The 57671-nt window shown below is 61.6% G+C and carries 48 protein-coding genes (1 of these 48 only partly in view); 24 read left to right on the forward strand and 24 right to left on the reverse strand.

Annotation, left to right across the window (positions count from 1 at the left end; all coding sequences use genetic code 11):
• From GL286_RS09175 to GL286_RS09210, 8 genes are all read right to left on the reverse strand, one after another.
• Positions 1-1683: the 5' portion of an ABC transporter ATP-binding protein gene (locus GL286_RS09175; protein ID WP_211596242.1), read on the reverse strand. Its footprint begins 999 nt before the window's first position; only the first 1683 of its 2682 coding nucleotides appear in the window; it begins with the start codon at positions 1681-1683; the stop codon falls past the left edge of the window.
• A gap of 77 nt (positions 1684-1760) precedes the next feature.
• A complete protein-coding gene (locus tag GL286_RS09180; RefSeq protein WP_155095263.1) occupies positions 1761-2921 on the reverse strand; it encodes a glycosyltransferase family protein in 1161 nt (386 codons plus the stop codon).
• A complete protein-coding gene (locus GL286_RS09185) occupies positions 2918-4159 on the reverse strand; it encodes a glycosyltransferase family 4 protein (RefSeq protein ID WP_155095264.1) in 1242 nt (413 codons plus the stop codon). Before GL286_RS09185 ends, GL286_RS09180 begins: the two co-directional genes overlap by 4 nt.
• Positions 4160-4161: 2 nt before the next feature.
• Positions 4162-5382, reverse strand: coding sequence for a glycosyltransferase family protein (locus tag GL286_RS09190; RefSeq protein ID WP_155095265.1), 1221 nt, complete (start codon positions 5380-5382; stop codon positions 4162-4164).
• 46 nt (positions 5383-5428) lie between these two features.
• The gene (locus tag GL286_RS09195; protein WP_155095266.1) at positions 5429-6604 is read right to left on the reverse strand and encodes an ABC transporter permease; all 1176 of its coding nucleotides are present in this window, start codon (positions 6602-6604) and stop codon (positions 5429-5431) included.
• Positions 6601-7596 carry an ABC transporter permease gene (locus GL286_RS09200; protein WP_155095267.1) on the reverse strand — a complete coding sequence of 332 codons (996 nt, stop codon included), beginning with the start codon at positions 7594-7596 and terminating at the stop codon, positions 6601-6603. The genes GL286_RS09195 and GL286_RS09200 overlap by 4 nt, the downstream gene beginning before the upstream one ends.
• A 1-nt stretch (position 7597) precedes the next feature.
• Positions 7598-9508 carry an ABC transporter substrate-binding protein gene (locus tag GL286_RS09205; RefSeq protein WP_155095268.1) on the reverse strand — a complete coding sequence of 637 codons (1911 nt, stop codon included), beginning with the start codon at positions 9506-9508 and terminating at the stop codon, positions 7598-7600.
• Positions 9505-11430: a dipeptide ABC transporter ATP-binding protein gene (locus tag GL286_RS09210; RefSeq protein WP_155095269.1), complete on the reverse strand. Its 1926-nt coding sequence runs from the start codon at positions 11428-11430 to the stop codon at positions 9505-9507. Before GL286_RS09210 ends, GL286_RS09205 begins: the two co-directional genes overlap by 4 nt.
• Positions 11431-11565: 135 nt before the next feature.
• Here GL286_RS09210 and GL286_RS09215 point away from each other — a divergent pair, with 135 nt between their 5' ends.
• A complete protein-coding gene (locus tag GL286_RS09215; RefSeq protein ID WP_170295124.1) occupies positions 11566-12522 on the forward strand; it encodes a glycosyltransferase family 32 protein in 957 nt (318 codons plus the stop codon).
• A gap of 2 nt (positions 12523-12524) precedes the next feature.
• Here GL286_RS09215 and GL286_RS09220 read toward each other — a convergent pair whose 3' ends face one another.
• The 3 genes from GL286_RS09220 to GL286_RS09230 are packed head-to-tail and all read right to left on the reverse strand — an operon-like array spanning position 12525 to position 15194.
• A complete protein-coding gene (locus tag GL286_RS09220; RefSeq protein WP_155095271.1) occupies positions 12525-13094 on the reverse strand; it encodes a histidine phosphatase family protein in 570 nt (189 codons plus the stop codon).
• A 37-nt stretch (positions 13095-13131) separates the two neighbouring features.
• The gene (locus GL286_RS22860; protein WP_170295125.1) at positions 13132-13836 is read right to left on the reverse strand and encodes a histidine utilization transcriptional repressor HutC; all 705 of its coding nucleotides are present in this window, start codon (positions 13834-13836) and stop codon (positions 13132-13134) included.
• A complete protein-coding gene (locus tag GL286_RS09230) occupies positions 13833-15194 on the reverse strand; it encodes a formimidoylglutamate deiminase (RefSeq protein WP_155095272.1) in 1362 nt (453 codons plus the stop codon). Before GL286_RS09230 ends, GL286_RS22860 begins: the two co-directional genes overlap by 4 nt.
• Before the next feature lie 96 nt (positions 15195-15290).
• Here GL286_RS09230 and hutI point away from each other — a divergent pair, with 96 nt between their 5' ends.
• From hutI to GL286_RS09270, 8 genes are all read left to right on the forward strand, one after another.
• Positions 15291-16493, forward strand: coding sequence for an imidazolonepropionase (gene hutI / locus GL286_RS09235; protein ID WP_155095273.1), 1203 nt, complete (start codon positions 15291-15293; stop codon positions 16491-16493).
• Positions 16462-18027, forward strand: a complete 1566-nt coding sequence (hutH, locus tag GL286_RS09240) for a histidine ammonia-lyase (RefSeq protein ID WP_211596244.1) — start codon at positions 16462-16464, stop codon at positions 18025-18027. The genes hutI and hutH overlap by 32 nt, the downstream gene beginning before the upstream one ends.
• Positions 18024-18815: an N-formylglutamate deformylase gene (gene hutG, locus GL286_RS09245; protein WP_170295126.1), complete on the forward strand. Its 792-nt coding sequence runs from the start codon at positions 18024-18026 to the stop codon at positions 18813-18815. The genes hutH and hutG overlap by 4 nt, the downstream gene beginning before the upstream one ends.
• 5 nt (positions 18816-18820) lie before the next feature.
• Positions 18821-20485, forward strand: a complete 1665-nt coding sequence (gene hutU, locus GL286_RS09250) for a urocanate hydratase (protein WP_155095275.1) — start codon at positions 18821-18823, stop codon at positions 20483-20485.
• Between the two features lie 67 nt (positions 20486-20552).
• Positions 20553-21368, forward strand: coding sequence for a transporter substrate-binding domain-containing protein (locus GL286_RS09255; protein ID WP_155095276.1), 816 nt, complete (start codon positions 20553-20555; stop codon positions 21366-21368).
• Positions 21369-21425: 57 nt separating this feature from the next.
• A complete protein-coding gene (locus GL286_RS09260) occupies positions 21426-22073 on the forward strand; it encodes an amino acid ABC transporter permease (RefSeq protein ID WP_155095277.1) in 648 nt (215 codons plus the stop codon).
• A complete protein-coding gene (locus GL286_RS09265; RefSeq protein WP_155095278.1) occupies positions 22073-22735 on the forward strand; it encodes an amino acid ABC transporter permease in 663 nt (220 codons plus the stop codon). The genes GL286_RS09260 and GL286_RS09265 overlap by 1 nt, the downstream gene beginning before the upstream one ends.
• 2 nt (positions 22736-22737) lie before the next feature.
• Entirely contained in the window at positions 22738-23508 is a 771-nt protein-coding gene (locus GL286_RS09270; RefSeq protein WP_155095279.1) for an amino acid ABC transporter ATP-binding protein, read from the forward strand.
• Between the two features lie 21 nt (positions 23509-23529).
• Here GL286_RS09270 and GL286_RS09275 read toward each other — a convergent pair whose 3' ends face one another.
• Entirely contained in the window at positions 23530-24999 is a 1470-nt protein-coding gene (locus tag GL286_RS09275; RefSeq protein ID WP_155095280.1) for a pyridoxal phosphate-dependent decarboxylase family protein, read from the reverse strand.
• Positions 25000-25010: 11 nt separating this feature from the next.
• On the reverse strand, positions 25011-26084 hold the full coding sequence (locus GL286_RS09280; protein WP_155095281.1) for a PLP-dependent cysteine synthase family protein: 1074 nt from the start codon (positions 26082-26084) through the stop codon (positions 25011-25013).
• Positions 26085-26209: 125 nt separating this feature from the next.
• On the opposite strand from GL286_RS09280, the gene GL286_RS09285 reads away from it, so the two are divergent.
• Positions 26210-26374 (forward strand): winged helix-turn-helix domain-containing protein, encoded by a 165-nt coding sequence (locus tag GL286_RS09285; RefSeq protein WP_155095282.1) that lies wholly within the window; start codon positions 26210-26212, stop codon positions 26372-26374.
• Positions 26375-26473: 99 nt separating this feature from the next.
• Complete coding sequence (locus GL286_RS09290) at positions 26474-27745, forward strand: transcriptional regulator (protein ID WP_155095283.1); 1272 nt, start codon at positions 26474-26476, stop codon at positions 27743-27745.
• Positions 27746-27765: 20 nt separating this feature from the next.
• Here the strand turns inward: GL286_RS09290 and GL286_RS09295 are convergent, their stop codons facing one another.
• Positions 27766-28350 (reverse strand): ferric reductase-like transmembrane domain-containing protein, encoded by a 585-nt coding sequence (locus tag GL286_RS09295; RefSeq protein WP_246184889.1) that lies wholly within the window; start codon positions 28348-28350, stop codon positions 27766-27768.
• A 38-nt stretch (positions 28351-28388) separates the two neighbouring features.
• Positions 28389-28883: a peptidase associated/transthyretin-like domain-containing protein gene (locus tag GL286_RS09300; RefSeq protein ID WP_155095285.1), complete on the reverse strand. Its 495-nt coding sequence runs from the start codon at positions 28881-28883 to the stop codon at positions 28389-28391.
• A 531-nt stretch (positions 28884-29414) separates the two neighbouring features.
• Here GL286_RS09300 and GL286_RS09305 point away from each other — a divergent pair.
• From GL286_RS09305 to GL286_RS09315, 3 genes are all read left to right on the forward strand, one after another.
• Positions 29415-30815 (forward strand): alanine/glycine:cation symporter family protein, encoded by a 1401-nt coding sequence (locus GL286_RS09305; protein ID WP_246184890.1) that lies wholly within the window; start codon positions 29415-29417, stop codon positions 30813-30815.
• Between the two features lie 194 nt (positions 30816-31009).
• Complete coding sequence (locus tag GL286_RS09310) at positions 31010-31888, forward strand: alpha/beta fold hydrolase (protein WP_155095287.1); 879 nt, start codon at positions 31010-31012, stop codon at positions 31886-31888.
• A gap of 18 nt (positions 31889-31906) precedes the next feature.
• The gene (locus GL286_RS09315; protein WP_155095288.1) at positions 31907-32713 is read left to right on the forward strand and encodes an alpha/beta hydrolase; all 807 of its coding nucleotides are present in this window, start codon (positions 31907-31909) and stop codon (positions 32711-32713) included.
• A gap of 3 nt (positions 32714-32716) precedes the next feature.
• On the opposite strand, the gene GL286_RS09320 is transcribed toward GL286_RS09315, so the two are convergent.
• On the reverse strand, positions 32717-34216 hold the full coding sequence (locus GL286_RS09320) for a sensor histidine kinase (RefSeq protein WP_170295127.1): 1500 nt from the start codon (positions 34214-34216) through the stop codon (positions 32717-32719).
• 224 nt (positions 34217-34440) lie between these two features.
• On the opposite strand from GL286_RS09320, the gene GL286_RS09325 reads away from it, so the two are divergent.
• The gene (locus GL286_RS09325; RefSeq protein WP_155095290.1) at positions 34441-34815 is read left to right on the forward strand and encodes a response regulator transcription factor; all 375 of its coding nucleotides are present in this window, start codon (positions 34441-34443) and stop codon (positions 34813-34815) included.
• Between the two features lie 63 nt (positions 34816-34878).
• A complete protein-coding gene (locus GL286_RS09330; protein WP_155095291.1) occupies positions 34879-35502 on the forward strand; it encodes a response regulator transcription factor in 624 nt (207 codons plus the stop codon).
• A 13-nt stretch (positions 35503-35515) separates the two neighbouring features.
• On the opposite strand, the gene GL286_RS09335 is transcribed toward GL286_RS09330, so the two are convergent.
• On the reverse strand, positions 35516-36613 hold the full coding sequence (locus tag GL286_RS09335) for an ATP-binding cassette domain-containing protein (RefSeq protein ID WP_155095292.1): 1098 nt from the start codon (positions 36611-36613) through the stop codon (positions 35516-35518).
• Positions 36614-36715: 102 nt separating this feature from the next.
• On the opposite strand from GL286_RS09335, the gene GL286_RS09340 reads away from it, so the two are divergent.
• From GL286_RS09340 to GL286_RS09355, 4 genes are all read left to right on the forward strand, one after another.
• A complete protein-coding gene (locus GL286_RS09340; protein WP_155095293.1) occupies positions 36716-37729 on the forward strand; it encodes an extracellular solute-binding protein in 1014 nt (337 codons plus the stop codon).
• A 63-nt stretch (positions 37730-37792) separates the two neighbouring features.
• Positions 37793-39421 carry an ABC transporter permease gene (locus tag GL286_RS09345; protein ID WP_246184891.1) on the forward strand — a complete coding sequence of 543 codons (1629 nt, stop codon included), beginning with the start codon at positions 37793-37795 and terminating at the stop codon, positions 39419-39421.
• 113 nt (positions 39422-39534) lie between these two features.
• Positions 39535-40521 (forward strand): TRAP transporter substrate-binding protein, encoded by a 987-nt coding sequence (locus tag GL286_RS09350; protein ID WP_246184892.1) that lies wholly within the window; start codon positions 39535-39537, stop codon positions 40519-40521.
• A 129-nt stretch (positions 40522-40650) separates the two neighbouring features.
• Positions 40651-43644 carry an autotransporter domain-containing protein gene (locus GL286_RS09355; RefSeq protein WP_155095295.1) on the forward strand — a complete coding sequence of 998 codons (2994 nt, stop codon included), beginning with the start codon at positions 40651-40653 and terminating at the stop codon, positions 43642-43644.
• 88 nt (positions 43645-43732) lie between these two features.
• Here GL286_RS09355 and GL286_RS09360 read toward each other — a convergent pair whose 3' ends face one another.
• Positions 43733-44995 (reverse strand): AGE family epimerase/isomerase, encoded by a 1263-nt coding sequence (locus GL286_RS09360; protein ID WP_155095296.1) that lies wholly within the window; start codon positions 44993-44995, stop codon positions 43733-43735.
• 25 nt (positions 44996-45020) lie between these two features.
• Entirely contained in the window at positions 45021-46010 is a 990-nt protein-coding gene (locus tag GL286_RS09365) for a LacI family transcriptional regulator (RefSeq protein WP_170295128.1), read from the reverse strand.
• Between the two features lie 182 nt (positions 46011-46192).
• On the opposite strand from GL286_RS09365, the gene GL286_RS09370 reads away from it, so the two are divergent.
• The 4 genes from GL286_RS09370 to GL286_RS09385 are packed head-to-tail and all read left to right on the forward strand — an operon-like array spanning position 46193 to position 50344.
• A complete protein-coding gene (locus GL286_RS09370) occupies positions 46193-47440 on the forward strand; it encodes an ABC transporter substrate-binding protein (protein WP_155095298.1) in 1248 nt (415 codons plus the stop codon).
• Positions 47441-47498: 58 nt separating this feature from the next.
• Positions 47499-48392, forward strand: coding sequence for a carbohydrate ABC transporter permease (locus GL286_RS09375; RefSeq protein ID WP_155095299.1), 894 nt, complete (start codon positions 47499-47501; stop codon positions 48390-48392).
• Between the two features lie 11 nt (positions 48393-48403).
• Positions 48404-49276, forward strand: a complete 873-nt coding sequence (locus tag GL286_RS09380; protein ID WP_211596267.1) for a carbohydrate ABC transporter permease — start codon at positions 48404-48406, stop codon at positions 49274-49276.
• Between the two features lie 3 nt (positions 49277-49279).
• Complete coding sequence (locus GL286_RS09385; RefSeq protein WP_155095301.1) at positions 49280-50344, forward strand: ABC transporter ATP-binding protein; 1065 nt, start codon at positions 49280-49282, stop codon at positions 50342-50344.
• Between the two features lie 27 nt (positions 50345-50371).
• On the opposite strand, the gene GL286_RS09390 is transcribed toward GL286_RS09385, so the two are convergent.
• The 5 genes from GL286_RS09390 to ahpC form a co-directional block, all read right to left on the reverse strand.
• Positions 50372-53005 (reverse strand): AAA family ATPase, encoded by a 2634-nt coding sequence (locus GL286_RS09390; protein WP_155095302.1) that lies wholly within the window; start codon positions 53003-53005, stop codon positions 50372-50374.
• On the reverse strand, positions 53002-54117 hold the full coding sequence (locus GL286_RS09395) for a metallophosphoesterase family protein (protein WP_343038858.1): 1116 nt from the start codon (positions 54115-54117) through the stop codon (positions 53002-53004). Before GL286_RS09395 ends, GL286_RS09390 begins: the two co-directional genes overlap by 4 nt.
• A 189-nt stretch (positions 54118-54306) precedes the next feature.
• Complete coding sequence (locus tag GL286_RS09400) at positions 54307-55221, reverse strand: LysR substrate-binding domain-containing protein (RefSeq protein WP_155095304.1); 915 nt, start codon at positions 55219-55221, stop codon at positions 54307-54309.
• Between the two features lie 8 nt (positions 55222-55229).
• Positions 55230-56795: an alkyl hydroperoxide reductase subunit F gene (gene ahpF, locus GL286_RS09405; protein WP_155095305.1), complete on the reverse strand. Its 1566-nt coding sequence runs from the start codon at positions 56793-56795 to the stop codon at positions 55230-55232.
• Positions 56796-56850: 55 nt separating this feature from the next.
• A complete protein-coding gene (ahpC, locus tag GL286_RS09410) occupies positions 56851-57414 on the reverse strand; it encodes an alkyl hydroperoxide reductase subunit C (protein WP_155095306.1) in 564 nt (187 codons plus the stop codon).
• Positions 57415-57671 lie beyond the last annotated feature (257 nt).

The raw sequence follows: 57671 nt of genomic DNA on the forward strand, positions 1-57671 counted from the left end.
CCTGTCACGCAATCTGCGGCGCATATCCAGCACCGCAGCTTCGATCTCGGGGACCATTCCGGCTTCGACCTGTGCATGTATGGCAAATGTGACGACATCGCCCGAAAGGCCCACCACCTCAAGCACCGAGAAGATCGAGCCGATCAACCCATCGCCATTGGGAACCGGTTGGATCGCCTCGTAGTCGATCCAGTCGGCATCCTTGTCATAGACCGGATTTCCAGCCAGCCGCGCCTCGTGCCATCGCCAGTCACGCTCGGCGCGCAGCACGGGGTCTTCGTCCATCGGAGGCTCGCCCGGCTTGCGGTTCAGCGCATAGGTCATGTTCTCCATGACGGTTCCGCCCAGCAAGTGGATCGCCGGACCCGCATAGCTGATAATCCGGCCCGTCACCCGCTCGGGTAGCTGCGCCATATCGGAATCCCCCAGCATGATCCGCCCCTGCGACGGGCGCTGGATACCGGCGAACACCTCGCCCACCAAAGGTGCGCCGCCCGATGCTTCGCCGATGACGGCCAGCGTCTCGCCGCGCGCAACCTCAAGCGAGACATCGTCCAGCAGCATCGTGCCCAGATCGTTGCGCAGCGACAACTTGTGCAAGGCCAGCGGACTTAGCGGGTCGGGCGGAATTTCGGCATCCAGATCCTGCCGCGAGGGATCGGCAAGCCCCTCGGCCTCGAATTGCTCGATGACCTGTTCGTACTTAACCTGCATGTCCTGTCGGGCCAGATCCCAATCGATCAGCTCCTTGAGCGGACCAGGAAGTTCCTTGTAGGCGTTGATGACAGCAATCAACTGGCCGACATCTAGCGTGCCTTTGATGGTCAGGTAGCCCCCAATCGAATAGAACAGAAATGGCGTCAGTTGCGCGATGAAGTTGTTGAGAAACTTCACCAGAAACTTCCATTGGTAGATGTCGTAGCGGATGCTGAAAATCCGGCCCAGACGGGCAACGATATCGGCCCTTTCCCAATTCGTAGTGTCATTGCTGTGGATGGTCTGGATGCCGTCCACGATCTCGGCGACGCGGCCCGAAAGTTCACGCGCGGTAATCTGGCGTTGACGGCCCAGAACGATCAACCGCCTCCGCATCCGGGGGATGATCGCGACCTGCACTCCGGCCATCGCCAGCGCCACCATCCCCAGCCAGAAATGCTGCATGAAGATGAAGAACATTGCCGTCACCGCCTGCCCACCCAGCATCGCCGGTTGGGTGAAGGCATCGGCGGCGAACCCGCCCAAGGGCTCAATCTCGTCTTTCACGAGGCTGGCGATTTCGCCGGATTTCGCCTGCCGGAAACGCTGCGGAGGAAAACGCAGGATACGGTCGACCAGTTCGTAACGGATACGACGCAACAGCCGCTCGCCCAGACGGCCCTTGCGCACATTGATGTAAAACTTGAACAGGCCGTTGATGATGACCAGCATCAGGAATGTCAGGCTAAGAGCGATCAGCAACTCGACACGCTCAAGCTGGATGCCCTCGGTCAACTCGATCCGCCCGAAATAGGGCAGTTGCAGCGACAGGTTCATGAACGGCTGGGTGCTGCCGGGTTGCTCAAAGCCCTGCCCCTGCAACGGGCGGTTCACGATCTGCTTGGGCAGGTCGAAGGCCAGATAGAACGGGATCATGGAAACCATGACAACCAGCACGATAAAGATCTGATCGCGCCGGGTGTGCATCCAGATATATCTGAATATGTTGGGTTCCATAGGCGATGTTCTCTTTTCCCGAAATGCGGGTCTTGGGGCGTCGTCCTTTAGTTCGTGATGCGTGCCTTTGCCAAATTCCAGAGGATGTCGGCAGTCGCCACGGCTCCGTCAAGGTTCAGGCCTTTGCGATCAGGTGCGGGTCGGTCCAGTTCGGCGATAATTTGCATGGCTAAAGCCGGTCCGGTCAAAGCGTCTTCGCTTAACATTCCGGCCCAGCCTTTGGCATGAAGTCGCTCGGCGCGGGTGGTCTGCTCGGTCTCGCCACCCTTGGCAAACGGGATCAGGATGGCACGACATCCGGCGCGCAGCACATCGCAAACCGTATTGTATCCCGCCTGCGAAACGGACAGTCGCGACGCCGCCAGTAGACCGGTGAAGTCGGAAAGAAACGTCTCGATCGTGACCTGCCCCTCGGGCAAGGTAGCGGCTGCGGATTGCAGTTCGTGCCGGATTGGCTGCGGCATGTTCGGACCGCAGATCAGGCAGAACCGCAGATCGGGCAAAAGCCGGGCAGCCTCGACCGCGGCCCGCGAAAGCCCTTCGCCGACCGCTCCGCCACCGGCAGAAACGACGACATCGAAACCCTTCACAGCAGGAACCGGCAACGGCGGCGCGATCAGGCCGGTCTGGATGACATGATCGGTGATTTCCACGGCAAGCGGAAATGTATCGCCAAGTTGCGCAAATGCAGGATCGCCATGAACCAGCACATGATTGTAGTTACCGCGGACAAGCGCCACGGTTTCCTCGTCACGTCCGGGCTTGGACTTTTCCTGCAGGATATCGCGCAAAGAACAGCACAAGGCCGGACGCGGGTCAGCCTGCGCGATGGCTTCAAGCAATGGTAGAAGTTCGAACCGCATCTGCCTGCGGCCAAACGGAAATGCCTCGGTGATGACCACATCAGGAGCCTTCTGGCGGTAAGCTGCCAGCAGCATTTCGCGGCGATGGTCAAGGAAATCCGGACTGACCGGATGGCCCTGCGCATCTGCAAGTCCCTGAAACCCCTCGCCCGCCGTCTGGACCGGAGGCAGCGGGAAATGCCGTGTGCCGTCAGGCGGGAAACCCGCGACGGGCAGCCCCCCTGTCACAAGTGTGACCTTGGCCCCGCGATCAACCAAAGCCGTAGCGATCCGACTGGCCCGCGCCAGATGACCTATCCCCAAAAGATGCTGGACGTAGAAAAAGATCCTCGGCGCACGGGTCATTGCTGGCTCCAGCTTTGACGGAACAGACCGGTCAACTGGTTGATGCCATGTGCGAAATCAAAGTTCTGCCGGACCAGGGCCATAGCATTCGAGCCCAGCCTTGACCGCAACGCCGGATCGCGGATCGCGCGGGCCATCGCATCGGCCAACGCCCGAGGATCTTCGGGTGGGACCAGCAATCCGGTATCATCGTTGCGCAAGAATTCGGGGATACCGGACAGATTGCTGGCAATGCAGGCAAGGCCCTGACTTGCGGCTTCCACGATGACATTGGGCAAGCCGTCACGGTCGCCGTCAGGTGTAACCCGACTGGCCAGCACGAACAGATCCGCCTCTCGATAGGCGTCGAGAACAGCCCGTTGATCCAATGCGCCCTGCCACTCGATCCGCGAGGCCAGCCCCAACCGCATGGCCTGATCCTGCAATCTCGGAAGTTCGGCCCCGCCGCCGATATGCGTCAGATGCCAATGCAGATCCTGCGGCAGAAGCGCCAGAGCATCCAGCAGAACGCCGAACCCCTTTTTCGGAACGGCGCGGCCAACAGTCAGCAATTGCACCGGATCAGAAGCGCGCTGGCCATTGCGGCGCGGTCGGGATCGCTCGGGCGCAGGGAAACGGCCCAGATCGAGCCCGTGATAGGCCAGATGCACCTGCCCGTTCGGCGCAAGACTGGCCAGATGATCCCGCCCCGTAGCGGTGCAGGTCACGGTCCAATCCGCCTCGGACATTTTCTCGGACAGTTCCCAGTCGGGCGAGGTCCAGATGTCCTTGGCATGGGCGGAAATGGTGAAGGGGCGACCAAGGATCACCGCCGCATAGCGCGTGACCGATGCCGGGGTATGCGCGAAATGGGCATGCAACCAGACCTGCCCCGCAGGCAACTCGTTGGCCAGTACCAGCGCCTGACCGAAACGGCGCCCGCGGTTCGGCGTCGGATCGCGCAATAGGTCACGCAAAAACAATTTGGTTGCGTTCCAGAATCCGCGGGTCGGCAGGCAAGCCAGAAGTCCCCGTAGGACGCGCAATGGCTCCTGATAAAGATATTCTGGCAAGTAACTGACATCTGCCCATATTTCGTCATGGACAGGATGGGTTTTCTTGTCGGTCGGATGGCGCAGAGACACGATATGCAGGCGCAGACCGGCGCGTTCGAGGCCAAGGAATTCTTGTGCGATAAAGGTTTCGGACAGGCGCGGATAGCCTTTGACCACGATAACCAGCAGAGGATCAGACGTCATTCTCAGGATTGCACCGCGCGCAGGATTGTATGGCCAGGGTTCAGCAGCCAGTTGCCCACATCTTCGGCGATGCGCGTCTGCCCGTCGAGCCTTAGAAAGCCCGCCTCGGTTGCTGCAACGGATTGGGACGGCCGAGGCGCATCCGGCAAAGCCCGCAATGCCGCGACCAGTCGGGCGGTGTCTGCCGCCTCTTCGGCAGGCATCATGCGGGTAAGGCCAAGCTCGGCCGCGCGTTCGGCGCGGATCGCCTGTTCCAAGCGGGGTTGGGTCCGAGGCACGATCAAGGCGGGGCGATCAAAGCTGAGGATCTCGCAGAATGTGTTGTAGCCTCCCATCCCGACGACTCCCGATGCTCCGGCAACCAGATCCTCGAACCGGTTGTCGAATTCGATCACCTCGACATGCGGCAGCGTGGCTGCGTCGGCCAGCAACTCGGCACGTTCACGGGCGGGCAGATAGGGGCCAAGAACCGCGACAGTGCGATCAAGCCCGGGGTCCATCCGGTGCGCGGCAAAGACGGCACGAAACAGATCGGCCCCGTCTCCGCCGCCACCGGTCGTGACAAGAACATATCCCTCGGCAGGACGGCTGGCCGGCGTATCGGCCCATTGGATCGAACGGCGCAGAAAGCCGGTATAGCGCATCCGCCCCCGCACCAATGGCGAAACATCAAGCCCCGCCAAAGGGTCGTGAAAACCCTCGGGACCATAAACCCAGATCCGGTCATAATAGGCTTCAAGCTTGCGCAACACGTCCTTGCGTTCCCACTCTGGTGCCAGCAATTCGGGAGCGTCCATCACATCGCGCAACCCAAGAACCAGCCGTGTGCCCTGCGACTTCAAGTAGATTAGGGTTTCCTCGATCTCGCCATGCAGGCCCATCGGCTCCTTGTCGGTGATAAAGATATCGGGGCGGAATGTCTCGGCGGTTTGGCGGATGATGGCGCGACGGATTGTCAGGGTGTCTTCCAGCGATGTGTGCTGGGCCATCGACTGGTATTCGCCATTGCGCAGCTTGATCACGCTGGGAATCTTGACGAAATCGACCCGCACCCGATAGTCGAACGCGCCGGCGATAGTCGTCCCCGAGATGATCATCACGGAAAGCCCGCGATAGGCTTCGACCAGCGCATGCGCGATCTCTCGGCAACGGCGCAGATGGCCCAGCCCGAAAGTGTCGTGGCTGTACATCAGTATCCGCGCGTCTTCCAGTCTGGGGGTCATTGCCGTTCCTTGAGGAGTGGCGGCACAGCGGCCGCAGGATGGATCGTCATCGGTAGGGATCGGCTGCATCACGCAAGCCGTCGCCAAGAAAGTTGAACGCGAGGATCACGAGGATCACCGGGGCCATCGGCCAAAGCAGCCAAGGATATAGCGCGACGATATTCACGCCGCGCGTTTCCGTCAGAAGGATACCCCAGCTTGTCACCGGAGGTCGCAAACCAAGTCCAAGGAAGGTCAGCGCCGTTTCCCCCAGGATCATACCGGGAACGGACAGGCTGGCACTGGCGATCAGATGTGACATGACGCCGGGGATAAGATGGCGCGAAATGATTCGACTGCTTTTCGCACCCATAAGCTCTGCTGCCAGAACATAGTCCTCTTCGCGCAGGGCGAAAAGCTTGGATCGTACTGCGCGGGCCTGTCCGGTCCAATCCAGCATACCAAGGATCACCGTGATGCCCAGATAGACCAGTATCGGGCTCCAGCTGAGCGGGATAATGGCGGCCAATGTCATCCATAGCGGGATCGATGGGATCGACTGGATGACCTCGATCATGCGCTGCATGCCGTGATCGAACCAGCCGCCGCGATAGCCCGCAATGCCGCCGATCACGATGCCCAGTGTAAAACTGACCAGCGTGCCGAGCAGCCCGATGGTCAAAGATATCCTCGCGCCGTGCAGAATGCGCGAGAACACGTCGCGGCCCAACCGGTCGGTGCCAAGCAGATTCACCCGCCCGCCCTCGGCCGGGCAAAACAGATGCAGATCTGCGGGAACGAGGTTCCAGAACATGTAGCTTTCGCCACGACAGAAGAACCGCAGGCGCTGCACATTGGTCGGGTCATCGGTGTAGATGCGGCGCAACTCGGTCATGTCCAGATGCATGGTCTGGCCATAGACGAACGGACCGACGAAACTGCCATCATGGAAAAGCCGCACCCGCTGCGGCGGCGCATAGATGAAATCAAGATTGCGGGTATCCAGACGGTACGGCGCCAGAAACTCGGTAATCAGCAGCGAGGCGTAAAACAACAGCAGAAATACGCCCGAGATCAAGGCCACCCGATGCCGCTTGAACTTGATCCACATCAGTCGAAGCTGGCTCGCGTTTTCAAGTCCGGTCGTCGCCCCCGCTGGCTCGGCCATGGGATCGAAGGGAGCGGGCGACACATAATGCGTCAACTCGGCACCCGGAGGTGGCAGCGGATTCGGCGTGCTCATCCGCGTCTCCCCTTCAACCGGATGCGAGGATCAAGCAGGCTCAGCGCGATATCCGAAACCAATACCCCCACGACCGTCAGCGCAGCTAGAAACATCAGGAACGACCCCGCAAGATACATGTCCTGACTTTGCAGCGCGCGGATCAGCATCGGACCGGTGGTTTCCAGCGACAGGATGATCGCCGTGACCTCGGCCCCCGAGATGATCGCGGGCAGGATCGAGCCGATATCGGCGATGAAAAAGTTCAGCGCCATCCGCAGCGGATATTTCAGCACCACCCGCGACGGAGATAGGCCCTTGGCACGTGCGGTGACGACATATTGTTTGCCTAACTCGTCCAGCAGGTTCGCCCGCAGGCGTCGCGCCATCCCCGCCGTGCCTGCCGTGCCGATGATCAGGACCGGAATCCAGATATGGCTCAGGATCGACCGCAGCTTGTCCCAGCCCATCGGCTGATCCAGATATTCCACATCCATGATATGGCCGATCGAGATGCCGAACCAGACATTGGCGAAATACATCAGGATGATCGCCAGCATGAAATGCGGCACGGCAATCCCGATCAGCCCCAGAAAGGTCAGCCCGTAATCGCCCCAGCTATATTGATGCGTGGCCGAATACAGACCGATCGGAAAGGCCAGCAGCCATGTGAACATGATCGTCACCACGCTCATCATCACGGTCAGCCACAGCCGGTCGCCAACCACCTCGTTCACTGGCATCCGGTATTCGAAACTGTAACCGAAATCGCCGTGCAACATACCCGTCACCCAGTGCCAGTACCGCACCGGAGCCGGAGCGTCGAAATGGTAACGCGCCTTCAGCGTCTCGATTTCCTGCAGATCCGTCGGTTCGCCCAGCATGCGCAATTCCTGCACATAGCTTTCGAAATAATCGCCCGGAGGCAGTTCGATGATCGCAAAGACAAGGACCGAGATCACGAACAGGGTCGGGATCATGATCAGCAACCGGCCAAACAGATAGCGCAGCATGCTAGGCCTCGTCCTTTAGCCAGAACGTGTCGGGCATGTAGATGCCCAGTATCGAGGTCGGCTGGAACCCGATCAGACCGGTATCGGGCAGGTTCTGCAACTGCTTCGCGCGCACGACGGGCTGCTTCGCACCATTGACCGTTCCGATGGTGAAAACCTGATCGGCATGGATCGCCAGCATCCGGTGCCAGATCTCGACCCGCTCGTCATGGCTGCGGCTTTTGCGCCAACGCCCTACCAGTTCGACCAGTTCAAGGGCTTCCGGCAAATCGGGCGCGCTTCCCTGCTGCCCTTTCGACGCGTAATAGACCCCCCATTGCGACCAGATATACTGGTCCTCGGTGGTCGGAGCCAATTCATAGGGCGGCATTTCCGCGGTCGGCACGGCATTGTCCAACCCCATCCACACCGCCATGCTGGTCAGCCCCGCCATCGTCCGGCTGCGGAACAGATCACGCTGGGATACCCGCGTCCATAATGCAATGCCGACAGCACGGTAGTGCTCGGCGATCAGTTCGAGCACATCGGCCTCGAGCGTGCTTTCACCCGCCGTCTCGGCCAGAATTCCGGCCACCCGTCCGTCCGGCAACCGACGCAGACCATCCCTGCCCTTTGCGGTCAGACCCGAGCCGTCCAGCAACGCATTTGCCTGCTCGGGGTCGTGGATTGCCCATGCGCGGGCATATTCCTCGCGGTAGAGTACGCTTTCGGGCAGCACGGTATTGGCGCTTTCACGGGCAAGACCGAAGAACAGCGCCTTGTTGATCTCGGTCCGGTCAATCGCCAGCGATAGCGCGCGCCGCACGTTCGTATCGCGGTACAGCGCCCGCCAGACCGGATCGGCGCAGGTCAGGTTCGGCAACAAGGCCACACGCGAACCTTGCGTTCGGGTCCAAAGGTTGACCCTGATCGGAAAGCGGTGCTCGGCCTCTTTGACCAAGGTGTAATCCGGAAACTCGACCCCAAAGGGCTGCAGGTCGCTTTCGCCAGTAGCGACCTTGGCCGGGATCAGGTCATAGCTCGATACGTTCATCACCACGCGGTCGATATAGGGCAATTGGCGCCCGTCCTGATCGACACGGTGGAAATAAGGATTGCGCTCGAAAACGAATTGCTGCGCAGGAGGCGTCGTGCGTGGCCGCCACGGATCTAGTGTCGGAAGTTCCGGGTTCTCGGGGCGGGTGACGCGGCTCATTTTCTGGTGCAGGGACTGCCAGTCATCGACGCGCTGTTCGGCGATCAACCGTGCAAGGGTGTCCGCATCGGCATGGTCGACGTGGAAATTCTTCATGTAATGTGCGGGCATGCAGATCCGCAAAGGCGAAGGTGCAGCCAGAAGCGGCAGGAAATCCGGCAAGGGCGAATGCCAGCGATACCGGACCGTCAGATCATCCAGCATCTCGAACTCGGGCCCCTGCCCGTCCAGCCGCATTTCCGGAGGCATTCCGCCCAGTTCCGCGTGCAGGATCACGTCTTCCCAGCAATAGCGAAAATCTTCGGCAGTAAAGGGATGGCCGTCCGACCAGCGATGGCCCCGACGCAACCGCAGGGTAAAAACCCGATCTTCCTCAACCTGCCAGGAATGCAGGATATCCGCGACCAGATTCAGCCCAAGATCAAATCCGACCAAACGCGAATAGCCATTGATCGGCATATAGCGGATGTCGCGCTGGCCGCCGATCAGGATGCGGATGGTGCCGCCATGCTTTCCTGTGCTGCGGCCAAGCGCCGGCAGGTCCATGACGCGTGGCTCCAGCGGCAGCCGATCCGAAATCGCAGGCAGTTCCCCCGCAGCGATCCGCGCGTCAAGAAAAGCCGCGCCCGTCCACCCGCGCGTAGCCTGTGGACCGCCCACAGCGCCCGCTGCAAGCAAGGCCAAAGCCTGTCGACGGGTGACAGGATGCAGCGTCATCCGACCACCCTACGCGAGGGTAGATCATGGGGCTCGGCCAGAACCTGCATACGGACCAGATGCCCGCCACCCAGATCGGCCATACGGACCGGTTGACCCCGCACCTCGCGGAAGGCGGCGGGCCAATGCGCCTCGGCCTTTGCGGTCGGCGTCCGCGCTGCCGCGATATCCAACGGGCGCGAGGGATCGGGAACCGGAACAGCCGCTAGAAGCGCACGCGTATAGGGATGGACCGGAGCCTCCATGATCAGATCGCGCGGTCCGATTTCAACCAGCTTGCCGCGCCACATGACGGCGATCCGGTCGGCCATGTAGTTCACCACCCCAAGATCATGCGAGATAAACATATAAGTAAGGTGAAGTTCTTTCTGCAAATCCTTGAGCAAGTTCAAAATTTGCGCCTGAACCGAGACATCGAGGGCCGACACGACCTCGTCGCAGATGATGAATTCAGGAGCCAGCGCCAAAGCCCGCGCGATGCCGATCCTTTGCCGCTGCCCCCCCGAAAAACTATGCGGAAAGCGCGAGGCCGCCCCTTCGGACAGGCCGATGGCCCGCAACAGCGCCATCACGAGTTGCCGTCTGTGCGCGGGCGTACCCCTCCGGTGAACATCCAGAGGTTCAGACAGGATATTTCCAACCGTCATCCGTGGCGACAGGGACGAAACCGGATCTTGAAAAATCAGCTGGATACGGGTGCGCAACGCATCCAGCGCCTTGCCCTCGGCCTCGCCGATATCGACCACGTCATGTCCGTCGTCGAAAATGATGCTGCCCGAATCCGGCTGCAGAGCGCGCACCAGCAGCTTTCCGACCGTCGTTTTCCCTGAACCGCTTTCACCGACCAGCCCCAGACATTCACCGCGGAAAATATCCAGACTGACACCATCCACCGCCGTGACGGGTTCGGCATTCGACGAGATCAGCGACCATGACTGATGTCGCGGCAGGAACGCCTTGGTCACGTCGCGCAATGAAACCAAAGGCCGCGCGCCCGGCGCACGCATTGCAACGGGTTGCTGGCTCATCCGCGCGAGTTCCAGAATGCCCTGCGCCGGAATCTCGCGCAGAGGCCGCAACCTGACGCGGCCTTTCGCGCCCAGAACCGGAACCGCCTGCATCAAGCCGCGCAGATAGGGATGCTGCGGGTTGCGGAAAATTTCGGCGGTCGGCCCCGCCTCCATCACCTGCCCCCGATGCATGACCACAATCTCGTCTGCAAGGTTGGCGACCACGCCAAGATCATGCGTGATCAATAGGACGGCCAGCCCGCGCTCTTGTTGCAGATCGCGGATCAGTGCCAGAATCTGCGCCTGGATCGTGACGTCAAGCGCCGTGGTCGGCTCATCGGCAATCAGCAGCGACGGGCCGCAGATCGCAGCCATGGCAATCATCGCCCGTTGCCGCATCCCGCCCGACAACTCAAAGGGATACAGGTCGAACACCCGCCCCGGATGCGGAAATCCGACGCGGGCCAACATCGTTTCACAACGCTCGCGCGCCTCGGAACGGGACATAGGGCGATGCAGGCGCAGCGCCTCGGACAATTGGTTGCCAATGGTGTGCAAAGGCGAAAACGACGTCATCGGTTCCTGAAAGATCATCCCGATGCGGTCGCCACGAATGGCGCGGATCATCCGCCCGTCACGCGGCAAGCCCAGCAGATCCAACGGCTCGGCCTTGCCAATATCGAACAGCACCCGCCCCGAGACCATAGCCTGAACCGGTTGCAGCCCCATGATGGTCTGGCCGGTCATGCTTTTTCCCGATCCGCTTTCCCCGACCAGCGCCGTGATCTTACCGGGCAACACCCGCAGACTTGCCCCGTCGACAGCGGTCAGCTCGCCTCGAAGCAGGGGAAAGGCCACTTTCAGACCTTCCACCCGCAGCAGGTCGTGCGGTTGGTTCTGCAACGAGTCCAAGTCTTTGTCCCAATTCCTTGACGTTATGCCAGCTTGTGGCGTGGGTTCACAGGATCAGAGAATCATCGGGTCGCGTAAAAATTCTTGAACGATCGTAGCAAACCCGGCCACATCTTGCCGAAAATGGAGGCGGGTATGACGTCTAAGAACAGGCTAGCGGCTGAAATCGAGGAAGCAATAGCCATCGCTCAGGCTGGCAATATGGCCGAAGCCGAAGCGCGCCTTGCCGAAATCGCCCGCGATCCCGATGCAGCGTCCTTGGGTCATATGACGATCTTGGGGCTTCCACGGAAATTGCACTCGGCCCGACTGAAGCTGGCAAAGCTTGGCGGGGACGTCGTGGCCGTTACGGGGCTGCGCGCGACAGCGGTTCCTCCGCCCGAACTGCTGGCAGAACTGCTCCAACCCGACCCGCAGACCCGGGCCGCATTGGCGAAAGCGGCTGGATGGCCAGTGCCGCGTATCGTGCACCAGATCTGGATCGGAGGTCCGGTGCCGCCGACCTGCGCCATTTGGCGGGATTGGGCTGCATGTCACGGCTGGGAATACCGCCTTTGGGACGAACAATCGCTGGCCGAACTGGCGATCACCGATGATCCGCAATGGCAGGCGATGATCATGGCGCGCGACTATCCCGGCGCGGTGGATGTGGCGCGCTACCATGTCCTGCTGCGGGATGGCGGCCTTTATCTCGATTGCGACTGGTATCCGGTTTCGCCGGAACGCCCGCCCGAGGATTTCATTCCGGCAATCGGTCTGTCCGCCATCGCAGAAGCAGGGCCACGCCTTGTTGCGGGCGGGTCGGTGCTACTGGCGAACGGATTGATCGCCGTGCCGCCCAACCATCCTGCAATCGCGAAGCTGATCGACGTTCTCCCGCAGATCGCCGCACGGCTGTCCGGCGCTCCGGCATGGTGGCAGACGGGGCCGTTGGCATTTACCCTGGCTGCACGGATGGGGCCAGTAACGATCCTTGATCCCGCCATCTGGACCGACCGCCTGCCCCAACGCGCGCCGATCAGCCAGGTCATCGAACGCGTGGAAGCAGCCAAAGCCAAAGCGGCATTCGTGATCGAATGGAAAAGCTGGTAGGACTAGCCCAGACGGTCGATCATCCGATTGGGCCCAAGCCGGAAGACCACATCCTGCGGCGCATCCAGTTGCAGCGCCTCGGGAACCGGCAGTCCTGCATGCAGCCCGCGCAGCAGCCGTCCGGCAATACCGTGGCTGACAAGGATCACTTCGGGCTCGGCCGCTGCCTCGTCCAGAACCGACTGCAAACGGGAAAGCAGGCCGGTCAGCCGCTCTCCCTCGGGCGCATGGAACATCCATTGGCGAGGCGGGTGCGCCTTGCGTATTCCCGGCCAGCCAACCGCGATCTCCTGACGGGTCATCCCGTCCCAGATCCCCAACGAGACTTCGCGCAAGCGGTCGTCCTGCTGCAAGCCCGCGCCGGATAGCTGCTTTGCGATCAGTTCGGCAGTCGCCAAAGCGCGCGGCAAGGGGCTTGTCCAGATCCGCGTGGCCTTGATGTGAGCCGCCAGTAACCTGCCGTAAGCCAGCCCCTGTTCGCGCCCCCGCGCGGTCAAAGGCGAATCCGACCAGCCCTGATAACGGCCCTGCAGGTTGAACTCGGTTTCACCATGCCGCAACAGATAGATCATTCCGCCCCCGAACGTTCCAGGAATGCTAGTCGTGGTTTTAGGGCGACGCCACCATCGAATAGCCGGGATGGAACGCCAAGCGGACCGAGGTAATCGCGCCTAAATCGTTCCATGTTGTCCGCTGCAGGATCAACAGCGCCGTTCCTTGCCGTGTTTCCAGCAGTCTGGCGTCCCGCGCATCCGCATTCTCGGCCGAGAAGGCAATATCTCCGCGCAGCCACGGGAAATTCCGCACCAGCCATTCGTTCGGATTGATCCGCTGGAAATCGACACTTTCGACACCCGGAGCGGCCTTGGGGTTGATCCATCGATCCTCGATCTGGAACGGAGCGCCGTCGCCGTAATGTACAGTGCGCAGATGCAGCAGGCTTTCCCCCTCAGGCAAACCCATACGCACCGCGACTTCCGCAGGCAGGGGCTCGGTTTTCTGGCCGATGATCCGGTGGCTATAGGCCATGCCCGCGGCCTCGATCTGCTCGCGCACGATCGCAATGGTCAATGTGGCCTTCCGTGCGGGATTGATCGTGACATGGGTTCCCGCCTTGCGTCTGCGGTCCAACAGGCCCTCATCAGCCAGCAATTGCAGGGCTTTGTTCACGGTCGCACGGGCGACGCCGAACTCGACCGCCAACTCGGCCTCGTCAGGAATGCGGTCGCCCTGCCGCCACTCGCGGTCAACGATCCGGCGGCGCACCTCGTTGACGATGGCCTGCGCCTTGGAGGAAGCAGGGCGCTCGATCACATGCGCACCTGCACGCGGGCGATGGCGGCCAGATAGTCAGCCACGATCCGCTCGCGATCATTGTGCCGACCGTCCCGCACAACATGGCGGCCCGCCGACCACACATCGCGGATCAGGCCATCATAGCCGGCAAAAATCAGGCTATCCAGCAACTGATCCCCCTCTCGCCCGAACAGCACCGGATTGTTCAGATCAACCGCGCACAGATCGGCCCACATGCCTGCGCGGATTGCGCCCGTATCGCGCCCCGCCGCCGAGGCGCCGCCGTCAAGTCCGGCCTCATACAACACACGGCCAGTCGAACGATCAGGCTTGGCCAGCATGGCGCGGCCCCGATCACGCAAGCGCTGACTGTACTCCAGTGTCCGCAACTCCTCGACCATCGAGATCCGCACGTTGCTGTCCGACCCGAATCCCAACCGCCCGCCGGCATCCGCCCAGATCGTGCCGTTGAATATGCCATCACCGAGCGAGGACTCGGTGATCGGACACAGGCCCGCGACTGCACCCGTGGCCGCCAGTCGGCGCGTCTCGTCCTCGGTCATATGGGTCAGATGGATCAGCGTCCAGCGTCGGTCGATGGCATGGTTTTCCAGCAACCACTCGACCGGGCGCTGACCGTAAGCGGCGCTGACCTCCTCGATTTCGGGAATCTGCTCGGCCAGATGCATGTGCAATGGCCTGTCCGGGCGAAGCGACGCGCAGATCTGCAATGCCTCGGGCGACACGGCGCGCAACGAATGAGGCGCAACACCGATGCCGCAATCATCCGGCAGATGTGCCAGCGTGGCCTCGGCCCCATCCAGCAGGCGTTGGAATTCGTCGGGAGTAGTCCCGAAGCGAGCCTGCCCCGGACCCAGAGGACGCTTGTCGACCCCGCCAAACTGGTAATGCACCGGCAACAACGTCAGACCGATTCCGGTGCGGCTGGCGGCAGCGGCGATCCGCTCGGACATCTCTGCGATGTTGTCATAATGACCACCGCCGATCCGGTGATGCAGATAGTGGAACTCGACATTGGTCGCATATCCGGCTTCGAGCATCTCCATCTGCACCAATGCGGCAATCGCTTCGACATCTTCGGGTGTCAGATGGTCAAGGAAACGGTACATAATCTGCCGCCACGTCCAGAACGTGTCGCGGGGTTCGGGCCCCTTGGCCTCGGACAGGCCTGCCATGGCACGCTGGAAGGCGTGGCTATGCAGGTTCGCCATTGCGGGCAGCAACAAGCCCACGCGGTGACCGGTCGGGGCCGCGCCGGTCTCGACCGACCGGATTCGGCCATGCCCGACCGTGATCGATACATTTTCCGCCCAACCCGCAGGCAGCAAAGCCCGTTCTGCCCAGATCTGAGACATGCGACTGCCCTTCTTTACATCAAAATAAGTTTAGACATAGAGTTTGATTAAGTTTAGACATAACAAAATCAAGAAATCAATGCCGGAGCTTCAGCAATGCTGCTTCTTACTCGCGGACGGTTGGCCAGAATGGGCGAGGGATCAGGCGGTTACGACCTGATCGACGACGCGGCTATGGTCATTTCTGCCGATAAAATCGAATGGGTCGGGGCTATATCCGTCCTGCCTGCACAATATGCCGACCTGCCGCATCACGACCTTGGCGGGCGGCTGGTCACTCCGGGGCTGATAGACTGCCATACCCATATCGTCTTCGGCGGCGACCGCGCCCGCGAATTCGAGATGCGCCTTGAGGGTGCGACCTACGAAGAGATCGCGCGTTCGGGAGGCGGCATCCTCTCCAGCGTTCGCAATACCCGCGAGGCCGACGAAGAAGCCCTGCTCACGCAATCCCTGCCCCGCGTCGATGCGCTGCTGGCCGAGGGCGTGACCACGCTGGAGATCAAATCGGGCTACGGCCTGACTGTTCAGGATGAACTGAAGATGCTGCGCGTCGCGCGTCGCATTGCCGAAGTCCGCGCCGTCACCGTGCGCACCACATGGCTGGCCGCCCATGCTCTGCCCCCCGAATACAAGGACGACCGCGCGGGCTATATCCGCGATGTCGTCATCGCCGGAATGCAGCAAGGCCATGCCGAAGGACTGATCGACGCGGTCGACGGCTTCTGCGAGGGCATCGCCTTTTCCCGCGACGAAATGGCCGCGATCTTTGACGCCGCCGCCCAGCTTGGCCTGCCAGTCAAACTGCATGCCGAGCAGCTTTCGGACCTTCACGGCGCCGAAATGGCCGCGCAGCACGGCGCGCTTTCCTCCGATCACCTTGAATGGCTGGGTCAGGATGGCATTGACGCCATGGCCGCGTCGGGCACCGTTGCGGTGCTGCTGCCCGGCGCGTTCTATACCCTGCGCGAGACGAAATACCCGCCGCTTCAAGCCCTGCGCGACGCGGGCGTGCCGATTGCGCTGGCGACCGATTGCAACCCCGGCACCTCGCCGCTGACCTCGATCCTGCTCACGATGAACATGGGCGCGACGCTGTTTCGCATGACCCCGGTGGAATGCCTGACCGGCGTGACCCGCCATGCGGCCACCGCCCTTGGCCTGCGCGATCGCGGCCAGCTTTCCCCCGGTATGCGCGCCGATCTGGCCATCTGGGACGCCAGCCATCCTGCCGAGCTGACCTATCGCATCGGCTTCAATCCCCTTCATGCCCGCATTGTCGGAGGCGAATTTGTCTGAACTGATCCTTACCCCCGGTGAAACCACTCTGGCCCAGCTGGAATCTGTCTGGCGCAAGGGCCTTGCCGTGCGGCTGGCCGACAGCGCCCGCCCCGGCATCGCGGCCTCTGCGGCCCGTATCCAAGCGGCGGCCAATGGCGACGTGCCGGTTTACGGCGTGAATACCGGTTTCGGCAAACTGGCCTCGATCAAGATCCGCTCCGAGGATACCGCCACCCTGCAACGCAACCTGATCCTGTCGCATTGCTGCGGCGTGGGTGAGCCGGTCGAGCCGGAAACCACCCGCCTGATCATGGTGCTGAAGCTGCTGTCGCTGGGTCGCGGCGCTTCCGGCGTCCGCCCCGAGGTCATCGCGCTGATCGAAAACATGCTGGCCCAAGGCGTGCTGCCGGTGATCCCGTCGCAGGGCTCGGTCGGTGCTTCCGGCGATCTGGCGCCGTTGGCCCACATGGCCGCGACCATGCTGGGCGAGGGCCGCGCGACCCATAAGGGCCGCGAAATGCCCTCCTCCGAGGCGCTGGCTGCTGCGGGCCTTGCCCCGGTGGTTCTGGCCGCCAAAGAGGGTCTGGCGCTGATCAACGGCACGCAGGCCTCGACCGCCTTCGCGCTGGCCGGGCTGTTCGACGCATTCGCAAGCGCCCGAGCGGCGCTGGTCACCTCGTCGCTGTCGACCGATGCGATCATGGGCTCGACCGCGCCCTTCCTTGAGGAAATCCACACTTTGCGCGGCCATCGCGGCCAGATCCTTGCCGCCCGCGCCATTCGCGGGCTGATGGAAGGGTCCGAGATCCGCGAAAGCCACCGGGTCGGCGATACCCGCGTCCAAGACCCCTATTGCATCCGTTGCCAGCCGCAGGTGACCGGGGCCTGCATCGACCTGCTGTGGCAGGCCGCAAGCACGCTGGAAATCGAATCCAACGCCGCGACCGACAACCCGCTGGTGCTGACCAGTCAGGACCTGATCGTCTCGGGCGGGAACTTCCACGCCGAACCCGTGGCCTTTGCCGCCGACCAGATCGCGCTGGCGATCACGGAAATCGGGGCGATTTCCCAGCGCCGCATCGCGCTGATGGTGGACCCGGCGCTGTCCCATGACCTGCCGCCCTTCCTGACCCCCGATCCCGGCCTAAACTCGGGCCTGATGATCGCCGAAGTCACCAGCGCCGCGCTGATGAGCGAGAACAAGCATCTGGCCAATCCCTGCTCGACCGATTCCACGCCGACCAGCGCCAACCAAGAGGACCACGTGTCCATGGCCGCCCATGGCGCACGTCGCCTGAAGCGGATGAATGCGAACCTGGCCCATATCATCGGGATCGAGGCGATGTGTGCCGCCGCTGGCGTCGAATTCCGCGCGCCGCTGACCACCTCGGCCCCGCTGCAATCGGTGATCGCCACCCTGCGCGCGACCGTCCCGGCGCTGGATCAGGACCGTTACATGGCCCCCGATCTGACTGAAGCCGCGCGTCTGGTCCGCGAAGGCGCGCTGGTCGCCGCCGTCGCCCCCGAACTGCTGGCCGAGGTGACGGCGTGACCCCGGTCGAAGTCACCCAAGGCGACAGCCCGGTCATCCTTGGCCTGCCCCATACCGGGACTTGGCTGCCCGAGGAAATCCGCGCGCAACTGAACCCGCGCGGACAGGTTCTGGCCGATACCGACTGGCATATCGAGCGGCTTTACGACGGGCTGCTGCCCGGCGCGACCACGGTGCGGGCAACCTTCCACCGCTATGTCATCGACGCCAATCGCGGCGCGGATGATGCAAGCCTGTATCCCGGGCAGAACACCACCGGCCTTGTTCCCGTCACCGATTTCGACGGCGAGCCGATCTGGGTCACGGACCCCACGGCCGAGGATATCGCCGACCGCAAGGCCCGCTTCCACGCGCCCTATCACGCGGCCTTGGCCGCCGAGATCGAGCGGGTGCGCGCGAAGCACGGCGTGGCGATCCTTTACGATTGCCACTCGATCCGCAGCCATATCCCCTTCCTTTTCGAAGGGACGCTGCCGGATTTCAATATCGGCACGAATAGCGGGCGCTCCTGCGCGCCGGCCATTGAGGCCGCCACGCATGAGGTCGCAGCCGCGACGGGCCGGACCCATGTGCTGAATGGTCGCTTCAAGGGCGGCTGGACGACGCGGCATTACGGCCAGCCCGGCTCGGGCGTTCACGCCATCCAGATGGAACTGGCGCAATCCACCCATCTTTCGACGGAGACCCCGCCCTTTGCCTATGACGAGGCCAAGGCCGAGGCTTTGCGCGTTCCCCTGAAAGAAATCCTGACCAAACTCGCGGCGCTTGCCGCCGAACTGAAGGTATGACCCCGATGGACAATCCCCGTCACAATACCCGCGACGTCTTTCCCGCCACCGGCACCCAGATCACCGCGAAAAGCTGGCTGACCGAGGCCCCCTTGCGGATGCTGATGAACAACCTGCATCCCGACGTGGCCGAGAACCCGCATGAGTTGGTCGTCTATGGCGGCATCGGCCGCGCCGCCCGGACGTGGAAGGATTTCGACCTGATCGTCGATAGCCTGCGCGCTCTGGAAGAGGACGAAACCCTGCTGGTGCAATCCGGCAAGCCGGTTGGCGTCTTCAAGACCCACAAGGACGCGCCGCGCGTGCTGATCGCCAACTCGAACCTGGTGCCGCATTGGGCGAACTGGGACCATTTCAACGAATTGGACAAGCGCGGACTGGCGATGTATGGCCAGATGACCGCCGGGTCGTGGATCTATATCGGCACGCAGGGCATCGTTCAGGGCACCTATGAAACCTTCGTCGAGGCTGGCCGCCAGCATTATGACGGCAACCTGACCGGCAAATGGGTGCTGACCGGTGGCCTTGGCGGTATGGGCGGCGCGCAGCCCCTTGCTGCCGTCATGGCCGGGGCCTGCTGTCTGGCCGTCGAATGCGATGAGACCCGCGCCGATTTCCGCCTGCGCACCCGCTATGTCGATGAAAAGACCCATAGCCTCGATGAGGCGCTGGAGATGATCGAGCGCTGGACCAAGGCGGGCGAGGCGAAATCCGTGGCCCTGATCGGCAACGCCGCCGAGGTCTTCCCGGAACTGGTGCGTCGCGGTGTCCGTCCCGACATCGTGACCGACCAGACCAGCGCCCATGACCCGGTGCATGGCTATCTGCCGATCGGCTGGACCGTCGCTGAATGGCGCGCCAAGCAGGAATCCGATCCGAAAGCCGTGGAAAAGGCCGCCCGCGCGTCCATGCGCGTGCAGGTCGAGGCGATGGTGGCCTTTGCCGATGCCGGCATCCCGACAGTCGATTACGGCAACAACATCCGCCAGATGGCGCTGGAAGAAGGCTTCACCCGCGCCTTTGCCTTCCCGGGTTTTGTCCCCGCCTATATCCGCCCGCTGTTCTGCCGCGGCATCGGTCCCTTCCGCTGGGCGGCGCTTTCGGGCGACCCCGAGGACATCCGCAAGACCGACGCCAAGGTCAAGGAACTGGTGGACGACGCGCATCTGCACAACTGGCTGGACATGGCGCAGGAACGCATCGCGTTCCAGGGCCTGCCCGCGCGGATCTGCTGGGTCGGGCTTGGCATCCGCCACAAGCTGGGCCTTGCCTTCAACGAAATGGTCCGCAATGGCGAGCTGAAGGCCCCGATTGTCATTGGCCGCGACCATCTGGACTCTGGCTCGGTCGCCTCGCCCAACCGGGAAACCGAGGCGATGCAGGACGGCTCGGATGCCGTGTCCGACTGGCCGCTGCTGAACGCGCTGCTGAACACCGCATCCGGCGCGACCTGGGTGTCGCTGCATCACGGCGGTGGCGTCGGCATGGGCTTTTCGCAGCATTCGGGGATGGTCATCTGCTGCGACGGCAGCGAGGATGCCGACCGCCGCATCGCGCGCGTGCTGTGGAATGACCCAGCAACCGGCGTGATGCGTCATGCGGATGCAGGTTATGACATCGCGATAGAATGCGCGAAAGAGAATGGGTTGAATCTGCCCGGCATTCTTTGAACAAGGGGGGCGACGACGCAACGCACCGCCGTCGCTCTCGTCCATCAGTCCAACTACGGAGAAAACCATGAACTTCCAAATGACCCTTCGGGCTGCGCTTGTCAGCCTGATCGCACTCGGTGCGGGCACGACGGCCTCGGCCGACCAGCTGGCTGATGTCAAAGCCGCAGGCAAAATCGTCACCGCGACAGACATGCACTATGCCCCCTTCGACATGCTGAACAACGGCACCTATGAGGGCATGACCAAGGACCTGTTCGACGAAGTGTCCAAGGAAATCGGCGTCGAGCCGCTGTATCAGGACATTCCGTGGCCTGCCGAACTGCCGGGTCTTGAGGTCAAGAAATTCGACATCATCATCGCTCCGGTGACGATCACCCCCGAGCGGCTCGAGCGCTACACCTTTACCCTGCCGATCGCCGATGCGACCGTCGCGCTGGTCAAGGCCGCGTCGAGCGACCTGAAAGCCCCCGAGGACATCAAGGGCAAGACCGTCGGCGTCCAGCAGGGCACCGCGCAGTTCAAGCAGCTTGAAGCCTTCGGCGACAAGCTGGGCGGCGTGACCATCAAGGAATACGGCACCACCGACGAAGCCTACGCCGATCTGGCCGCCGGTCGTCTGGATGCGGTCGCAGGCTCGCTTCCTAACCTGACCTATCTGGTGAAGAACCGCCCCGAAACCTTCGCCCTGTTCGAACCGGCCAAGTTCGGCGAGCCGAAATACTTCGCCTGGGCCCTGCGCAAGAACGCCGACACCGAGCCCTTTGCCAAGGCGATCAACGACGCGCTGCTGAAAATGACCGATGACGGCCGCGTCAAGGCGATCCAGGAAAAATGGCTCGGCACCTATACCGAGCTGCCGCGCGAAGTTCCCGCGAAGTAAGCCTGTTCGGCGGGCGGGGTCATCCCCGCCCGTTTTTTTGCTTTAGACGAGACGTGCATGTTTTCCATCCCGGTCTTCTTTGAAAGTTTCGGGCCGCTTCTATGGGCGGCACGATACACGTTGCTGATTTCGTTTCTGGGCATCGGGCTTGGATTGATCTTGGGCGCCTTGATCTGCGCCGCAAGATTGTCGCCCTATGCGATCCTGCGTCGTTTCGCGGCGGTCTGGGTCAGCTTTCTGCGCGGTGTGCCGCTTTTGGTGCAGCTGCTGGTCTTTTACTATGCGCTTCCGGTGATCGGGCTGGATGTACCGGCATTTGTCGCAGCCATCGTGACGGTCGGCATCTGTGCCAGCGCCTATATTTCCGAAATCTGGCGCGGCGCGATCAACGCATTGCCCAGGGGCCAGTCCGAAGCCGCAATCGCCATCGGCATGAGCCCCCGCGATGTCTGGTCCCGTGTGGTTCTTCCCCAGGCCGTCTCGCTTTCGTTGCCCGCTCTGATCAACGAGTTGATCCTGCTGGTTAAGGCTTCCTCGCTGGTCTCGGTCGTCGGCATCCTTGAAATCACCCGCTCGAGTCAGGCGCAGGCAGCAACGACCTTCCGTCCGCTCGAGGTCTATCTGGCAGCCGCCTGCATCTACCTGATGATCAACCTGTGCCTTGCAGCACTGGGACGCTATCTTGAACACAGGACGACCGTCTGATGGATATTGCCGTCTTCCAACAATACGGTCCCGCGCTGATCAAGGGCTTCGGCTACACCATCCTGTGCTGGGCACTGGGCACGGTCTTCGGCATGATGCTGGGACTGGTGATCGCGCTGATCCAACGCTATTCGCCACGGCCGGTCCGCTGGATCATCCAGATCTATATCGAGATCATCCGTGGCACGCCGTTTCTGGTCCAGCTTTTCGTCCTGTATTACGGCGGGCCTTTGGTCGGGTTGCGGCTGGACGCGCTGCCAGCGGGCCTGCTTGGCCTGACCATCTATAGCAGCCCCTATTTCGCGGAAATCTTCCGTTCGGCTTTCCGCGCCGTGCCGCTGGGCCAGATCGAGGCCGCCCGCGCGATCGGCATGGCCGAACCGACCATCATCCGCCGCATCCTGTTGCCTTTGGGTTTGGTCTCGGCACTTCCGGCGCTGGTCAACTTCTCGATCATCCTGACCAAAGAGACTGTGATCCTTTCGATGATCACCGTGCCCGAACTCATGTATCAGGTCAGCCGCATGTCCACCGAAACCTTCCGCTATCTGGAAGCGAACCTCGTGCTGGCGCTGTTCTTCTGGGCGCTCGTTGAAACTATCTCGCGCGTGGGCCGTCGGTTCGAGGCGCGCATTACCAAACATCTGATCGAAAGGACCTGACGATGCAGGCTTCCTCAGTCGAGATCCGCAAGGTCAACAAGTTCTATGGCCCGTTCCACGCGCTGAAAGACATCGACCTGTCCATCCCCCCCGGCAAGGTGACCTGCCTGATCGGGCCTTCCGGCTCGGGCAAATCCACGCTGCTGCGCTGCATGAACTTCCTCGAAGAATACGACTCGGGTGAGGTTCGCATCGATGGCCAACTGATCGGCTATGACGCCCCCGGAAAACGGATGTCGGGCCGGAAATTGCGCGAGATGCGGCGTTCGATCGGGATGGTGTTCCAGCAGTTCAACCTGTGGCCACACATGACCGCGCATGAAAACGTTGCCGAGGGCCTGATCCGCGTGCGCGGCCTGAGCAAAGCCGATGCGATGACCCGCGCCGCCGACGCGCTTGCGAAGGTCGGACTGGCGGACAAGATGGGCAACCACCCTTCCCGCCTGTCAGGCGGCCAGCAACAACGCGTCGCCATCGCCCGCGCCATTGCGATGGAGCCGAAGTTGATGCTCTTCGACGAGCCGACCTCGGCGCTGGACCCCGAACTGGTCGGCGAGGTGCTGAACGTGATGAAGACGCTCGCCTCGGAAGGCATGACGATGGTCGTCGTTACCCACGAAATGGGATTTGCCGCCCATGTCGCGGATCAGGTGGCCTTTCTAGAAAAGGGCGAGTTGGTCGATGTGGACACGCCCTCGGGCATTCTGCACCACCCCAAGGACGCCCGCATCCAATCGTTCCTGCGCACCTATCACGAGCGCAACAGCTTCTGATCGGGTAGGGCGACAGGCCGCTTACGCTCTGGCTGCCGCCCCGACCCGCGCCAAGGCATCCGCCTTTGCGATCAGCGCGTCGATTGCCATGTCCAGATCTGCATCCGTCGTCCGATGGTTGCAGATCGCAGCCCGCAATCCGTATTCGTCATGCACCGTCGTGTCCGAGAATGCCGCGATGCCCTGCTCCTGCAACTGCATCATCACTTCCGAATTTAACTCGGCAAGGGCGGTCGGCTCGATCCCTTCGTGCTCGTATCGGAAGCAGACAATATCAAGCTCGACCGGAGCGAGGCGTTTCAACCGCGGCTCGGCATCGACCCGCGCCGCCAGACGCTTCGACTGCGCGATGTTGCGGGACAGAATGCGGCCAAAGCGGTCCGCGCCGTGTTCCTTCAGCGTCATCCAGACCTTCAGCGCCCTGAACCCTCGCGACGTCTGCAGACCATAATCGAACAGCCAGCCACCCGCCGCGATCCCCCTTGCGGCAGGGTCGAGATATTCGGAATGCAACGCGAAACTTTGCAGATGCAAGCGCGCATCCCTGACCAGAACGCAGCCAACGTCAAAGGGCGCGTGCAACCCCTTATGCGGGTCCAAGGCAAGGCTATCCGCCAGTTCTATGGCATCCAACGCGGCGGGTCGGTCCTGACAAAGCCGCGCCAATGCACCGATGCAGCCGTCAATATGGAACCATAACCCCTCGGTCCGGCACAATTCGGCCAGTCCGGCCAGATCGTCGATTGCACCGGTATTCACCGTGCCCGCATTGCCGATGATACAGATGGGCTGGAAACCCTCCGCCCGATCAGCGCCAATGGCCTTTTCCAGCGCCGCAAGATCGATGCGGCAATCCGCACCGCTGGGCACGCGGCACAATGCGCCATTGCCCAAACCCAGCAACTCGACCGCTTTCTGGTGGCAGCCATGCACCTGATCCGAGGCATAGATCCGCATCGGTCGGGACACCGCCGCAACCCCGTCCTGCCGGATATCTCCTCCGGCCATGTGATTGCGCGCCACCGCCAGACCGATCAGGTTCGCGACCGATCCGCCGCTGGTCAGCGTCCCGCTGGCACTGGCAGGGAAGCCCATCATATCCTTGAGCCAGACGATCACCTGCCGCTCGACCTCGACGGCGGCATGGTTGCCGCCGCCAAGATTCGAGCCATCCGCCGCCGCAAGGAAATCTGCCAGCGCTCCGGTCAGGTTCGACGCACCCATGTACCACATCCAGAAACGCGGATGGGTGTTGCCCATGGGATAGGCAAGGATCGTGTCCCATGCCTCATCGACCACAAGCGACAAAGGCGTCGGAGAGCGCGGCAGCGGTTGGTGCAAGGCAGCACGGCCCGCTTCCGGCATGGGCTGCCACACCGCGCGATGGCGCAGCGCGGCGGTTCGTGCGATGACCCGATCCACCGCCTCATGGGCAATGCGGGCATATTCCGTCCAGTCGCCCGGATCGAGCGTTTCGATAGACTCGGCCATGTCATGTCTCCCTAGCTCATCTGGTAGCCCGGAGTGGACTGGGACAGCGCCTGTTCCTCGTCATCCATGTCCTCGGGGATTTCCTGAAACAGGGGAGTGGAAAGGTAGCGTTCGCCCGTGTCGGGCAGCATCGCCAGAATTGCCGTGCCGGACGCGGCATTTTCGGCCAATTGCATGGCCACCGCGAATGTCGCCCCGCCCGAGATGCCGGTCAGAATCCCCTCGCGTGCGGCCAGCTTTCTGGCCCAGGCCATACCTTCGGGGCCGGGAACCGGAACAACCTGATCATACCCCTTGTTGTCCAAGGCCTCTTGCAGGACGAAAGGAATGAAGTCCGGCGTCCAGCCCTGAATGGGATGCGGCTCGAACGCGGGGTGACTGACCGCCGGAGCGCCATCGCCACCGCGCTGCTGCGCGACCCCACTAGAGATCAGCGCGGCATTGGCAGGCTCGGTCAGGACGATCCTGATCTCGGGACGTTCACGGCGCAGGACGCGCGACAGACCGGTAACAGTGCCGCCCGTGCCATAGCCGGTCACGACGAAATCCAGCCGTTTGCCGGCAAAATCACCGATAATCTCGCGCGCCGTGGTGCTTTCATGGATATCGGCATTGGCCGAGGTCTCGAACTGGCGGGCCAGAAACCAGCCATGTTTCTGCGCAAGTTCGACGGCCTTGTTATACATGCCAAGACCTTTCTGGGCGCGCGGTGTCAGCACGACCTTGGCCCCCAGCATCCGCATCAGCCGACGACGTTCGACCGAGAAGCTGTCCGCCATGGTGACGACCAGAGGATAACCTTTCTGGGCACAGACCATGGCAAGGCCGATGCCGGTATTGCCGCTGGTCGCTTCGACCACAGTCTGGCCCGGTTTCAACTCACCCGAGCGTTCTGCGGCCTCGATGATGTTCAATGCCAGCCGGTCCTTGACCGAAGCGGCCGGATTGAAGAATTCGGCTTTCACGTAAAGCTCGATGCCTTCGGGGGCGAGGTTGTTTATCCGGATGACCGGAGTATCGCCCACGGTATCAAGTATGCTGCCGAAGATGCGGCCGCGTCCGTTTGTCGTCCGTATCGTTTGCATTGCGGTGCCTCTTGTTCCAATCGGAATCAGTGAACCCAGCACAATCTCGCACATTTCCCGCCGGCAAGCTTGATCCCGAGATGAAGATTTCATGCAGAGATCGTGGATTTCGGATAAATTGACCCATGATCTATTGCTGTGGCGACCTTCGGCTGGACGATGAGCGCTTCGAGCTTCAGCGGGGCGGGCAGCCGATTGCGCTTGAACCACAGGTTTTTCTGGTCCTGCGCGAGTTGATGCAGGCGCAAGGGCGGCTAGTCAGCAAAGAACAACTGATCGAGAATATCTAGCAAGGTCGCGCTATTTCGGATGCCAATATCGCAAGCCGCATACGCACCGCACGAGCGGCAATTGGCGACGACGGCGAACGGCAGCAGATCATCGCCACCGTGCATGGTCGCGGATTTCGACTGGTCCCGAAGGTCGAACTTGCCGGTGCGCCCGCGAAGCCGGATCTGCTTGATCCGTCCGGCAAGCCCTCGCTGGCGATCCTGCCCTTCCAACCGTTGGGGCTACCACCCGAACAGGTGCTGCTCTCGGAGGCCTTGGCCCATGAGGTGCTGCGCGCCCTGTCCCGCTTGCGTTGGGTGACCGTGATCGCGCGGGGATCGTCCTTCCGCTTTGGTGGCGCCGCGCCGGACTTGCAGCAGATCGGCCAGATCCTGTCGGTGCGCTACATCCTGACGGGTGCGCTGCAACTTGAAGGGCGGACGCTGGTCATATCGGTCGAACTGGTCGAGGCCGCCTCGGCGCGACTGATCTGGACCGAACGATTCAGCCGCCCGCTATCCGATCTGGCAGAACTGCAATATGCCATCGTCATGGCCGTCGCGGCGGCGCTGGAACTGCATATCCCCCTGCACGAGGCGCAACTGGCCGAAGGCAAGGACATCGCGCGTCTGGATGCATGGGAAAGCTATCACCTCGGCTTGCGCCAGATGTTCCGGTTCACCGCAGACGGCAATCTTCGCGCCGCCGGACTGTTCGCCCGGGCCGTGGAGCTTGAGCCAGGCTTTGCCCGCGCCCATGCGGGCCTGTCCTTTACCAGCTTTCAGGACGCCTTCCTGCGCTACGGCACCGACAGGGATACCGCCGTCACCAAGGCGCGCGCCGAAGCCGAGACAAGCTACGATCTGGACCCTCTGGACCCGTTCGCAGCCTTTACGCTGGGTCGTTCCTATTGGCTGACGGACGAGATGGACAGCGCGGCAGGCTGGCTGGAGCGCGCGACCGAACTCAACCCGAATTATGCACAGGGCTACTATTCCCGCGCGCTGGTTTCGGTTCTGATGACCGAGACAAAAGCCGCCGCGACCGAGGTCGTTGATCAGGCATTGCGCCTTAGCCCGCTCGATCCGTTGCTTTACGGCATGTACGGGACAAGGGCGCTCTCCCTGATCCAGAACGAGGATTACCAGCAGGCCGCCGATTGGGCCGACCGCGCCGCCTCGTCTCCGCACGCGCATTTCATCATCGGCATGGTCGCCATTGCTGCAAACAGCCTGGCCGGTCGCGAGGCCCGCGCCAAGGAATGGTTGAAACACACACGTGCCATCCGACCCGATGCCAGCGCCGGTCTGTTCTTCGCGGCATTTCCCTTGCGCAACAATCACATGCGACTGCTGTTGCAGTCAGTATTGGCGCAGCACGGATTCGATTGATGTTCCGGCGCGATTTCCGTCTAGCTGCGCCGCCGCATCAAGGGACGGAGCAGGCGTAAATCGACCATCGTATACAGGCTTGCGGCCACCACCGCGATGCACAGCGCCCATTTCGAGACAGGCTCCATCGCCCCTTCGATCTGCAACGCGTGAATGACCGTCGCGAACACAACGACCAGAGCTACGGAATTGTGGATCACGCGCCACAGCGCCAACCCGAACCTGCGTCGCATCAGCACCAGCAGTCCCGTCGCAAAAACGCCCCACATCGCCGTCACACCATAAACCGAGAACGGCGTCGGCGAGACCAGCAGCAGGGCATCCAAGGTGTCAGGCGGGCTTGTCACGAACAGCCCACCGATATGCAGCACCGTGCAAATGACAATCGCGATCCCGACCCAGCGATGCCATCCGCGTTCCCGCGCCCGACCGGGTCCGGGAAGATAAGCCGCCGCAAGCAAGGGCTGGACCAGCAGCAGCGCCAGACAAAGGATGCCCGCGAACCCTCCGACAATATATGGCAGGTTGCGATAGGCCAGAAACGGACTCATCGCGGCAAGGACAACCGGCACCGACACCGCAACCCCAAGCCCGACCCACGTCAAAACCGCACCTGTTCGGGAAGGCGGCAGTGGCATAAGCGTCAGACAGGTGCGAGGATGAATTCGGTCCGCAACGAGGTGTCGCGGGCACTTCCCATTACCGGCCGCAGGAATACCGTCTGGAACACCCCGTCATCATAGGCCAGATGGGCGTGCGGTTGGCCGAAATTCGGGACGATCTGCTCCATCTCCAAACGGAAACTGCCATCCGAAGCGGTCAGCACGCTGCCGTGGTTGCGCGGCTCGCGCTCTCCGCCCAGCGTGGTGGCGGCCCAGATCTGGATCCGCACGCCCTTAAGCGACGCTCCGTTGCCAGCCTGCCGAACAAGCCCCGAGACGACAAACCCCGACCCGAGGCTTTTCACCAGGGGCGCATTGGGGCGGTAATTGTTGCTGCCACCGCGCATTGTCTGCGTTGGCGCAAGGCTCCGGGCCTGAGCCGGCACGATCAGGTGCAGCGGTTTAGACATTAGACCGAGGCCCAGAACGGACCCAGCAGCAATAAGCGAACGACGATGCCAGAGGTCAGTGCGCATTGTGGCATCTCCTCTTGTTCAGGAAGTGAGATGGCAGCCAATTGCGGGGCACTGCCAACACCGATGATCCACCTTTCCGATTATGCCGCAGATCGCCGAAATCGCAGCGCACGAATCCGTGACATCGCGGGGCCACGGTCGGATCGATCAAACCGACCCGCTGACAAGGCAAAATCCGGGTTGGAATGCCGCGAGGTACGCGACAATTTCCGCAAGGCTGCTCCGGATTGCACAATATTGTGGCAGTCACCCAAAAAACTGGTCGAGCCACCTTACGGCAATATTCCCGAGAAACGCGACGCAACGGATGCCAAATCCCGCCGGATAAGGTATAGATCCCCCGAATGCGTACAGATTGCGCATCGCGACAGCATCCATTCCGACGCCTCTGCGGTTGGTCTTTATGTCTTGACATTATCGGACAGCGGGGGCTCTCAACGCGTCAGAAATGGCGAAGGGAGACCATTGATGAATCTCGATAGTTTAGAGAGTTTCCTGGGACAGGTCGGCGGCATTGTATGGGGGCCATATATGCTGATCCCCTTGCTGCTGGGGACCGGGCTTTACCTGACCGTGCGACTGGGAGGCATCCAGTTGCTTCGCCTTGGCGCGGCACTTCGTCTCGGGCTGCTGAAGCGGCATGACGACGACGCGGAAGGCGATATCTCGCAGTTCGAGGCTCTGACCACGGCGATGGCCGCGACGGTCGGAACGGGCAACATCGTCGGCGTGGCGACTGCCATCGGCATTGGTGGCCCGGGCGCGCTGTTCTGGATGTGGGTCACCGCCATTCTGGGCATGGCCTCGAAATATTCCGAGGCTTTTCTTGGCGTGCGTTTCCGCGCTACCGACGAAGTCGGCGAAAAGAACGGCGGACCACAATACTATCTTGAGCGCGGCATTCCGAACGCTTTCGGCAAATTCCTTGCTGTGGCCTTTGCAATCTTTGCGGTCTGCGCCAGCTTCGGCATCGGCAACATGACGCAGGGCAACTCGATTGCCCACAACCTTGAGAACAGCTTCTCGGTCCCGACCTGGATCACCGGTCTTGTGCTGGCGGGTCTGACGCTGGTCGTTCTGGTCGGCGGGATCAAGTCGATCGGCAAGGTGACGGCGGGTCTCGTGCCAGTGATGATCCTGTTCTACGTGCTCGGAGCGCTTTACATCCTGCTGGTGAACATCACCTCGGTTCCGGCCGCTTTCGCAGAAATCTTCAGTCAGGCGTTCACGGGCACTTCGGCAGCCGGCGGCTTCCTTGGCTCGACCATCATGATCGCAGTGCAATACGGCGTGGCGCGCGGCATCTTCTCGAACGAATCCGGTATGGGTTCGGCGGCAATCGCGGCTGCTTCGGCCCAGACCACCCACCCGGTTCGGCAGGGTCTGGTCTCGATGACGCAGACCTTCATCGACACGATCATCGTCGTCTCCTGCACCGGTCTGGTCATCATTACAACCGGCGTCTGGAAGGAAGTCGATGCGGCGGGGCAGCAGATATCGGCATCGATCATGACGGGTCAGGCATTCAGCCACGGTCTTCCGGGGCAATGGGGCAGCTGGATCGTGACCGTCGGTCTGGTCATGTTCGCCTATTCGACCGTTCTCGGCTGGGCCTATTACGGCGAGCGCAATGTCGAACGGCTGTTCGGTCGCCCGGCGGTGATGCCGTTCCGTATTTTGTTCTCGCTGGTCGTCTATTTTGGTTGCACGGTGCAACTGGGCGTCGTCTGGAACTTCTCGGACGTGATGAACGGGCTGATGGCCATCCCGAACCTGATCGGCTTGCTGATCCTGTCCGGCCTGATCGCCCGCGAGACCAAGTTCTATCTGAAGCACGACCCGAAACTGGAAGCCAATCGCGCCCAGATCGAGGCGTTCATGGCTGGCGATCCCGGTTGGGAAGAATGGAAAGCAAGCGAACGCGCCCGTTAAGCGTGTAGCCCTGACCAGCGGCAACAGCCGCTGGACCAGCATAACACGGGCGATCCGGCCGGTTCGGATCGCCCCTCCGGCAAAATCCTGCCACCCCTATCCGAAGGTATGGTTCCGCCATATGATCGGAGAATGTTCCGGCCCACGACTTGGGTCCATCCTCGCTCGGTCCGAACGACCCCGAAGAGGATGCCATGAACGCTCCTTCCGCCGTCCCGTCCGCCAGCAACGCCCCTACCCGCTTCGCCGACATCAAGGGCAGAACCATCGCCTATCGCGAGATCGGCACGGGTCCGGCGCTGATCCTGTGCGTCCGCTTCCGTGGTATTCTTGACAGTTGGGACCCCGCATTTCTGGACAGTCTGGCCTGCCACTTCCATGTAATCACATTTGACTATTCCGGCCTTGGCCAATCCACCGGATCGCCCAGCTACCGGCCCGAACGGCTTGCATCCGACGCCATAGATCTGGCCGATGCGTTGGGGCTGCGCCAATTCATCATTGGTGGCTGGTCGCTGGGCGGGATCGCTGCGCAGGTCGTGGCGGCGCAAATTCCCGACCGGATCAGCCATGTCGCGCTGATCGGAACGTCGCCTCCGGGGCGGCTGGACCCGCCATCGGAACCGATCTTCCTGCAAACCGCGCTGAAACCGATCAACGATCTGGCGGATGAAACCATCCTGTTCTTCGAGCCAGCCTCGGCCTCCAGCCGCGAGGCGGCGGCGAATTCGCATCAAAGGATCGCCGCCCGTAGCGAGAGTCGAAGCCCCGCGATCCCGCCCGAAACCTACCTGCGCCTGCTGCAGGAACGTGCTGGCGAGGACATTTTCGCCGATACGAATGGTTACAATACGTTCCTAGCAAATTGCGGCATCCCGATCCTGGTCATTACCGGCGATCACGAGATCGTCTTTCCTGCGCCGAACTGGTTCGCCCTTAGCCGCGTCTGGAAGTCGCTTCATCTGCTGGTTCTGCCGCAGATGGGTCACGGCCCCCAGCATGAGGTACCGGAAATGGCCGCCGACATCATCGCAACCTTCGTTCGCAATCGCGCGAAACAGCCAATGGCCTGAGAGCCGGGAAAGGAAGCCATGTCGAATACCATCATGCTCATCCACGGTGCCTGGCTGAACTCGCGATGCTGGGAAGGTTTCAAGGCACGTTATCAGGCGGCAGGTTACACCGTCGTGGTGCCTGACTGGCCATATGACGACCGCCCGCCCGAGGAGTTGCGCTGCGCGCCGGACCCGAAACTGGCCACCTTGAGCCAGCGGCAGATCGTCGATTCCTACGCGGCACATATCGCACACCTGTCCGAAGAACCGATCCTGATCGGCCATTCTCTGGGCGGTGTGATCGTGCAGCATCTGCTGGATCGGGGACTCGGGGTGGCAGGAGTCGCAATCAATCCCGCACCGACACCCGGCGTGCCGCTTGCCCGCCATGCCATCAGGTCGGCCCTGCCCGTTTTTGGCGATCCATTGAGCTGGCGCAAGGCCAAGACGATGTCCCGCGCCTTCTTCGGCAGCCGCTTTGCCCAGACCGCGCCGCGCGATCAGATCGATGCGCTTTATGACCGCTACATCGTCCCGACGCCCGGGCGGGTCTATTGGAACGGAGTCGTCAACCCGATCAAGATCCGCTGGACCAATCCCCGTCGTCCGCCTCTTTTCCTGATAGGCGGCGAACTGGATTTGATCGCGGATGCTGCCATGACCGAGGCGATCTATCGCAAGCAGCAACAAGCGCCATCCCGCACCGATCTGAAGATCTTCTCCGGACGGTCGCATTGGACCTGCCTGGACGAAGGCTGGGAAAAAGTCGCCGATACGGCGCTGGACTGGGCGACCGCCAATGCATGGCCGCAAAAACGGCATGCCAAAGCACGGGTCGCCTGAACCTCAGGGAATGGCAGCGGCGATTGGCAGGTCAAACCGGATCTCGGTTCCTCCGCCGGTGACATTGGATGCCCAGATCCGCCCGCCATGCGCCTCGACGCAGGATTTGCAGATGGCAAGACCCATGCCCATCCCGCCCTCTCGGGTCGAATAGAATGGCTGGAAGACCGTCTGCAACCGTTCCTGCGGGATTCCTGGTCCCCTGTCGCGCACGCCGACACGCAAGCGATCCCCGTCCTGCGCCAGCATGATGGTCAGGTCCCGCTTGCCGGTGCTGTCCTTCATGGCCTGCGCCGCATTCATCATCAGGTTCACCATGACTTGCTGGATATTGACGCGATCCGCCATGACCGGTGGCAAGCCATCCGGCGCATCGACATGGGTCGAGACGCCGTAGGTCCGCAATTCCCGATCAATCAACGCGATCGAATCCCAGGCCAACCCGACAATGTCCTGCGGCAAGATCCGCAAAGGCTCGTTGCTCAGAAGCGCGCGGGTCTGCTCGACCACAGCTTTGGCGCGCGTGGCTGCCGCCAGCACATTGGCAATCGCCTCGCGCGCTTCGGGCAGGTCGGGAGCGTCCCGCCCCAGCCATCTCAACGCAGCATCCGAACTGGAGATGATCGCAGCCAGCGGCGAGTTCACCTCATGCGCAATCGAGGCTGTCAGCGCCCCCATGGTGCTGACCCGGACCGCACGCGCCAGATCCGTCTCGGCTTGGGCCAGCCGCGCTTGTGTCGCCTTATATTCCGTGATGTCCAGATCGCTTACCAGAATATCTTCGAATTCCCGAATATTACGTGGCAAACCTGCAGTAAAAAGCGTGTCGACCTGACGCCCGTCGGGCAAAGTGATATGCGTCTCCGAGCGGTAAAAACTGTCGCCATTGGCAAATGCGACCAGCCATTGCACGAAGGTCTGGTCGGTATCGGGCAATAAGCTATCCAGTGATCCCAGAAGATGCCGCTTGTCAGTTGCTCCTGCCCGCATCACCGCGAAATCATTCACGTCCTTGATGATGACGCCGCGCCTGATCTCGCGCAACTCGTCAGGATTGGCGGCAAAATGGGATTGCATGTCGCGGACACCGCGCGCCAGCAACTGCTTGACCGCATCGCGGGCGTGGGACCAGTCCTCTCGCCACAGAGAAATCCCTGTTCTTTGGAAAATAGTATCGTTCCAGCGTTTTGCCCGATCAATCTCGATTTGTAGCGCGGCGATCTGGCGACGATGGGTCGTGATGGCAAAGGCGGTCAGCCCGATCGCCAGCCCGCATAGCAGTACGGTTGCTATTGTCAGATGCGGATCATCGGCAATCAGCCCTCCCAGCGCCATGACCGGCAGCGAGGCGATCAATAGGAACAGCCAATCCCCTCTTGTCCAACCCGTCGAGATGTCGCCGGGAACAGGGTTCGAAACCCAGTCAGGCAGACCGTTATGATCCAGATTGCGGTGCGGCACCGCATGCCGATCCGTCGGCCACAAGGTGAAAACCTGACGCATCGAATGCCCCCATCCCGCCATATCCGTCCGGATCGCATTGTCTGCACCAATGCTGCTGAACTTAAGTATAGTTGCCTACCGAAACGAACAGCAACAGGTTCGGAACTGGGCCATGAGCATGCGTCGGCTCAGGGGCGGCCATTCCGGTGTCGGGGGGATTACCGGTCAGGCCACCAGTCGGCGTATTCGCCTCATGGCCTTCGGAAGGGGGCCATGTAGGGAAAATGGACGTTAGTCCACATATAGCCATCGTCGACGACGACGATGCGATCCGGTATGCCTTATCGAGTCTGCTGCGGTCCGAGGATTTCAGCGTCTCGCTATTCGACAGTGCCGAGGCTTTTTTGCAAAGCCTTGCCAATCAATTGCCGCAATGTCTACTGACCGACATCCAGCTTCCCGGCCTGAGCGGGCTGGATCTGCAATTCCGTATGCGTGCCGAGCAACCATTACTGCCCGTGCTGGTCATGACCGCCTTCCCCGAGGACAAGCTGCGCGATCAGGCCTTGGCCGCCGGAGCGGTGTGTTTCCTGCGAAAGCCCTTCGACAATTGCGCTTTGCTGGGCTGCCTGCGGCGCGCGATTGCCGGAACCAACTGAAATACAATGTGACTCGGACAAGCGATCCAAGTATCTTCCGCGCACAAACGCTCAAGCGGCGGCATGGATATCGTGGACAAGCAGTCAGCCGTACATGTGATCGACGACGATGCGTTGCTGCGCGGCGCAATCGGATCGTTGCTGCGCTCGGTCGGAATGCGGACCCTTTCCTATGACAGCGGCGCGGCGTTTCTGGCCTCTGACCGACCCGATGTACCGGGCTGCATCCTGCTGGATGTCCGGCTACGGGGGACAAGTGGGCTGGACTTCCAGACCCAGTTGACCGCGTTGGGGATTCACCTGCCCGTGATTATCATGACCGGCTATGGCGATGTTCCGATGTCGGTCCGGGCGATGAAAGCCGGCGCAGTTGATTTCCTGACCAAGCCGTTCCGCGATCAGGATCTGCTGGACGCGGTTTCAGTCGCGGTCGAGAGGGATCGCCTGCGTCGCCAAGGCACACGCGAACTCGATGCCCTGAACGAGCGCTTCAACGGGCTTTCCCTGCGCGAAAAGCAGGTGATGGAACTGATCACAGCCGGACTTTTGAACAAACAGGCCGCCTACCAGCTTGGCCTGAGCGAAATCACCGTGAAACTGTATCGCGCCTCGGCCATGAAAAAGATGGAGGCCAAGACGCTGGCCGATCTGGTGCGGATGGCCGACCGTCTGGGATTGCGGGTCTAGCTCTCGGGCCGTATCAATGCGCAAAAATCATGGCAGTCGATGGATCGAACCCGATCTCGACCCGATCACCGGGCATCAGATCGGTGAACCCCGGTGCGCTGCACCGCAGATGATCGGGTTGCCCCGGCAGCTTCACCTCGACAAAATTTTCACGTCCAAGGTTCTGCACACGCAGCACATGGGGGTGGGAGTTTCCCTGAACAACTGCCTGTGCCAAGCGGCGGACCTTCAAATGCTCGGGGCGGAAAGCGATCTGCACCGCCGTCCCGTTGGCCATCCCCGTACCCGCGAGATCCCCGATCGGGGTCTTGATGCGATCCTGCGCGACCGAGCCGTCGAAGACGTTCAACTCGGAGAAGAACCCCGCCACGGCCAGATCCACGGGTTGTTGGTACAGTTCAAGCGGCGTGCCCTCTTGCCGGATGCGGCCACCATGCATGATCGCGATGCGGTCGGCCATCATCATCGCCTCGTCTGAATCATGCGTGACCAGAACGACGGCCGTCCCCGCCTCGCGCAGCAGGTCAAGCGCCAATTCTCGCATCTCGACCCGCAAACGCTGGTCCAGACTCGAGAACGGCTCGTCCAGCAGCATCACCCGAGGCTGCGTCGCCAGTGCCCTGACCAGTGCGATGCGCTGCTGCTCTCCGCCCGACAGTTGATGAGGGTATTTGTCGGCGTGATGTGCCAGCCCGACCCGTTCCAGCAAATGCCGCACCTCGCCCGATCCCTGCCGCGCGCGTGACAGACCAAAGCCGACATTGGCGGCCACCGTCATATGCGGAAACAGAGCCAGATCTTGAAACACCATCCCGACCGGTCGCATTTCGGGCGGTACGTTGCGGCGCGCATCCGCCACCGGGCGCCCGTCGATGCGGATTTCGCCTGCATCCAGCTGCTCGATCCCCGCGATCATCCGTAACGTCGTGGATTTACCGCAACCCGAGGGGCCCAGCAGGCAGGTCACCTCTCCGGGCCAGACGGTCAGCGATACGCCCTGAACGGCATGCGTTGCGGAAAAGCGGCGCTCGACGCCGGTGATCTCAAGCATCGGTTCGGACCGCACGTGACGCCCGACCGGCTTCTGACCACGAAAATCGGCGTGCTCCACGCGTGCTGTCCCCCATCCTGGCTTCTGGCTTGGATTGATGAAACAATCTTTACTTATTCTCTAGGGTAAATAAAAGCGTCCTCGTCAACAAGGAGAAGTCGAATGCGCACGAAACTTCTGGGACTGTTTGGGGCGGCCATGCTGGTTCAGGCCACAACTGCCACTGCCGAAGAACTGAACCTTTACACCACCCGCGAGCCGAAACTGGTCGAACCGCTGCTGGAATCGTTCAAGACAGACACCGGCATCACGGTCAATACCATCTTCCTCAAGGACGGGATGCCCGAGCGCATCGAGCAGGAAGGCGCGGCCTCGCCCGCCGATGTGTTGATGACGGTCGATATCGGAAACCTTGTTGATCTGGTCGATCGCGGTCTGACCCAACCCGTCCAGTCCGAAGTCCTGTCCGCCGCGATTCCCGAGAATTTGCGCGACAAGGAAGGCAACTGGTTCGCCCTCTCGCTGCGCGCCCGCGCCTTGTACGCCGCCAAGGATCTGGACCTGACCAGCTTCCAGTACGAGGATCTCGCCAAGCCCGAATGGAAGGGCAAAGTCTGCATCCGCTCGGGTCAACATCCCTACAACGTCGCTCTGACGGCAGCCTACATCACCCATCATGGCGCGGACGAGACCAAGGCCTGGCTGGAAGGCGTCAAGGCGAACCTCGCCCGCAAGGCCGGTGGCGGAGACCGCGACGTGGCCCGCGACATCATGGGCGGTATTTGCGATATCGGCATCGCTAACACCTATTACGTCGGTCTGATGCGCAGCGGCGCGGGCGGTCCCGAGCAAGAGGAATGGGTCAAGTCGATCAAGCTGGTCCTGCCCACGTTCGAGAATGGCGGTACGCAAGTGAACGTCTCGGGCGCAGCCGTAGCCAAGAACGCGCCGAACAAGGAACAAGCGGTGAAGCTGCTGGAATACCTAGTCTCAGACGCCGCGCAAAAGATCTATGCCGAGGCGAACTTCGAGTATCCGGTCAAGGCGGGCATCGAGGTCAGCCCTCTTGTTGGCGAATTCGGCGAGTTGAAGGTCGACAGCACCGACCTGACCGCCATCGCCCGCGAGCGCAAGGCGGCAAGCGAACTGGCCGAGCAGGTCGGCTTCGACAACTGAGCCGTCCGGAATCCAGTCATGCCCCCGTCCCGCTTGGGGGGGCATGGCCCTGAGGAGACACCCATGAGTCTCAAATCGGGCACGGTATGGCAGTTGACTGCCATGCTGATCGCAGCCCTTGTCCTTTTGCCGGTCGCCGCACTGGTCGGCTTCGCCCTGCAAGGCAGCATCGGCCTTTGGCCCCACCTGTTCCGTAACGTCCTTGCGAATGCGCTGGCCCAAACAGCGGTACTGCTTGCCGGCGTTGGCACCATCGTCGCTGTTCTTGGCACGATCACGGCATGGCTGATCGCAGGCTTCGATTTTCCGGGAAGACGCTTGCTAGGCTGGGCGCTGCTGCTGCCATTGGCTGTGCCGACCTACATCATCGCCTATGCCTATCTGGATATTCTGCATCCGGTCGGACCGGTCCAGTCCCTGATCCGCGATTTGCTGGGTTATGACAGCCCGCGCGATTTCCGCTTGCCCGACATCCGCTCGATGGCGGGCTGCATCCTGCTGCTGGGCTTTGTGCTTTACCCCTATGTCTACCTGCCGGTGCGGGCTCTATTCGCGACACAGGCCGCCAATCTGCTGGAAGCGTCGCGAACGCTGGGCGCGGGGCCCGTAAAAGTGTTCTGGAGGATAGTCCTGCCGCTGGCGCGGCCCGCCATCGCCGTCGGCATGGCGCTGGCCTTGATGGAGACGCTGAACGACATCGGCGCGGCCGAGTTTCTGGGTGTGCGGACACTGACCGTCTCGGTCTATTCGACATGGATCAATCGCACCGACCTGCCCGGTGCAGCCCAGATCGCGATCGTCATGTTGCTGATCGTGATCTCGCTGGTGCTGGTCGAAAGGCGCGCACGAAAGGGCCAGCGCTACGCCGGAAATGCGCGCAGGTTGTTGCCCCTGTCGCGGGTCAGGTTGCATGGGCCGTCGGCATGGGCGGCCACGGTCTTTTGCGCCCTGCCCGTCCTCCTCGGCTTCGCCGCGCCCGCCGCCTATCTGGTCCGTCAGGCGTGGCGGCGCTTTGTGTTTTCAGGCATCCCCGCGCGGATCTGGGTCGAGGCCGGACAGACCGCAGCCTTGGCGCTGATCGCGACGGTTATCGCGGTCGGGCTTGGCCTGCTGGTCAGCGCCGCCCCGCGCCTGCATCCCGCCGCGTCCACAAGGATTGCGGCGAGGATCTCGACCATCGGCTATGCGGTGCCGGGTACGATCCTCGCGATCGGCTTGCTGCCGGTGATTACTTTTGCCGACCGCCAGATCAGCGGTGTTCTGGGCTGGTTCACCGAAGCCGCGCCGCAACTAATCCTGCTCGGATCGGGCGCGGGGCTGATCTACGCCTATGTCGCGCGGTTTCTGGCGATCTCGACCGGCGGAATCGAGGCGGGAATGGAGCGCGTGCCGATCAGTCTTGACCACGCCGCCCGCAGCCTTGGCCAGAAGCCGTCGGGTGTGTTTCGCAACATCCATGTGCCGCTGTCATGGAGCTCGATGGCAGCAGCCGGATTGCTGATCTTTGTCGATTGCGTCAAGGAGTTGCCCGCCACCCTGCTTCTACGTCCCCTGAACGTCGAGACCCTGGCCACCCATCTTTACGGCGAGGCCGCACGCGGCACATATGAGGACGCCTCGATTGCGGCGCTGTTGATCGTTCTGATCGGAATATTGCCGGTCGCATTTCTCTCGCGCAGCATTCGTGCGTGATTTCAATCGTCACGCTCAGATTTCATTTGCCATATCCTAAAATATCTGTGGAAACTGTCTCAATCAGAGCGACAAGATTCTGATCATAAGTCCATAAATCTGGGAGGAGAATAATGGGACTGTCTAGAATGCTGCTGGTTTGCGGCACGATTTTGGCTGGCAGCGTCACAGCCGCCGCAGCCGCCGATTGCGAAGTGAAGCTGCGCTCGGCCGACACGCATCCCGATGGATACCCGACTGTCGCAGCCGTCCGCTGGATGGGCGATCAGGTCAAGGAACGCACGCAAGGCCGCGTCTGCGTCGAGGTCTTCCCGGCATCTGCCTTGGGCGAGGAAAAGGACTCGATCGAACAGACCCAATTCGGCGTCATCGACATGGTCCGCGCCTCGTTCGGGCCGTTCAACAACCTCGTACCGGAAACGCAGATCGTTTCGCTGCCCTACATCTTCCGCTCGGCCCAGCACATGTACAATGTCATGGATGGCCCGATCGGTGACCAGATCGCCGAAGGTTTTGCCCAGCATGATCTGATCGTTCTTGGCTATTACGACGGCGGCGCGCGCAGCTTCTACAACGGCGAACGCCCGATCAACAAGATCGAGGATCTCAAGGGCATGAAGTTCCGCGTCATGCAGTCCGACGTCTTCGTTGACATGATGGCTGCCTTCGGCGCGAACGCCACGCCCATGCCTTACGGAGAGGTCTATTCGGCGATCCAGACCGGCGTGATCGACGGCGCGGAAAACAACCCCGCCTCGTATGACACGTCGGGCCATTTCGAGGTCGCGAAATACTATACGCTGGACGAACACTTGATCATGCCGGAAGTGCTGGCCGTTTCAAAGGTGACGTGGGACAAGCTGTCGCCCGAGGATCAGGCGGTCCTGAAAGCGGCGGGCAAGGAATCCGTGACGGTGATGCGGGATCTCTGGGCCAAGAAAATCGCCGAATCCGAAGCCTCGGTCGAAAAGGCTGGATCGCAGATCGTTCGCGGCATCGACAAGAAACCCTTCATCGACGCGATGGAGCCGGTTTACGCGAAATATGTGACGACGCCGGAAGCCAAGGACATGGTCGAGAAAATACGCGCGACCGAATGATCCAGACTCGGCGGCGTCCCATCGGGTCGCCGCCATTCCTGAAAATGTCATGAATCCGACAAACATCCATCACGCGTTTGTCATACCCGCGCATTACCAGCGCCCCAGATTGAATCTCTGGGGAAAATCTTGAAACTGAAGACTTTTTTCTGCGCAACTTCTGCGGTTTGCGCAATTTTTTCTGCACCTTTTGCCTATGCACAAAGCTCGTCCGAGATCGGCGCGACCAGACTTCTGGAAGATTTCGCTCTGCTGATGAACACCGCCGAAGGTCGCCGTGTTCTGGACCAGAATCTTGCCACGGCAATCGCCACGAACAACAACGCGACCGAGGCAGAACGCGCGCAAGCAATTTATGACAATACGATTGCGGCCCTGATCGGATCGACCCAGAACGGTCAACTGGTGACGGATGCATTGGGATCGCGCCTGAAGGCCGCGTTCGACGCCACGAACTCGCTGTCGCCGGATTACCGTTCGACGACATTCTCGACCGCATTCCAGTCGATGATGTCGCAAACCACCGGCCTCAGCATGGCAGCAGCGGATGTGTCGAAGGATTTCTTCGCACGAGGCTATGCACATGGCGCACCGGCATCCGGCCTGACCCTGCCGACAGGCGGTCAATACAGCGTCTACGATCTGGCTTATTCGCCCGATCCTGCGACCGCCAACAGCGTCGGCAATTCGCGTCCCGTGCAGGTCGCGCCCGATCAATTCGAGAACTTCACAGCCACCGATTATTTCGGCAACGAAACCGATGTCGCGACGGCGGTCTGGCCGACCATTGCATCCAGTCCGGCATTCCCCAGCGGGCACAGCGCCTTCGGGTTCTCGTCGTCGCTGCTGCTCGCCACGATGCTGCCGGAACGCTATCAAGAGTTGATGACCCGTGGCTCGGAATACGGCAATAGCCGCGTCGTTCTGGGCGTCCATTATCCATTGGACGTGATCGGAGCCCGCATCCAGTCGACCTATACGCTGGCGCAGATGCTGAACAACAATCCCGACTACATCAATCAGGCGACGACCAGCATCTTCGGCCAGCCGATGACGACCTCGGCGGACTTCCAGACCCTGTATGCCGAGGCGCGCGACGACCTGCGCACGATGCTCGAGTCCGAATGCGGCGCGTCAATCGCTACCTGCATCGACGAAAGCGACGAAGACCGTTTCAGCGATAATGACGCCAATTCGGCGGCCTATCAGTACCGCCTGACCTATGGCATGGATACGGTGGGCGACACGACGCTGGCTGCCGTCGTTCCCGAAGGGGCAGAAGTGCTGATCGCCTCGCGTTTTCCCTATATGACGACAGATCAGCTGCGCGATGTTCTGGCCTCGACCGAGTTGCAATCCGGGCATGTGCTGGATGACGGATCGGGCTGGGCCCGTCTGGATCTGTTCACTGCCGCTGGCGGTTACGGATCGTTCGACAGCGATGTCGAAATCGAACTGACCCGCATGGATGGCGGCTTCAGCGCCTCGGATGAATGGAGCAACGACATCTCGGGGTCTGGCGGCCTGACCCTGCGCGGCAATGGCACGCTGGAACTGTCGGGCGAGAATACCTTTACCGGCGCAACCACTGTCGCGGGCGGTACATTGAATGTTTCCGGCAGCGTTGTCAGCGCCGTCGAGGTACAGGACGGAGCCCGTATCGGTGGCAATGGCACGACCGGCGATCTGACCATCGCCTCGGGGGCAACGCTTGCGCCGGGCGAAAGCATCGGCACGCTGACGGTCAACGGTGATCTAACGCTGGCGGATGGCTCCATCTTCGAAGTCGAGGCCGACGCCGAGGGCAATAGCGACCGCGTCGACGTCTCTGGTTCGGCGAACCTTGGTGGCTCGATCTTTGCATTGGCGCAGACCGGCGATTACGCGATCTCGACCGATTACACGATCCTGACTGCGGATGGTGGCGTCAGTGGCGCATTTGCGGCCTCGGATGTCGATATGGCCTTCCTTGATACCAACCTGCGTTACGGCGCGAATGACGTCACCTTGCGCCTTGACCGCAACGACACCGCGTTCCGGACCGCCGCGACATCGCGCAATGGCAGCACGGTTGCCGACGCGATCGAGGGTCTGGGCGTGGGCAACGCGGTGTTTGACGAGCTGGTCTATTCGGATGCCGCAACCGCAGGCGAGGCATTTGACCAGCTTTCGGGCGAATTGCACGCCTCGGTCGCGGGGGCGCTGGTCGAGATGGCGAACACCATCGACGGCGCGATCAAGGACCGGATCGGCGAGGCAACCGGCGATCAGGCCGCCCGCGCGACCAATGCCGTCGAGATGGGCGACGGCCAGCTTTGGTGGCAGGCATATGGCAACTGGGCCGAAGCCGAAGGAGACGAGGTTTCTGGGCTTGAACGCAACAGCACAGGCACATTGATCGGTTTCGATGCCGAAGCGGAAAATGGCTGGCGCGGCGGCTTCTATGCAGGTTTCGGCAGCGGATCGGTGTCGCTTGACGATCAGGATGCCAAAGCGGATCTCGACAGCTATCACCTTGGCATCTATGGCGGAACCCGTCTGGACAGGCTTGGCCTTCGCGTCGGAGCCAGCCACACGCTAAACAAGCTGGATACCCAGCGCCGCGTGACCTACGGAACCCAATCCGAGATGCTGACCGCCGATTACGATGCATCGACTACGCGTCTGTTTGGTGAGGCAAGCTGGCGTCTGCAGTCGCAGAACGACAGGTTCGAGCCCTTTGCCGCAATCGAACATGTCAGCCTTTCGGCAGACAGCTTCACCGAGAAGGGCGGCAATGCCGCGCTGGAAGGCGACGGAGTTGATATGGATACCACCTTCACGACGCTGGGCCTGCGGACCGAACGCGACGTGAAATCCGGCCAAGCGCAAGCGACGTTGCGCGGTGAGTTGGGCTGGCAACATGCCTTTGGCGATGTCGATCCGAACGCAGCATTGGCCTTTGCAGGTGGCAACCGCTTCGACGTCATCGGCACTCCGGTCGCGGAAGACGCCGCTGTGCTTCGTGGCTCGGTCGACATGTCGCTGACCCCTGATGCGACGGTTTCGGTCGGCTATGCGGGACAGTTCGGAGACGGCGCGTCTGACCAGTCGCTGACCGCAGAACTGCGCATCCGCTTCTGAGCCGTAACCAGCCGGAACATCAAGTTGCTATCGACCCGCGCGGAGCACCGCGCGGGTTTCAGTCTTACGACACCCGCCCCCGACCAGATCAGACATCTTTCAACTGCGGCAGTTCAGAGCATGATCGCGACAGCCCCGGCAGCAAGGGCAACAGACATGCCTGAATCGCATGGTAAATGTCGGGTTTGCCAGAAAACTGCTGCGCATCGGGGCGGTCCTGATCGTCGATTTCCGGAATCCAGCCACCCTTGTCGTGGTCCATGAACAGCCGCGAGCCTGCTTGCCAGAACATGCGGTACTCCTGTTCCCTGATCGCCCCACCCAACTCATCGCCCGATTTCAGCATGGCAGCGGCCGCACCGATGGCCTCGGTCACCGGCCACCAGTAGCGGTTGCGACGCAAGACAGAACCTTCAACATCGGTGGTATAGATAATTCCGCCGCGCTGCCGGTCCCAACCGTCAGCCAACGCCCGAGTGTAAAGCTTCCCAGCCCAATCCGGCAACCATTCAGCCTTCCGCCCGCCAAGATCCCATGCCTGCAACAGCAATCTGGCCAATTCAAAGGAATGTCCCGGGGTAGTTCCCTTGGGCCGGAACATTGGATTGCCCTCATAATCGGCGTCGATCTGCCAGTCTTCGGTATAATGCTCGGGCAAGCGCCAACCATTCGCAGCACCGACCTCTCCGATGAAGAAATCATAGATGCCGAGCGCGCGGTTCAGGAACTCGGTATCCCCTGTGGCCTCATGCGCGGCCAAGAGCGCCTCGGACATGTGCATATTGGCGTTCATGCCGCGATAGGTCGAAATCTTGGACCAGTCGCGGGCATATTCCTCGGACATGCGGCCATGGTGATGGGCCCAAAGGCGGGTCTCGATCACCTCGCGGATATCCGCCAGCAACCGGTCTGCATCCGGATGCCCCGCCTGCTTCGCGCTAGAGGCTGCAAGCAAGACAAAGGCATGGCCGTAAGCAAGTTTGCTACCGTCGGCGATTTGCCCGTCCGCCGTAACGGACCAGACGTAGCCGCCATGATCGGAATCGCGATGCAGGTTCCACAGCGCCTTCATGCCGTGATCGACCATCTCACCCGCGCCGTCGACTCCGGCCAGATGCCCAAGAGCGAACGAATGGACCATGCGAGTCGTGGCATGCAACTCGCGCGGAGCACCCACGATCGGGTTCCCGTCGTAATCCTGCGCATGGAAACCGCCCGCAGAATCGATCGAGCGGCGGAAGAACGCGAATTGCCGCGCTGCATCGGCAAGCAGAAAGCGGCGATGCGCCTCGGTTCCCCACCATGCGCCCTCGGCAGGAACTTCGGTCAGATTCAAAGGCAAGGCGTTCATGGATTCACTCCGTTCCGCGGAACTGTCAGGCGGCAATCGGAGCCGCTGGTTGCAGGAATTGCAGCGTCTGGGGTGGTTCACCAGCAATGGCGCGCTGCAGAAAACGACCCATCAGCATTCCGGCCTCGGCGAGATCCTCGAAAATGCTGTCGAAATGTGGCCGGATGATATCAGCCATTCCGGAGGTATGTTTCATCACGATACGCGTGCTATGGCCCGCGTCGCTACAAGCGGCGTGAACCGCCATCGCGCTGATCTCTCCGGGGCAGACAAAGCCGTCAGGCAAGGAATTATTCGAGATCAAGCCGCGGATATGGGCCTGAATTGCCGCAGGTGTATCGTCCAGCGAGATGCCCGATAAAACCTCGCCCGCGATTCCGGCGTCGCCACAGGCCCGCAAGAAGCCCATCCGCAAATGCTGGGCAAAGGTCATGCCGTCAGGCGCCGGAATCAGGCATGGACGGCGGATGCCCTGCGCGATCAACCGCGTTGCGGCGGCATAGGCAAACCCGAAATTGTCGTAATCGACCCAAGGATGGGGCGTCGCAAGTTCGGTCCGGCCATGGCAGACAAAGGGGAAGCCGTGCTCAAGCAGAAGGCGCACGCGCATGTCGTCCGGCGTTGTGCGCGAGAAGATCACGCCATCAGCAAGCCGGTTGCGCAGGATACTCTCGACCGGTTCGATGGTGGGACGGTCGGAAAATACCGGCATGATGACCAGATGAAAGGACGTATCGCGCAGCGCCTCGGTCAGACCACGGATCATCGACTGGCCGTAACCCAGAATTTCCTCATGCGGGTTCAGCAGAAAGGCAATGACATTGGTCCGTCCGGTGCGCAGGCGCTGCGCGGCCCGGTCCGGAGAATAGCCCTGACTCGCCGCGATCTGCCGGACCCTCGCGCGGGTCTCGGGAGCGATCTGAGGATCATCGGAAAGCGCGCGCGACACGGTTGCAACGGCAAGATCAGCCTCGTTGGCAATGGTCCGCAATGTCGGTCTGCCGCGACGTGTCATGTTCCCCCCGATCGCTGCGATTCGCAGTCTATAAAACGATTTAAATCGATGCGACCGGTTTGAGAATATCCAGAATGGCGGCTTTACCATCAGGTAGCGCTATTCGAGAAGCTTGACAGAACCCAAGTTTGAAACGTTATAAATGCGATGCCGGAAGGGAGCCGGCACTGGGGAGGGTAAACATGCGTAGATTCCTGCTGGCCGGCGCCGCGATTTCGGCCATGGCTACAAGCACCGCACTTGCCGAAGAAAGTGTCGAGGTCCTGCATTGGTGGACATCGGGTGGCGAGGCCGCGGCACTCGGGGTTCTGAAAGAGAACCTTGCCGCAAAAGGTGTCGCGTGGAAGGACATGCCGGTTGCGGGCGGCTCGGGTGTGCAGGCGATGACGGCCCTGCGGGCGCGCGTGACGGCGGGCGATCCGCCGACCGCTGTGCAAATGCTGGGATTTGACATCAAGGACTGGGCCGAGATGGGCGTTCTGGGCAATCTGGACGACCTCGCGACCGAACAGGGTTGGGACAAGGTCGTCCCTGCGGCGCTGCAGGATTTCTCGAAGTTCGATGGCCACTGGATCGCCGCGCCGGTGAACGTCCATTCGACCAACTGGCTTTGGATCAACAAGGTCGCGCTGGACAAGGCGGGCGGCAAGCCACCGGAAAACATCGACGAATTCTTTGCCATGCTGGACAACTTCAAGGAACAGGGCATCACGCCGCTGGCGCATGGCGGTCAGCCCTGGCAGGATGGCACCTTGTGGGAGGCCCTAGTCCTGTCGGAAGGCGGCATGGATTTCTACAAGAAGGCTGTGATCGAGGCAGATCCCGCAGCACTTAGCGGCGACACCATGCGCAAGGTCTTTGACGATCTGACCAAGCTGCGCGGCTATTTCGACGACAGTTTCTCGGGTCGCGACTGGAACCTGTCCTCGGCCATGGTCATCGAGGGCAAAGCAGGTGCGCAGCAGATGGGCGACTGGGCCAAGGGTGAGTTCCTGCGCGCTGGCAAAAAACCCGGTGCGGATTTTGTCTGCATCCGCTTCCCCGGGACGCAGGGCGATGTGCTGTTCAACTCGGACCAGTTCGTCATGTTCGATCTGGGCGATGCTGAAAAGCGCGATGCGCAGTTGAAAATGGCAGCCGCCGTCGAAGACCCGGCGTTCCAGGTCGCGTTCAACACGGTCAAGGGCTCGGTTCCGGCCCGCACCGACGTTCCCGACACCGAGTTCGACGATTGTGGCAAGAAAGGCATGAAGGATCTGGCCGAAGCCGCGACAAGCGGGACGCTTGCAGGCTCGCTCGCGCATGGCCATGCCCAGCCCTCGGCGGTGAAAGAGGCGATATTCGACGTCGTGACCCAGCAACTCAATGGTCAGATCACGACCGACGAGGCACTGAAGCGCCTGCCCGAGGCCGTCGCCGCCGCAAAATGACCGAACCTGCGCCCGGACCTTGCGGGACCGGGCGCACCCGCATTTGCGAGAAAAGCCCATGTCCGTCCCCTATTCCGGCGTAAGGCGCGGCCTACAGGACTGGCTGCCGCGCCTTGTTCTGGCACCGTCCTTTGCGCTGGTGCTGATCTTTGTCTACGGCTTCATTGTCTGGACCGCCGTGCTTTCCATGTCCAAATCGCGAATCCTGCCGGTCTACAAATGGGCGGGATTTGATGCCTATGAACGGTTATTTTCCCAACCGAATTGGTACATGGCGCTGAAAAACCTTGCGATTTTCGGTTCGCTCTACATTACCGTCTGCATCGCCTTGGGCCTGTTTCTGGCGATCCTGCTGGACCAGAAAATCCGCATCGAAGGCGTCCTTCGACCGATCTACCTTTACCCGATGGCACTGTCTTTTGTCGTGACCGGCACCGCATGGAAATGGTTCCTGAACCCCGGCATGGGTTTGCAGAATACCGTGCGCGGCTGGGGCTTCGAGACCTTCACTTTCGACTGGCTCGTGCGCCCCGACATGGCCATCTACACTGTCGCCATCGCCGGAATCTGGCAGGCGTCTGGCTTTGTCATGGCGATGTTTCTGGCGGGCCTGCGCGGTATCGATAGCGAGATGCTGAAGGCCGCGACGGTGGACGGGGCCTCGACCTTCACCATCTATCGGCGGATCGTCATTCCGCTTCTACGTCCGGCCTTTCTGTCTGCCGTGATCGTGCTGGCGCATATGGCGATCAAGTCCTACGATCTGGTGATTGCCCTGACGGGCGGAGGCCCCGGCAACGCGACCGAACTCCCCTCGACCTTCATGTATTCCTATACCTTCACCCGCAGCCAGATGGCCGTCGGTTCGGCATCGGCCATGATCATGCTGATGGGGATCGCGGCAATCATGGTGCCCTATCTGTACTCGGAACTGCGCGAGGATAAGCGATGAGCCAGCGTGAAATGGCCATTGCCACCGCGGCGGGTCCGTCGCGCATGAACCGGGTGGTGATCTATGGATTGCTCGCAATCTTTGCCGCGATCTATCTGACGCCGTTGTTCGTGATGCTGACCACCTCGTTCAAATCTCTGGACGAGATCCGTGGCGGCGACATCCTTGCCCTGCCCGCCCATCCGACCACCAAACCATGGGTGAAAGCATGGGGCAGCGCCTGCATCGGCGTCACCTGCGACGGGATCAAGGGCTATTTCTGGAACTCCCTTCGCATGGTGGTTCCGGCGGTCCTGATCTCGACCGCGCTTGGGGCTTTGAACGGATATGTGCTGACTAAGTGGCGGTTTCGCGGCCACAAAATTGTCTTCGGGATGATGCTGTTTGCCTGCTTCATCCCGTTCCAATCGGTGTTGATCCCGATGGCGCGGGTGTTGGGCCAACTGGGGCTATCAAACAGCACAGCGGGGCTGGTGCTCGTCCATGTCGTTTACGGTCTTGGCTTCACAACGCTGTTCTTCCGAAACTATTACGAGGCGTTTCCGGATGAGTTGGTACAATCGGCACAGATGGACGGAGCGGGCTTCTTTACGATCTTCTGGCGCATCCTATTGCCTTCCTCTGCACCGATCATCGTGGTTTGCGTCATCTATCAATTCACCAATATCTGGAACGACTTCCTGTTCGGGGTCAGCTTTGCCTCGGGGGAAAGTGCCCCGATGACGGTTGCGCTGAACAATCTGGTCGCCTCGTCCACCGGGGTCAAGGAATACAACGTGGACATGGCGGCGGCCGTGATCGCAGCCCTGCCTACGCTGATCGTTTATGTCCTCGCCGGTCGCTATTTCATGCGCGGGCTGATGGCTGGCGCAGTCAAAGGATAGCCCATGGCATTCATAGAAATCGAGCGGCTTGAACGCAGCATCGGCGGCAACAATATCCTGAAAGGTATAGATATCTCGTTAGAGAAAGGTGGCTTTCTGGTTCTGGTCGGCCCTTCGGGCTGCGGCAAGTCGACCCTTCTGAACGCGATCGCGGGCCTGCAGCCGCCGACCGCAGGCGATATCCGCATCGACGGAGCCAGCGTACTGCGTCTGCATCCGTCCAAGCGCGACATTGCCATGGTGTTCCAGTCCTACGCGCTTTATCCCAACATGACAGTCAGCCAGAATATCGGCTTTCCGCTAGAGATGTCGGGCGTCGCGAAACCCCAGCGCACCGCAGATATCGGCGCTGTCGCAAAGACACTGCAGATCGAACACCTTCTGGATCGTCGGCCCGGCCAGTTGTCGGGCGGACAACGCCAGCGCGTTGCCATGGCGCGGGCACTGGTCCGCAAGCCGCGCCTGTTCCTGTTCGACGAGCCACTATCGAACCTTGATGCCAAGCTACGTGTCGAGGTCCGTGCCGAGATCAAACGCCTGCACCAGAAAACCGGCGCAACCATCATCTATGTAACCCATGACCAGATCGAGGCGATGACGCTGGCGACCCAGATCGTCGTGATGAAGGACGGCATCATCCAGCAGGCAGGAACGCCAGCGCAGATCTACAGCCAGCCCGCCAATATGTTTGTCGCGGATTTCATGGGATCTCCGCCGATGAACATGCTGGAAGGCCGCGTAAGCGATGACGGTCGGAACATGCAGCCAAGCGCCGCGCCCGAGACGGTCCTGCCCTTGCCCGAACCACTTGCGCCGGGTCGCAAGATCGTCCTTGGCATCCGCCCCGAGAATATCCTGACGTCCGAGACCGACGGACTGGAACTGCCGGTGGAAATCGTCGAGCCGACCGGTTCGGATATCTTCGTCTGGCTTAGACTGGGCAGCGCTCTGCTGACCGCCCGACTGCCCGCAAGCGATGACCCCAAGCTAGACGATGTGCTGCGCGTCGGCTGGGAGCCGAGCCGCGCGGTTGTCTTTGACGCAACCACGCGGCAGCGGATCGGTTAGGCCCGATTGGCGGGCCTGACCCGTCGTTCAAGCATCGGTCAGAACAGCCACAGCACGATCCCCACCCAACGCCGAGAAGGCACGCTGACGGCAGGTCAGGACGATGATCTGCTGGTCCTTTGCCACCCGATGCAGGGCATTGAACATCGCCTCGATCCGGTCGTCGTCGCTATGCACCAAGGCATCGTCAAGGATGACCGGAACCGTCTGGCCCGCTTTGGCGAACAGCCGTGCAAATGCCAGCCGCGTCAGAATGGCGATCTGTTCACGTGTCCCGCCCGAGAGGATATCCAGCGTTTCCTGTTGGCCGTTCCGTGTCAGGGCAACGGGCAGCAACGTCTGATCGTCGATCTGCATTTCGGCACCCGGATGGATTTCGGCCAGCAGCGGTTCGAGTTCGCGCAGAACCGGCGCGAAATAGGCATCGCGGGCTTGCTTGCGGGCATCCTCAAGCGTGCCGCGCAGACGTGCGAGGGCCTGCACTTCGGCCGCATATCGCGCCTCGCGGGCTGTCGCCGCGGCCAGCCGCCCGCGGGTTTCGTCAAGAAGTTCCTCGATCCCCTGTTCGGCCAATGCGCCAATCGAACCGTTGAGGGTCGCGAATTCGTTGCGCAAGCTGTCGCGGCGCGTCCGGGTTTGCGTCACCACCGATTGAGCACGCGACAGTTGCGCCGAGATCATCTCAAGATCGGGCGCCTCCTTTTCAAGGCCGTCACAGAATGTCCAGGCTTCGGACAGGCGGGCGCCTTGGGTGACCAGATCGGCGCGCAGGGATTGCAGGCGGACGGCCAAATCCGAAGCCGCGCCGGCATCAAGCCGCGCGGTTTCGGCGGCCCGTTCGGCCGCCTGACGCGCCGAGTTGGCGGCGGCACGCGTCTCTCTGGCAATGACCGCACGGCTATGCACCTCGGTCGCACGGGCTTGGGCCTGAGCGATGGCCGCTTGGACATCGACAAGCGCGGCCTCCAGCGCAACCGGATCACCGGCTTCGCCGCTGACCGCACCAGCGTCGATCTGGGCGCGGGCAAGTTCCTGACGCAGAACGTCCAGTCCCTGCGGCGCGATTTCCGCCAGAAGTGCATCCGTCGAGGCAATCGTTGCCCCAAGTCGTTGCGTTTCAGCCAGCTTCTGACGCGCCCCGGCCAAGGACGAGGCATCGCAGACCAACAGCTTCGACTTCAATGCAGCCTCTGCCTCGGTCCGGCGTCGGGCCAGATCTTCTCCGGTGCCGGAACCGGGATCGACACGCATCGAACCGATGCCGGGCAACAGAAAATCACGGGCTGCGTCGATCAGGTGGCCGCCATCCGGCAGTTCCGTTCCATCGACGGAAATGCGCGCCGCCCCATCGTATCGGACCGAGACGCTGACGGACTGTGCTTCCAGTTGCGCTGAAATCCGGTCCAGCACCTCGCGCGCCGCTTCGGCTTGAGCAAGACGCGCGGGCGTAACCACGATCACCCGCTGCAGCGCAAGGTCGTTTTCACGGCTACGGCGCAGGTCTTCGGCGCGGTGCAGCGCCTTTTGCAAGGCCTGCGCACGGTCCCGCGCGGCTTCGGCAAGCCGCGCGCGCTGTGCGACGTCGAACCGTCCGCGCAACTCCTTCTCCTGTTCCTGAAGCGAGGTCAGCGTCGAGGCCGACGACCGGTCCAACTTGGCAAGTTCTTCGGCACGGGATTCGGCCTCGTTTGCCTTTCCGGTCGCACCGTGCAGATCCGCCTCGGCAATAACCAACCGTTCCGAGAGCTGTTCAAGCCGTTGGATTTCGGTTTGGGTTCCAGCTTCGGTCAGTTGCGCAAGCTTCAGCGATTGCCGCGCTTCCGCCAGCTTTTCAGCATATGCAACGGCGGCTTTCTGGGTCTGTTCGGCTTCGACAAGGCGGTCACTGCGCTGGCGCTCGGCTTCGGGATCGTCAAGCTCGCTCAATTGGCGCATGACATCGGCACGACGAGCAAGATCCCCCGACAGCCGCGCTGCCTTGTCGGCAAGCTCGGCCTCTTGCATGCGCAGGGTTGCCATTTCGTCGGCTGCCTTCGCCCATTCGCCACCGGTTTTGGGCTTCAGGGTAGAGGTCGCAAGGCGGACCAGTTCCTGACCGATCCGCGCCAGCACCGCATCCAGCCGGCGTCCGCCTGTCATCAGGTCAATCTCGCCCGCGACCGAGGAAAGCAGATCCCGACGGGTATTCAGACCCCGTTCGCGTTCGTTCTTTTCGTTCGTTGACCCGCCTTCAGGTTCGATGCCCAAAAGCCCCTGACGAACCCAAAGCAGCCCCGAAGGACCAGAAAGGCCGTTACCCAGCAACCGGTCGATCCAGGCCTCGGCCTCGTCGTCTTGTGCGATCAGACGCCCCGTACCATCCAGAACGCGCGCCGTTGCACGCGAAAGCCAGCGTTTCTCGATACGGAAGCGACCTTGAGGAAGGTCGATTTCCAACGCGATTTCGGGCGCCCCCCCCGCATGGGGTTGCAGTGCCTTGACACTTTGCTTGGTGCCGCGGTGACGCTCGAAGAAAAGTGCGTGCAATGCGTCGAAGAAGGTCGATTTACCGAATTCGTTCGGTTCGGACAGGACCGTGATGCCGTCGCCGATACCCGTTATCCGCGCGGTACGACCGGAAAAACGGCGCACATTGGTCAATTCGATGCTGCGGATTTTCATTTCTGCACCTCGAGCGCGATAGCATAGAGGCGCGCCAACGCCGAAGCCGATATTTCGCGGTCGGCAAGCGAACGGGCTTCGTCTTGCGCTTCGGCCAGCAGTCGTTCGGCCGCCTGTCGCAATGCGCCAGCGCGGTCGATGCGATCCAAATCGTCCGGGCGCGTATCGGCCGCAAGTCCGCCGAAGTCATGTTCGAACCAGCCGAAATCAGGTGCGATGGCCAGCGCCTCTTGCTCAAGTGCCGTTCGCTCGGCCAAGGGTAACCGCCCGCTTACGATCAACCTGACCAGCATATCGCGACGTTTATCGACTGTGGGCAGTACGCCCGCCAGACGCGACAACGCGTCGTCGCCCGGAAGCAGATCCACGGCTAGGCTCCGCCACGAAAAATGCCCCGTCTCGACCACATCGACCTCGAGGCTGCCGCCAAGCGAGACAAGCAGCGCCCCTGCATTCGTGTCGTGTTTGAAACCGTCGGCTTCGGGTGTGCCAGCATACCACGTCGCGGCACCGATCCGCATCCGTCCGTGCCAATCGCCAAGCGCCAGATAGTCCAATCCCGACAGCGTCGCGCGATCCGGAGGGATAATTCCCGCAACCCCTTCCTCGCCCGAGAAATCGGTGATCGCGCCGTGGCCAAGGCCAATGCGTAAATGCCCTGCCGGAGTGGCCGCACCCATCGACTCGGTCAAATCACGACCGGGCCTGCGCTGCGTGCATGGTGCGGGCAAGACCGTCACCCGAGGCGCGATCTCGAACGGCGCGGCATCGGTCACCGCGCGCAGGTTATCGGGTCCGTCGGTCGCAATCCGCCGCCAAAGTTCGGATGCGGCCAGACTGTCGTGGTTGCCCGGCAGCATGATCCACGTCAGATCCCGTTCGGCTGCCATGGCACGCAAAGCGTGGCGCAGGGTTTCCGGCGACGGGGTTTCCGCGTCGAACGTGTCACCGGCAAGCAGCACGGTCGTCGCACCGCCCTGCCTCGCGGCGTGAGCCAATCTGGCGATGCTGCCATGGCGGGCTTCGCGCAGGCGGTTGCGGATCGCCTCGGGATAAGCACCGAATGCCTTGCCCAGATGCAGGTCAGAAGAATGCAGGAAACGGAAATTCACCAAATACCCTTTGAATTGGGTTCAAATATTGATTGTCTATCTGGATGGATTTCCCAGCATTTTCCAGAGGATTTCACCTTCAACCCGTCATGTGACGCGCCGGAATCAACCGGCCGTACCCAAATCCGGTTCCGGAACGGGGTTGCGGCGTATAACACTATTTCCGCCAAGTCTGGCGCGAATGCGGGCTCAACCTGCCGGACTTGCCGAAGGATCGTTCAACAGATCCCCCGCAATCTGGCCGAGCAAGTCGGCCAAACCGTTCATCAGTTTCTCATGACTGGTCGATTTGCGCCAGAACAAGCCGATCCTGCGGCGGAACTGGTCCGAGGCGACGGGCAGGACCGCCATTCCTTCGGTCTGACGGCATGCCAAAGCGGGCAGCAAGGTCATGCCGACGCCGGCAATCACCATCTGGCGCAGGGTTTCAAGACTGGTGGCGCGGAAATCGTCATATTCGCGCGCACCGGCATTGCGGCACAACTCGAGCGCCTGATCACGCAGGCAATGGCCCTTTTCCAACAGCATAAGGTGCTGACCGGCCAACATGTCCGGCCCGATCGGCGGATTTTCCCTTGCCAAGGGATGGTTGTCCGGCACGGCCAATCGGAACGGCTCGTCGAAAAGCACCCGCCCAGTCAGGTGGCTATCCATCACCGGCAAGGCCAGCAACGCTGCATCAAGGTGACCGTCGACCAATTTGCGGGTGAGGCTGCTGCTTTTTTCCTCGGTCAGCATCAACTCGACGCCCGGAAATTGTTTCAGGAAGCGCGGAATGACGCGGGGCAGAAGATAGGGGCCAAGGGTCGGAAAAACGCCCAGATGCAGGCTGGGCGTTCCGGTTTCGCGCAGATTGTCGGCCTCGGCGCGGATCTGCGCCACCTCGTCCAGCACGCGGCGGGCGCGGGCCAACAGCAGACTGCCCGCACGGGTCAGCGCAACCTTGCGCGGAGAGCGCTCGAACAACGGCAAGCCGAGCTCATCTTCAAGCTTGCGGATCTGCGCCGAAAGAGTCGGTTGGCTGACGCCGCAGATCTCGGCTGCGCGGTGGAAGTTGCGCTGATCGGCAACCGCAACCAGATACTCCAGATCGCGCAGCTTCATCTTTTGCCTCAGGCCGCCTTTTCGGCAACCGGCAGGCGGATCAGGTGATCGAATGCCGCAAGCGAGGCCCGCGCCCCTTCGCCCATCGCGATCACGATCTGCTTATAGGGCGCGGTGGTGCAGTCGCCCGCTGCAAACACACCCGGAAGCGACGTCGCGCCATGCGTGTCGGTGACGACCTCGCCGCGCGGCGACAGGGTCAGCGTGCCTTTCAGCCATTCGGTGTTTGGGACAAGGCCGATCTGGACGAAAATCCCTTCCAGCGGCAGATCGACGATCTCGCCATTGGTGCGGTTTTCATAAGCCAGACCGGTGACACGCTTGCCGTCGCCTTTGACCTCGGTGGTGCGGGCGTTGGTCAGGATCGTGACGTTCTTCAGGCTTTTCAGCTTGCGTTGCAGCACCTCATCGGCGCGCAGGTGCTTGTCGAACTCGATCAGCGTGACATGGGCGACCAGACCCGCAAGGTCGATCGCCGCCTCGACGCCGGAATTGCCGCCGCCGATCACGGCGATGCGCTTGCCCTTGAACAGCGGGCCGTCGCAATGCGGGCAGAAGGCCACGCCCTTGTTCATGTATTCCTGTTCGCCCGGCACACCCATGCGCCGCCAGCGCGCGCCGGTCGACAGGATCACGGAGGCCGCCGTCAGGCTTGCCCCCGAGGCCAGCGTCACGCGGAAACCGTCCTTGACGGCGTCCAGACGGGCGGCTTGTTGGCCGTTCATGATCTCGACATCATATTCGCGGACATGGGTTTCAAGCGCGCGGGCCAGTTTCGGGCCTTCGGTATGGGGGACCGAGATCAGGTTCTCGATCGACATGGTGTCAAGGACTTGCCCGCCGAAACGCTCGGCGAGGACGCCGGTGCGGATGCCTTTGCGCGCGGAATAGACCGCCGCCGCAGCGCCGGCAGGACCGCCGCCAACGACCAGAACGTCGAAGGGGTCTTGCGCCTTGATCGCCTCGGCGGCGCGGTCGGCGGCTCCGGTGTCGATCTTGGCAAGGATTTCCTCGACGCCCATGCGGCCAGCGCCGAAGACCTCGCCGTTCAGGAAGATCGTGGGAACCGACATGATCTGGCGGGCATCGACCTCGGGCTGGAACAGCGCGCCGTCAATCGCGACATGTTCGATGCCGGGGTTCAGCACCGCCATCAGGTTCAGCGCCTGCACCACATCGGGGCAGTTCTGGCAGGACAGCGAGAAATAGGTTTCGAAGCGGAACTGGCCCTTCAGCGCGCGGATCTGGTCCTGCAGCGCCTGTTCGACCTTGGGGGGATAGCCACCGACCTGAAGCAGCGCCAGCACCAGCGAGGTGAACTCATGCCCCATCGGCAGACCTGCAAAGGTCAGGTGGATGTCGTGGCCCGGAGAGGTCAGGGCAAAGGACGGCACGCGCGCGCCATCGTCGCCGCGGGTGACGGAAATCTTGTCGGAAAGGCTGCGGATATCGTCCAGCAGCGCCAGCATCTCGCGCGATTTCGCGCCATCATCGGCATGGGCCGTGATCTCGACGGGGCGGGTCAGGCGCTCAAGATAGGCTTTGAGCTGGGTTTTCATGTTGGCGTCAAGCATCGCGGGTCCTTTCCGAAAGCGGGTGGTAGGGGCCGGAAAGCCGGCCCCGGCCAGATCAGATCTTGCCGACGAGGTCGAGCGAGGGTGCGAGGGTCTCAGCACCTTCTTGCCATTTGGCGGGGCAGACTTCGCCCGGATGCGCGCGGACATATTGTGCGGCCTTGATCTTGCGCACCAGATTTGAGGCGTCGCGGCCGATGCCTTCGGCGGTGATTTCCATCGCCTGAATGACGCCATCGGGGTCGACGATGAAGGTGGCGCGGTCAGCCAGACCCTCTTCTTCGCGCATGGCGTCGAAGTTGCGGGTGATGATGCCGACAGGGTCGCCGATCATGGCATATTCGATCTTGCCGATGGTGTCCGAGCTATCATGCCATGCTTTGTGGGTGAAGTGGGTGTCGGTCGAGACCGAGAACACTTCGACGCCCATTTTCTGTAGTTCGGCATAGTTGTCAGCGACATCGCCCAGTTCGGTCGGGCAAACGAAGGTGAAGTCGGCCGGGTAGAAGAAGAAGACCGACCATTTGCCGAGCGCGTCGGCTTCGGTCACTTCGATGAACTTGCCCTGCTTGAATGCCTGAGCCCTGAAGGGGCGGATTTTCGTATTGATGAGCGCCATGATCGGTCCTTTCCAGAAGTGCTGACCGCTTCCTATGCAGATGCAGCATGCGAGGGAAATTGATTAATCTAAACACATCGATAGATTTTATCTATCATTCCGCCGTCCGTTCGATTTATTAGTTAATTTCAGATAGATACTTTGTGTATCTGCGAAAAATGAAACGATGCGCCTTATGCATGGCAGCTATGCGGGCAATTTCCCGCGTTCTCCGTCAGGACGCAGGCCGCGCGGGGACATCAGATTTTTCCCCGTAG

The sequence above is a fragment of the Paracoccus aestuariivivens genome, assembly GCF_009711225.1.
In the GTDB taxonomy this organism is placed as follows: domain Bacteria; phylum Pseudomonadota; class Alphaproteobacteria; order Rhodobacterales; family Rhodobacteraceae; genus Paracoccus; species Paracoccus aestuariivivens.

What these genes read in the sequence shown, in the direction of transcription:
- GL286_RS09180 (WP_155095263.1), bottom strand. Translation starts at nt 2,921, where the DNA reads ATGACCCGTGCGCCGAGGATCTTTTTCTACGTCCAGCATCTTTTGGGG.
- GL286_RS09185 (WP_155095264.1), bottom strand. Translation starts at nt 4,159, where the DNA reads ATGACGTCTGATCCTCTGCTGGTTATCGTGGTCAAAGGCTATCCGCGC.
- GL286_RS09190 (WP_155095265.1), bottom strand. Translation starts at nt 5,382, where the DNA reads ATGACCCCCAGACTGGAAGACGCGCGGATACTGATGTACAGCCACGAC.
- GL286_RS09195 (WP_155095266.1), bottom strand. Translation starts at nt 6,604, where the DNA reads ATGAGCACGCCGAATCCGCTGCCACCTCCGGGTGCCGAGTTGACGCAT.
- GL286_RS09200 (WP_155095267.1), bottom strand. Translation starts at nt 7,596, where the DNA reads ATGCTGCGCTATCTGTTTGGCCGGTTGCTGATCATGATCCCGACCCTG.
- GL286_RS09205 (WP_155095268.1), bottom strand. Translation starts at nt 9,508, where the DNA reads ATGACGCTGCATCCTGTCACCCGTCGACAGGCTTTGGCCTTGCTTGCA.
- GL286_RS09215 (WP_170295124.1), top strand. Translation starts at nt 11,566, where the DNA reads ATGACGTCTAAGAACAGGCTAGCGGCTGAAATCGAGGAAGCAATAGCC.
- GL286_RS09220 (WP_155095271.1), bottom strand. Translation starts at nt 13,094, where the DNA reads ATGATCTATCTGTTGCGGCATGGTGAAACCGAGTTCAACCTGCAGGGC.
- GL286_RS09230 (WP_155095272.1), bottom strand. Translation starts at nt 15,194, where the DNA reads ATGTCTCAGATCTGGGCAGAACGGGCTTTGCTGCCTGCGGGTTGGGCG.
- hutI (WP_155095273.1), top strand. Translation starts at nt 15,291, where the DNA reads ATGCTGCTTCTTACTCGCGGACGGTTGGCCAGAATGGGCGAGGGATCA.
- hutH (WP_211596244.1), top strand. Translation starts at nt 16,462, where the DNA reads ATGCCCGCATTGTCGGAGGCGAATTTGTCTGAACTGATCCTTACCCCC.
- hutU (WP_155095275.1), top strand. Translation starts at nt 18,821, where the DNA reads ATGGACAATCCCCGTCACAATACCCGCGACGTCTTTCCCGCCACCGGC.
- GL286_RS09255 (WP_155095276.1), top strand. Translation starts at nt 20,553, where the DNA reads ATGAACTTCCAAATGACCCTTCGGGCTGCGCTTGTCAGCCTGATCGCA.
- GL286_RS09260 (WP_155095277.1), top strand. Translation starts at nt 21,426, where the DNA reads ATGTTTTCCATCCCGGTCTTCTTTGAAAGTTTCGGGCCGCTTCTATGG.
- GL286_RS09265 (WP_155095278.1), top strand. Translation starts at nt 22,073, where the DNA reads ATGGATATTGCCGTCTTCCAACAATACGGTCCCGCGCTGATCAAGGGC.
- GL286_RS09270 (WP_155095279.1), top strand. Translation starts at nt 22,738, where the DNA reads ATGCAGGCTTCCTCAGTCGAGATCCGCAAGGTCAACAAGTTCTATGGC.
- GL286_RS09275 (WP_155095280.1), bottom strand. Translation starts at nt 24,999, where the DNA reads ATGGCCGAGTCTATCGAAACGCTCGATCCGGGCGACTGGACGGAATAT.
- GL286_RS09280 (WP_155095281.1), bottom strand. Translation starts at nt 26,084, where the DNA reads ATGCAAACGATACGGACGACAAACGGACGCGGCCGCATCTTCGGCAGC.
- GL286_RS09285 (WP_155095282.1), top strand. Translation starts at nt 26,210, where the DNA reads ATGATCTATTGCTGTGGCGACCTTCGGCTGGACGATGAGCGCTTCGAG.
- GL286_RS09300 (WP_155095285.1), bottom strand. Translation starts at nt 28,883, where the DNA reads ATGCGCACTGACCTCTGGCATCGTCGTTCGCTTATTGCTGCTGGGTCC.
- GL286_RS09305 (WP_246184890.1), top strand. Translation starts at nt 29,415, where the DNA reads ATGCTGATCCCCTTGCTGCTGGGGACCGGGCTTTACCTGACCGTGCGA.
- GL286_RS09310 (WP_155095287.1), top strand. Translation starts at nt 31,010, where the DNA reads ATGAACGCTCCTTCCGCCGTCCCGTCCGCCAGCAACGCCCCTACCCGC.
- GL286_RS09315 (WP_155095288.1), top strand. Translation starts at nt 31,907, where the DNA reads ATGTCGAATACCATCATGCTCATCCACGGTGCCTGGCTGAACTCGCGA.
- GL286_RS09320 (WP_170295127.1), bottom strand. Translation starts at nt 34,216, where the DNA reads ATGCGTCAGGTTTTCACCTTGTGGCCGACGGATCGGCATGCGGTGCCG.
- GL286_RS09325 (WP_155095290.1), top strand. Translation starts at nt 34,441, where the DNA reads ATGGACGTTAGTCCACATATAGCCATCGTCGACGACGACGATGCGATC.
- GL286_RS09330 (WP_155095291.1), top strand. Translation starts at nt 34,879, where the DNA reads ATGGATATCGTGGACAAGCAGTCAGCCGTACATGTGATCGACGACGAT.
- GL286_RS09340 (WP_155095293.1), top strand. Translation starts at nt 36,716, where the DNA reads ATGCGCACGAAACTTCTGGGACTGTTTGGGGCGGCCATGCTGGTTCAG.
- GL286_RS09345 (WP_246184891.1), top strand. Translation starts at nt 37,793, where the DNA reads ATGAGTCTCAAATCGGGCACGGTATGGCAGTTGACTGCCATGCTGATC.
- GL286_RS09350 (WP_246184892.1), top strand. Translation starts at nt 39,535, where the DNA reads ATGGGACTGTCTAGAATGCTGCTGGTTTGCGGCACGATTTTGGCTGGC.
- GL286_RS09360 (WP_155095296.1), bottom strand. Translation starts at nt 44,995, where the DNA reads ATGAACGCCTTGCCTTTGAATCTGACCGAAGTTCCTGCCGAGGGCGCA.
- GL286_RS09365 (WP_170295128.1), bottom strand. Translation starts at nt 46,010, where the DNA reads ATGACACGTCGCGGCAGACCGACATTGCGGACCATTGCCAACGAGGCT.
- GL286_RS09370 (WP_155095298.1), top strand. Translation starts at nt 46,193, where the DNA reads ATGCGTAGATTCCTGCTGGCCGGCGCCGCGATTTCGGCCATGGCTACA.
- GL286_RS09375 (WP_155095299.1), top strand. Translation starts at nt 47,499, where the DNA reads ATGTCCGTCCCCTATTCCGGCGTAAGGCGCGGCCTACAGGACTGGCTG.
- GL286_RS09380 (WP_211596267.1), top strand. Translation starts at nt 48,404, where the DNA reads ATGGCCATTGCCACCGCGGCGGGTCCGTCGCGCATGAACCGGGTGGTG.
- GL286_RS09385 (WP_155095301.1), top strand. Translation starts at nt 49,280, where the DNA reads ATGGCATTCATAGAAATCGAGCGGCTTGAACGCAGCATCGGCGGCAAC.
- GL286_RS09390 (WP_155095302.1), bottom strand. Translation starts at nt 53,005, where the DNA reads ATGAAAATCCGCAGCATCGAATTGACCAATGTGCGCCGTTTTTCCGGT.
- GL286_RS09400 (WP_155095304.1), bottom strand. Translation starts at nt 55,221, where the DNA reads ATGAAGCTGCGCGATCTGGAGTATCTGGTTGCGGTTGCCGATCAGCGC.
- ahpF (WP_155095305.1), bottom strand. Translation starts at nt 56,795, where the DNA reads ATGCTTGACGCCAACATGAAAACCCAGCTCAAAGCCTATCTTGAGCGC.
- ahpC (WP_155095306.1), bottom strand. Translation starts at nt 57,414, where the DNA reads ATGGCGCTCATCAATACGAAAATCCGCCCCTTCAGGGCTCAGGCATTC.